Raw genomic sequence first — 57,671 nt, 5'->3', positions numbered from 1 at the left:
AACAATACCTTCAGAAATTGATTCTGTGAAAGGAATTGCAGCAATTGTGATAAATGCAGGGATGCCTTCTGTAAAATCTTCCCAATTAATTTTTAATAATGGGCTTGTCATTAAAAATCCAACGATAATTAATGCTGGAGCTGTTGCAACTGCAGGCACAAGTAAGAATATTGGACTAAATACAATTGATAATAGGAAGAAAATTCCTGTTACAATTGCTGTTAAACCAGTTCTACCACCTTCAGCAACACCGGCAGATGATTCAACGAATGTTGTAACTGTTGATGTACCAACTAATGCACCGAAAGTTGTACCAATAGCATCTGCTAAAAGCGCCTTTTCAACTCTTGGTAAATTTCCATCTTTATCTAACATATTTGTTTTAGAAGCAACACCAGCAAGTGAGCCAACTGTATCAAACATGTCTAAGAATAGCAATGTAAATAATGAAATCCAAAATGATTGTTCTAAAATATTTTTAGGAATAGCAATTTTGAATGCAACATCTTGGAATCCGTGAGGAATACTTACAAGGCTGAAGTTTGCAGGAATTTTTGTAACGCCAAAAGGAATACCTATTAATGTTGTAGCTATAATACCAATTAATATTGCTCCCTTAACTTGTCTAGCAACTAATATAGCTGTAATAATAATACCTAAAACAGCAACGATTGTAATTGGACTTGAAATATTTCCAACTGAAATTAAAGTACCTTCGCCAGCCTTTACAAGACCTGCACTTTGGAATCCTAAGAAAGCAATAAAGAATCCAATACCTACGGAAATTGAATTTTTTAATGTTACAGGAATAGATTTAAAGATAACTTCTCTAAATTTAACAGCTGAAAGTAAAATAAAAATAATACCTTCCATTAAAATAATAAATAGGGCTTCATTCCAAGTATATCCATATTTCAATACAATTGTGTATGTAAAATAAGCATTAAGACCCATACCAGGTGCTAATGCGAATGGATATTTTGCTAAAAGCCCCATTATAATACTTGCAACTGCTCCTGAAAGTGCTGTTGCAACAAAAATACCTTGTTGATTCATGCCTGTTTCTTTTAACATGCCAGGGTTTACAAATAGTATGTAAGCCATTGTCATGAAAGTAGTAATACCAGCAATTATTTCTTTACGTACATTCGTACCATTTTCTTTAAGTTTAAAAAACTTTTCCACATAATCCTCCGAATTATTTTAGTAAAATCTAACACAATTATTTTATCAAGAATCAGGAAAATGTCAATATTATTTCAAACTATATATTGTATAATTTTTACTTTAATAAATAAGAACTATATAATATATAGTTAGTTGATATTTAAATAAGAATATTTATATTTTTATTAACAATTTTGTGTTTTATTGGTATAATCAAAAAAGGAGGTTTTCATGTTAGATAGTTATAATATTTACATTTCTACTGTATTTGGATTGGAATCAGTAGTTAAAAAAGAGTGTGAAGCTTTAGGATTTAAGGATGTGAAAGTTTCAAATAGTAAAATTGAATTTGTTGGCAGTCAAAGAGATATTGTAAAAGCTAATCTATGGCTTAGATCAGCAGAGAGAGTGTACATTAAACTTTTGGAGTTTAAGGCATTAACATTTGATGATATATATGAAAATGTTAATAATTTTGATTGGGAAAACTATCTTTCAGAAAATGGGAAAATACTTATTTCAGGAAAATCTCTAAAGTCAAAATTATATTCTATTTCCGATAATCAGGCAATAACTAAAAAGGCAATTATTAATAGATTGTCTAAAGAATATGGAAGATCATGGTTTGATGAAACTGATGAAGAATATAAAATTAGTATTTCTCTTTTAAATGATATTGCTACTGTTAGATTAGACACTTCAGGAGTAGGATTACATAAAAGAGGATATAGAACTAAGCAAAATGAAGCTCCAATGAAGGAAACATTAGCTGCAGCTTTAATACAACTTTCAAATTGGAATAAAAAAAGTGAGTTTATTGATTTATTTTGTGGATCGGGAACTATTCCTATAGAAGCAACATTAATTGCTAAAAATATAGCTCCGGGTATATCAAGGATTTTTGATTTTATGTATTGGAAATTTTTTGATAAAAATATTTATAAAGAAGAAAAAATCAATGCATATAATGCGATAAATGATGAAAAAGTTAAGATTACAGGTTTTGATATAGATAAAAAAGCGATAGAAATTGCAAAAGAAAATGCTATAAATGCAGGAGTTGATGAATATATAAAATTTGTAGTAAAAGATGTAAAAGATGTAGGATTACAAAATAATTTTGCCACTGTAATTTCTAATCCTCCATATGGTGAGAGAATTGGGGAAAAAGAAGAATTAGAAAAAATATATGATTCTATTTCTAAAATTACAAAAAAATATACAACTTTGTCATTTTATTTCATTACATCAGATGAAGATTTTGAAAGAAAAATAAATATGAAATCGGATAAAAAAAGAAAATTATATAATGGTCGTATAGAAGTAAATTACTACCAGTTCTATGGACCAAGTATTTTAGATTTACTAGGAGGCTAAAATGAAATTTGAGCCTAAAATTGAAAATTTTACTAGATATGTCCAGGGTGCAAATTTTAGATTTTTAGATGCGATGGAAGATCTAGTAAGAATTAGAGATAATAATGGAGAAATTCTTTTTGAAAATAAGTCAATGAGAGATTTAATAGAAAATCTTATTATAAAAAATAAGAGGAGATTAATATCGCCGGAACTTTTCTTAGAACTATATGAAAAAAGAAAACAAGGAAAAGACTTATTAAAGAGAGAAGTTAATATTGATGGCAAATTATATTCTATAAATGCTTCCCCTGTGTATAATGATATAGGAGAATTAGAGGGTTATATAGAAGTTTTTAGAGATATAACCGCTGAAAGAAATACTACTAAACAATTATATATTGCTAATAAAAAAATAAACGACGATATGCAAATGGCAAAAAAAATTCAAAAAAGTATTTTGCCTAAAAAGAAACATTATAAAAATATTTCCTTTCAATTTGGACATGTACCATCAGATAATTTATCAGGAGATGTATTTGATGTAATAGAAATAAATAAAAACAAATTAGGAATATATATTGCGGATGTTGTAGGACATGGTATTTCAGCATCAATAATGACAATGTTTATAAGACAATCAATGAGAAGTATTGTACAAGAAGATGAAAATTTAAGTCCATCAGAAACCATACAAGAATTAAAAAGTATGTTTAGTCAGCTAAAATTAGATATTAGTCAGTATTTTACAATTATTTATATGGTTATAGATACTGAAACTAATGTTTTAAAATATGTCAATGCGGGTCATAATTGTGCGCCAATTTTATTTAATTCTTCAAGATTAGGATTTTTACAAAATTGTGGATATTTTATATCTAATTTATTTAACAATGTTGAATTTAATGAAAAAGAATTATATTTAAATAAAGGAGATAAAATATTAATATACACTGACGGATTGACTGAAACTACAAATTATGCTGGAGATTTTTTTGGCGAAGATAGGCTAGTAAAATGGATAAGAAAAAATCGTAATGAAAAACAATTTGTTAAAAAACTTATAAATGAAGTTGAAATCTTTAGGTATAATAAGCAAGTTGATGACATTGCGGTACTATATTTAGAATTAAATTAAGGAGAAAAAAATGAAAATAGATTTAAGTAAGGCAGTTTTAGAAAATAAAATTGATAAAATAAAGGAAGAGGTATTAAAAGCTCAACAAATTTTGGTTGAAGGTAAAGGCGAAGGAAGTGATTTCTTAGGATGGTTAGATTTACCAATCAATTATGATAAGGAAGAATTTGAAAGAATTAAAGATGCAGCAAAAAGAATTAGAGAAAATTCAGAAGTTTTAGTTGCGATTGGAATCGGTGGTTCATATTTAGGAGCTCAAGCAGTTCTTTCAGCATTAACAAATAGTTATGCAAAAAATAAACCAGAAGTAATATTTGTTGGTAATCATTTATCTTCTACAGAAATCGTAGAATTAAAGGAATATTTAAGTGATAAAGATTTTTCTATAAATGTAATTTCAAAATCAGGCACAACTACAGAACCTGCAATAGCATTTAGAATTTTCAAAGAATTATTAGAAGAAAAATATTCTGAAGAAGAAGCAAAAAGCAGAATTTTTGCTACAACAGATAAGGCAAAAGGTGCATTAAAAACATTGGCAACCCAAAAGGGATATGAAACTTTTGTTGTACCAGATAATGTTGGAGGAAGATTTTCAGTTTTAACAGCAGTAGGATTATTACCAATTGCAGTTGCAGGAATTGATATTGATGCATTGATGCAAGGTGCTGCAGATTATAGAGAGGAAGTTTTAGATAAAGATTTTGAAGAAAATGATGCATTAAAATATGTTGCAATGAGAAATGTTCTATATAGAGAAGGAAAAGATATTGAAATTTTAGTAGCATATGAACCAAAACTAAAATTCTTCAATGAATGGTGGAAACAATTAGAAGGTGAATCAGAAGGAAAAAATGGAAAAGCATTATTCCCTGCAAGTGTAATATTTACAACTGATTTGCATTCATTAGGACAAATTATTCAAGAAGGTAAGAGAAATATTTTTGAAACAGTAATTTCTGTAAATACACCAAAATATGACATTAGCATTAAATCAGATGAAGATGATTTAGATGGACTAAATTACTTAGTTGGTAAAACAGTTGATGAAGTAAATAAAGTTGCTACAAAGGCTACTGTAGATGCTCACGTTGATGGAAATGTGCCTAATATTGTATTACATTTGGAAGAAATTGATGAATATAACTTAGGTAAGATGATTTACTTCTTTGAATATGCAATTGGAGTTTCAGGATATGTTTTAGGAATCAATCCATTCAATCAACCTGGTGTAGAAAAATATAAAGCAAACATGTTTAAGATGTTAGAAAAGCCTGGATATTAATATAGAAAGAGAATATTTATGGGGAAAAAAAATAATTTAGAGTCACAATATAAACATTCAATTGAACAATTAACTCAAAAAACAAAAGAAGAGTTATTGGAAAGAGGAGTTACAATTGACGATATAGCAGAAATTGTATATAAATTACAAAGTTCTTATGTAAAGGATTTATCTATTGAATTTTGTAAGTACTCTATCAATAAAGTTTTGGAAAAAAGAGAAGTTGTTAATGCTGTTTTAACAGGGATACAGTTAGATAAATTAGCAGAAAAAGATTTAATAGAAGAGCCAATTTTAAGTGTTATAAAATCAGATGAAGGTCTTTATGGGATAGATGAAATTCTTCCGTTATCAATTGTTAATTTATATGGATCTATAGGATTGACAAATTTTGGATATTTAGATAAAGAAAAAATTGGAATAATCAAAAAAGTTGACGAAGCAAAATGTGGAGCTGTAAATACGTTTTTAGATGATATAATAGCAGCTATTGCTGCTGCAGCGGCTTCAAGAATTGCCCATAGTTTAAGAGAACCAAATAAAAAACATTATGAGTAAGAAATATTACGCTGTAAGAGTTGGTAGAAAAATTGGAGTTTTTTCTACCTGGGATGAATGTTCAAAACAAGTAATAGGATTTAAGGGTGCTATATATAAAAGCTTCTTTACAAAAGAAGAAGCTGAAAATTTTGTAGGAAACATTGAAAAGGAAGAGATTTCCAAAGATTCTATAGATGATAATGAAATAATTGCATATGTAGACGGATCTTATAATATAAATACTGGTCAGTTTGGATATGGCGTTATTTTGATAGATAGAGACCAAGAAATTACTTTTAATGAAGGAATTTTTGATGATGAATTAAAAAATCAAAGAAATGTAGCTGGAGAAGTTTTTGGATCAATGTCTGCAATTCAAAAGGCCATAGAGCTAGAAAAATCGAAGATATATATACATTTTGATTATATGGGGATAAAAGCTTGGGCTTTAGGAGAGTGGAAAACTAATATTCAGCTTACGAAAGATTATAAAAAATTTATAGATGAAAAATCTTCTTTAATAGATATAGAGTTTATAAAAGTTAAGGCTCATTCAGATAATAAATACAACGATATAGCAGATAGATTGGCGAAAGATGCGGTAGGAATAAAATAAAATAAAATTTCCATTGATGCCACGAGTCCTCGCTCCTTAAGGAACTGCCGAGGTGGCTACATGGGAATTTTATTTTATCAAGAAAAAACTATTGTAAAAATTTTTTAAGTTTTTTATGGACAGAATGGTTAAAAATTTTTTCAATTAATACTTTTAAACTTTTTATTTTTAGAAGTAGGATGGACATTTATAAATAAAAAAATCCCTAGATATTCAAATCTAGGAATTTTTATGATAATTTTACAATTTAAAAACTATCTTTTGAAATAGTCTTTTTTTTTATAAAGATTATTTGTTTTTTAATAAATCTCTAATTTCAGTTAATAAAATTTCTTCTTTTGAAGGAGTTGCTGGAGCTTCTTCTTTAGGTTTTTGAGTTTTGTTATAAGCTTTAACTATTACAAACATCACAAATGATACTATAAAGAATGTAATAACTGCATTAATAAAATTACCGATCATAAATGTAACGCCAGCGATAGTAACTTGCAATGTTGAGAAGTCAATACCAGCTGTTAAAGCACCAACTAAAGGCATGATTAAATTTTCAACTAAAGCTTTAACTACTGCTCCAAAAGCACTAGCCATAACTACAGCTACCCCTAATCCTAAAACATTTCCTTTATTTATAAAATCTCTAAATTCTTTTAACATAAATTTTCTCCATTCTATATTATTTACAAATTTATTATATTTATATAAATAAATATTGTCAATATAAAGTTGAATAAGATAATTTGTTATTATAAAATATGATAAAGGAGTTACTTATATGAGTAAGATTAATATATCAAAATTTAAGAATAAATTGTATGAATTTGAAAATGTCAGAAGTTTAGTAGATATTAATAAAAAAGATGAAGTCTTTAGTAGATTTGTATTGGGAATTAATAATTTTGAAAATATAGATTTGTATATTAAGTCATTTATACAGGATGGGGAAATATTAATAAGTAAATTAAATAATTATTTTTTAGATGAAAATGAGATAATTTCTTATAAATATATTGATAATACAAAAAATATAGTAGAACTATTTTTTATAAATAATGAAGCTATTTTTAGTTATATTTCAAATAATGAAAAAAACGTAATAATATTTGATAAGGACAGAATACTTAAAGATTTATCAAAAGAAGAGGTAAATAGCAATTGGATTTTACCAAAAGAGGATGAATTTATAGAAGAAATTATAGACTTTTTATTTAATTTATCAGAGATAGCTATAAATTACAAAAATAAAAACTATATTAAAGCTAGTTTGCTAAAAAATGATCTAATTGATAATTTAATATACATGTTAAACTGTTATATTTCATTGAAATATAATAATCATGTGATAGTTGACCAATATGCAAATAGACTTAGAGACTATTTAGAGGAAGATGAGTTTAATGAATTTGAATATATTGTTTCTGAAAGTGCTAGAAATGATATATGGACTATAATTTTCAAAGCTGCACAACTTTATAGAACAATTGGTTTGTATATATCAGAAAAATTAAAATATACATATCCTAAAAGAGAAGATGTGCGTATATTGAATATCTTAAGAGAAATTTATAAGGAAGAAGAATGAAAAAGAAAATTTTAAGCTTATTATTAACATTTGTAATTTTATTTACATTCATACCTTTTTCGTATGCGGCTAATTTCACATATGAAAATAAAATTGAGTCTATGTTGGTTGCAGAAGCTAAAACAGGAAAAATATTATTTAAGAAAAACATCGATAAACCTATGCCTATAGCATCTATGTCTAAAATTATGACATTGCTTGTAATTAAAGATGCTATAAAAGAAGGGAAAATTAAAATAAATGATATAGTTACCGTAACGGAAGATTCTGCAAAATATAATATGCCGGGATATTCATCATTTGATTTAGTTAAAGGAGAAAAAGTCTCTGTTGAGAATTTATTAAAAGCTTCAATGATTGTATCAGGAAATGATGCAACTGCAGCATTAGCTATTCATTTATCAGGAAGCGAAGATAAGTTTACAAAATTAATGAATGATAAATCAAAGGAATTAGGGTTAAAAAATTCTAGTTTTATAAATCCTACAGGGATAACTATTGAAAAAGATAAGAAAAAATTATTTAATAAAATGTCTGCAGAGGATTTATTAAAACTAACCAAATATATTTATGAAAAATATCCAGAAATTGAAGAATATGGGAAAACAGGTGTTTTAGACGTTCCTGAAAGAAAATATTCTAGAAAGTCCACACTGCCATTAAGAGATAAACAGTCAGGTTTGTTGGGATTAAAGACTGGATATACAGAAGAAGCTGGATATTGCTTTACTGGGATATTTGATTTATCAAAAAATGAAAAAAAATTAAATACTAAAATTTTCACTATAGTTATGGGAGCGGATACAGAAGAAATGAGAGCTGTAACTACAGATGAGTTGATTGATTTTACATTAAATAATTTTTATTTAAGTGATGAAATAAATAAAGAAAAATCCATTGCTGATATTTATGTGTCAAACTCCGTAAATAAATATATTTCAGCATATCCTCAGGAAAATTTTGATAAGCTTGTACATGTCGGAACAGTAATTGATGCACAATATACATTAAAAGAGAATATCTTTGCTCCGATTGAGGATGGGCAGATTATAGGTGAAATGATGCTTTTTGAAGATGGAAAAGAAATTAAAAAGATTAATTTAATAAATAAGGGATATAAGACAAGAGAGAGTTTTATATCAAACATTATAAACACATTAAAGACATTTTTTGATGATTTAATGCAATTTACTTAAGGAGTCAATGATGAAATATTTATTTTTTGATATAGACGGCACATTATTAAGCCATACAGAAGGAATATCAAAATCTACAATTGATGCATTAAAAATGGCTAAAGATAATGGTCATAAGATATTTATATGTACAGGTAGATCATATAGCGAAATACCAGAATTAATTTATACATTTAATTTTGATGGAGTAATAGCTGCAGCTGGTGGATATGTAAAAGTTGGAAATGAAGTAATTTTCAATAAAATTATGCCGGAGCATTTAATAGATAATATTATTTATCAATTGGACAAAATGGATATACCATTTATGCTTGAAGGAGTTGAAAAAACATATTCACATAAAGATGCTAGATATATTTATGATGAAAGAAATTTGAAGAGAAAAGCAATAAAAGATAAAACTAAATATGAACATTCAGCTTATGATTACAGGATACCGGAACTATTTACAATAGATGAATATTTTAGTAATAGAACACCTATCAGCAAAATGACATTATATGGAAATGGTCCGGAAAGCTATTTTGAATTAGAACAATTTATTGATAAAGATTTTTATTTATTGAAGTATGATATATATGCTGAGTTAATAAGTAAAGGAATAAGTAAGTTAACAGGTATAGAAAAAGTAATGAATTATTTAAATGCAAGTATGAATGAAACCTTTGCATTTGGAGATAGTTTAAATGATTATGAAATGATAAGAGGAGCAAATATAGGGATTGCTGTAGGAAATGCTTCTGAACCTGTAAAGAAAATAGCTGATTTCATTACAGATGATATTCATGATAATGGAATATACAATGCTATGAAGCATTATAATTTAATTTAAGGAGGAATATATGTTAAAAATTGGAGATAAAGCACCGGAATTTAGTCTTGAAAATCAAGAGGGGAAAATAGTCAATTTGTCTGATTTTAGAGGTCAAATAGTTGTTCTCTATTTTTATCCGAAAAATAATACACCGGGATGTACAAGTCAAGCTTGTGGTTTTAGAGATATAAACGAAGAATTAGAAAAAATGAATGTAAAACTTTTAGGTATAAGTAAGGATAAGATTTCATCACATACAAATTTTATTGAAAAATATGGCTTAAATTTTGATTTATTATCTGACCCAGAAAAAGAAGTGCATGAATTATATGGTACATTAGCTGAAAAGAATATGTTTGGAAAAATAGTATTTGGAACATCTAGAGATACTTTTATTATAGATGAAGAAGGTAAAATAAAAGAAATTTTTAGAAAAGTAAAAGCAAAAGATAATCCATTTGAAATTTTGGATTATTTGAAGAAGTAAAAAAATTATTTTTGTAATGTTTTTTATGAGGAAATAGTTTCTAGAATGATGAAATAGTTTATAAAATGCTGGGAAATTTTCTAAAATGAGAAAATCAAATCAATCATATGAATTTGTCTGTAGGATCATAAGTTTTCGTCAAAAATCCCTAGATATTGAAATCTAGGGATTTTTGACGTGTTTTATTAAATTATTTAAATATTTTTAAGTTTGTTTGATATAGACACTTTACTGAATTTTACCCTTTTTTGATAATTTGTATGCTTCAATTTGATATGTTAAATTTGCACATATACTAATTATTCCGCATATAATTATTGGTAATATACCGGTATTAAATATTATATGTGTTATTAATAAAGTTATTAATAAAAATGCAATCAATTTTTGTATAAAAGTATATGATTTAAATGTAGCTCTATATATTATTGCTTTTTCTGCTTCATCACAAGATTCAACCCATTGCTCTGTAAATTTTAGTGATGAAGGATCTCCGTATCTGTCGGGATAAACTTTTATTACAAGATTAACAAATCTCATTAAATAAATAGCTTCGTAAAATGATGAAATAACAAATATTAAAGATAATAAAAACCATACACTTAAATTAATAGTTTTTATATTAATATTTGTATAAGACACTGCATAAATTAATATTATAAGTACTGAAACAATAGAAATGATACTTGTTGAGATAGCACCATATCTACTAAGTTTTAGTTCTTTTATATCTGCTTCATTATCGTCTTCAATTCCTTTTATTATTTCATTACCTAAAATTTTCATTTTGTATATAAATAGTTCACCTAAAAATAACTCTATTGATAATAGTATGCTAATAATATAAAATCCATAAGATTTAATTGTTTCAGGTATTTTATTCATTAAATTTGAAAATTTTATAAATATTTCTGATTTAATTTTTAAGCTGTAGATTATATAACCGATTGAAAAACCTATTAAAAATCCAATTAAAAGTGATATTAAGAAAATTAATATAAATTTTAGTATTTTATTTTTGATTTTCATTATTTTCCTCCTCATAAATAAAAAGATCTTCTACTGTGGCATTACATATTTTTGAAATTTTTAATGCTAAAGAAACGGATGGGGAATAATCACCACGTTCTATTAGACTAATTGTTTGTCTAGAGACTCCACATAATTTGCCCATTTCTGTTTGATTAACACCGATTTTTGAACGGTATTCTTTTAAATTATTAAACAATGGCATATTTATTCCTTTCTAAAAATCATTTATTATTTCGGCCGAAAATAATGACAAATATTGTTGTCAAAAACATTATACTATTTGACAACAATATTTGTCAAATAGTTTTTTATAAATTATATAAATTACGGATGAAGCTATTATATATCCCATTGAAATATCTGTAAGGAAGTGAGCTCCGTCAAATATTCTTGAAATGCCTACAAGTACTGCCCATAAAATTGGGAAAGTAATTAAAAATTTACTTAATTTTTTATTAATGCTAAAAATTTCAGGTATATAAATTAAAACTAGGCTGGAAGCTGCAGCACTAGTGTGTCCTGATGGAAATGATTTGAATAAATCATTTGCTGGTTTTCCATTTAAAATCCACCAATTTGTAAATGTTGAAAAATTTCCTTTTTGGTACATATCAAAAAATCTATGTCTGCCCCAAATATTTTTCATAAAGTCAAAAATTATAAAAATTGTAAAAATTGAAATTGCGGCGAAAAGAGCAAATTTAATTAATTTTGGGTTATCCTCAACTTTTATAAATTTAAATAATATTAATGATGACGAAATATAAAATATATAAATTAATATGCTTAGTAAAATTTTTTCACTGTTAAAATATTTAGGTATTCCATAAGCTGAAACAATTGGAAAACAGATAAAAAATAGAAACATTAATATATAAGCTAATTTATTTACTCTAAAGTTAGAATATCTTAAATAAATAAGAGAAGATGTTGTCATTATTATAATCATTGGAAATTCCCCTAAAAATTTAAGTGTTTCAGGATAAACATTTCCTCTAGAGTAAAACAATTTATTAATTTGTAAGTCATAAAATGAACCTATTAATAGTCCTATAATTCCCAATAAAATAAAAAATAATAAAATTTTTGTTGATTTTTTCAAAAAGTCCTCCTAAATGTTGTTTTTTTAAGTCTATAATAAATATTTTATCAAAATACTTTAATATAAAAAACTTTTTTTGATATAATACATAGATAGAGGTAAAAATGGAAATAAAAAGCTTAAACTTAAAAAAAACTGCAGAAGAATATTATTATAATGGTGATTTAAAAAAATCATTGGCTTTATTTGATAGAGCCTTAAATTACTCTGAGGGCGATAATAAGTTAGATATTTTATATTCTCAAGCTATAATTTATGATGAGTTGGATGATTATAAGAATTCATTACAAAAATTCAATGAGGCGTATGAGCTAAATGACACAAATGCACAGATTTTATATGGAATAGCTATGAGTTACGAAAAACTTGGTGATTATGATAAGGCTGAACATTTTTATAAACAGTGTATTGAAATAGATCCAGAGTATGATAGAGCTTTGTTTTTCTTAGCAAATTTATATGATGTTGAAAATAAATATGATGATGCTATAAAGTATTATAAAAAAACTATAGAATTAGTGCCTGATGATTATATTGCTTACAACAATATAGGAGCAATTTATGAAAATATTGATGAATTTGACTTGGCACTTGAGGCGTTAAATAGATCAATTTCAATAAATCCAGAATATTTTAGAGCATATTTTAATAAAGGTGTAGTTTATGGTAGAATAAAAAACTATTTAAAAGCAGTTGAAAATTACAGAATCTCAATAAGTAAAAATATTTATTATGGAAATAACTATTTGAATTTATCCGCAATATATATAGAAAAAAAATTATATAAGGAGTCGGTATCAATATTAAGTAAGGGTATAAAAAATGAAGCAGATAATTTAGCGAATTTGTATTATAATCGTTCTTGCTCATATATTAAATTAGATGAATTTGATAAATCTATGAATGATTTAAGAAAATCTGTAGAGTTGAATAATGATATAGTTGAGTATGCAAAAAATGATGAAGACTTTAAAAATATTAGAAAAAATGATATATTTAGAAGAATAATTGGAGATTAATATGATTACACTTAAGACAAAAGAAGAAATAGAAGGAATGAGAAAATCAGGAGAAATTTTGTGTAAAACTCATTTGGCAATAAGAGAAATTTTAAGACCAGGATTGACTACATTGCAAGTTAATGATTTTGCAGATGCATTTATGAAATTTAAGAATGCAATCCCTAGTCAAAAAGGATATGAAGGATTTCCATATGCATTATGTACATCATTAAATGATGTTATTTGCCATGGATTTCCAAGTAAAGATGTTGTATTAAAAGAAGGGGACATTTTATCAATTGATAATGTTGTTAACTATAATGGGTATTTATCAGATTCATGCTGGTCATATGCAATTGGTGAACTTTCAGAACAAGATAAAAAGCTTATGGAAGTTACAGAAAAAAGTATGTATTTGGGAATTGAACAGGCAGTAGCTGGCAATAGAATTGGAGACATTGGAAATGCCATTCAAACTTATGTAGAAGGAGAAGGTTTTTCAGTTGTTAGAGATTTTATAGGACATGGTATTGGTAAAGAAATGCATGAAGATCCTCAAGTTCCTCATTATGGAAAAGCAGGAAGAGGAAGAAGATTGATGGAAAACATGGTTATTACAGTGGAACCAATGGTTAATGTTGGGACTTGGATGATGAAAATTGATAGTGATGGTTGGACAGCTAGAACAAGAGATGGAAAGAAATCATGCCAATTTGAACATACATTTGTTGTAAAAGATGGTAAGGCAGACATTTTAACAAATCAAGATGATTATGAATTAAATGAAGAAGAAAAACAATGGATAAAAAATTATAAATTTTAGGAGAAGAAGATGAGATCAATACTTCAATTAATTTCAAAGTATGGGAGTGCAAATAGTATTATTCCTATCTTAGTTATAGCTTCTATAGTTGTAACTATATTATTATATTCATTTATAAAAAATAAAAAAATGAAATATTATGTTAATTTGATAATTTTTGTTTTTGGATTAATTTTATTTATTAATGGATATATTTTTTTACTAAGTTCAACGGGATTGGTATTACTTAAATTAGGTACGGAGATTATTACTTTTGGATTAGTGGGAATTTTGTTTGCGTATATTTTAGATATATTAGATTCCTTGGGAGGAATCTTTAAGAAAAAAACTGTTAAGAGAAAATAGGAGGTTTTATGATAGGTGCTTTTTTTGATATTGACGGTACTTTAATGAGAGAATCTATTATGGTAAAACATTTTAAAAAATTAGTAAAATACGGCATAATTGATGAAGAATCATATATAAAAAATATAAAAGCAAAGTATGAAGCATTTGAAAAAAGATATGGAGATTATGACGATTATATTTCAGAAATAGGTCTTTTATATAAAGAAAAATTAATGGGAATAAATAAAGCTTTAATTGTAGAAACTGCTAAGCAAGTAATTAAAGAAGAAGGAGAGCTAGTTTATACATTTACAAGAGATAGAATCAAATGGCATCAAGATAAAGGACATAAGGTGTTTTTTGTATCAGGTTCTCCAACATATTTAGTAAAAATGCTAGGGAAAGTATATAATATTGACGATTGCTCAGGTACAGATTATGTTTTTGATTCAGAAGGTAATTTTACAGGAGAAATTTCTCAAATGTGGGACAGTGATTCTAAATTAAAAGAGATAAAACTTTTAGTTGAAAAATATGATATTGACATTGAAAATTCATATGCATATGGAGATACAAATGGAGATTATTCAATGTTAAAAACAATGAAAAATGCAACAGCAATTAATCCATCTAAAAAGTTTTTGGATATTATAAGAGATGATGAAGAACTTACAAGTAGGGTTGATATAGTTGTTGAAAGAAAAGATGTAATTTATTATGTAGATATTAATGTAGATCATTATACATTAACTACTGAATAAAATTTAATATAATGAATAGTAAAATACTATATAATCAAGAAAAATTGATTATATAGTATTTTTTTTGTATCTTGATTAATTCTTCCTTTTTTATGTATATTTATAAAGTATTCAGGGGGGAGAAATACAGGATATATAAAAATGAAATATTCTAATAAAAAATTAATAGAAGAGATATTTGATAATTTTTATAAGTATAAAAAAGAGTATAAAAATGTTGTAAAAGAGGAAGATTATAAATATTTTATCGATAAAAGGAGAATAAGAAAAAATAGAGAAGAAATAAATATAAATAATAGTGAACTGTTAATGTTTCTTTTATTTTCAAAACTTGATGATAAAGAAAAAGATTTAATAGAAATGAAGTTTAAATATAGAATGTCAGTTCATGATATTTGCTTAATACTTTATATATCAGAATCGACATATCATAGGAGGATGAGAAAAATATATGATAAAATGAGTAAGTATATAAACGAGTTTAAAGGATTATTTAATATAAAATAACAAAGGAGGAAATCCTGAAATAATTGTTAATTTTTATTAACGATTATGTTTTTCCTCCTGTTTATATTTAATTTAATTTATATTATAATTAATAACAACACCATTATTATTAAAAGTATAATTATCTATTTTAAAATATCTTATTTCTGATAATGATGATACAGTAATGTAGTTTTCTTCGATATAAAAAATACCAGGTATAGTAGTTTTATTATCATCTGATTTAAGAATTTTTACATCATGTTTAATGTATTCATTAATATTTTTTTCAAGTGTAGTAATTATCTTTTTTACATCTTCATCAAAAAATAAATTATTTATTGAAAAGCTTGATTTTTCTATACCGGTATAAAAATTATCACAGTCTAAAGAAAAATATTTTTTTAAAACAGATTTAATAAGTAATCTTGCTGTTAAAGATTTTAAAATTATATATCTATTTTCATAATTTACTGATATACTTATTTTATCAGTTATTGGTTTAAAGTTTGATACTAAAACTTTTCCAACACTTGAGTCATAAATATGATCAACTTTATGTCCATTTATAAAAATATCTTCTTGTTCAATATTAAGTTTTTTATAATCCAATAAAATGCTATCAGCAGGAACAATATGATATTTTGCTTCAAAAAACTTTCTTTTTATTATATGTGTATCTATTTGATTTATATAACTATTCAACATTTTTACCTCTAGGAGCTTCCATGAAAAGACCAATAATACTCATTTTAACCTATTATATTTTAGGTATAATTTTTTATGAATTTTTTGCCCTTAACTTAAATTTTTATATTTTTTTAACACTCATTTTCCTTTTATTTTATAGTAAAAATAAAAAAAATGCTATACTAATGATTTCAATTATTTCTATTTCAATAATTTCTACACAAGTTAGATATCCCTCAAATCAAGTAAAACAGACAAAAATTAATGCGGAAATATTTAGAAAAGAAGTAAAAGAGTTTAACAATCATTATTATTTAAAATATAAAAATGCTAATATTTTATTAAAGACCAACAAAGATTTTTCCTTAGGTGATATTGTTTCATTCACTGAAAAGTTAAGTACACCAAAGACATCTAACAATTTTAATACATTCAACATGGAAAGTTATTTAAAAGGTAAGAATGTTTTTTATGAAGTTAATTCAAAAAGTGTATCTAAAATTGGACATCAATACAGATTGAAATACAGCATTTATAATCATCTTAAAGAATTTTTTGATAAAAATTTAAATAATATTTCTTCGGCGTTTATGAACTCTATGATTTTATCGGAAAAATCCGATAATGAAATGTTTGATGATTTTAAAGATTTGGGATTATCTCATGTTTTAGCCATTTCAGGGCTTCATTTAAATATTTTAATATTATTTTTGGATAATATTGGCAGGAGAATGAAAATAAGCAAAAAATATTTTGGAATATTTGTAATAATGTTTTTAATATTTTATGGATATCTCGTTGATTTTCCTATTTCTTTAATCAGAGCTTTAAGCATGTATAGCGTAACAATGCTTGCAATTTACACAAATAATATAAAAGACAAATATAATACACTCTTTGTATCCATGTTAGTATCATTGATTGTAAATCCGTTTTTCATTTATTCAACGGGATTTTATCTTAGCTATATAACTATGTTTTCGATTTATTACTTACCTGATAAAGTGGCTAAATTATATAGAAAAATACCAAAAATGTTTATTACACCAATAGCCATTCAAATAGGATTAATTCCATTTTCAATCTATTTTTTCAATAAAATAAATTTACTCTCCATTTTTACAAATATATTGATTTTACCATTTGTAAGTGTGGCTCTATTATCAGGTTTTATCTATATTTTTATTAGATTAAAATTAGTAAGTTTATTTATAGAAGGAATTTTTTACATCATTTCACTTATAATCTACCCCCTAAATACAATAAAAGATTCATTTGAAATAACATTCCCGTATTCAAATGTAAAAATGATAGTCGTTTATTATTTGATTATAATTTGCATCTTAAATTATAGAATGATTTTATATAAATTTAGAAAAAATAGGAAATTATACCTAATTTTTACCATTTTTCCAGTAATTTTACTGAAAACATTCTTGCTGCCTTATGCTGTAATAAATGTTATTGATGTAGGTCAGGGAGATGCAGTAATGCTCAGAAACAAAGGAATTACAACAATTATAGATACTGGTGGAAATATGTTTAATCCCGAATTATCGGGTAGAAATCTTTTTGATTATTTATATAAGAATGGTGTTACAAAAATAGACAATGTCTTTATTTCACACAATGATTTCGATCACATGGGCAATTTGCAATATTTAGTATCAGTTATGAATGTTGGAAAAATTTATTCCAACACATTAAAAAATTATAATGCAAAATCTGTAAAAAATGGAGAAAAGATAAATATTGGGAATGCTAAGTTTGAAGTGATTTTAGACGGTAAAAATGCAAAGTCTTCTAATGATAGTTCGCTTGTGCTTTTGCTAAAAATTTTTAATAGTAAGATTTTACTCACAGGAGATGTTGAAGAAAATGAGAAATTTATAAAAATTGGGGATAGGATAGATTTCCTTAAAGTTTCACATCATGGCTCAAATCATTCCACAAGTGAGGAATTTTTACAAAACAATCCAAATATCACAAATGCACTTATATCGGCAGGTTTCAATAATAGATATGGGCATCCACATACTCAATTATTGCAAAGACTTAAAAAGAGAAATATAAAAATATTTAGAACGGACAAGCAAGGAAATATTGAAATCTATATTAATAGATATGGATATTCGATATATCCATATAAGTATAAATATGATGTTGTAGAGTTTTTGGAGAAGGTTGTTTTGTATTAGGAGATTTAAAGACTAGATTCAATTTTATAGAAAATTGTATAAAATCGGAATGTAATTTCCGATTATGATGACTATAAATCATGTAAATAGGAGTATACTCAAATATACAGATAAATTTTTTAGAAAAAAAACTTGTAAATTTTAATAGCTTTAAAAATTGCAGGTATGAAAAACAGTGATTTGTAAAATTTTTCATATAGGTTATTGAAATATCTGTGATACATGATTATTTTTAATCTTTTTTACATGTAATATATAAAAAATATTATAATACATGATTATCAAGAAAAATTAAATTTAAGATTGGGATATATGCGACAAATAGTAAAATATAAATGCAATAACGTATTATGCAATAATATATTATTGCATATCGTGTTGTTGTATAATACAATATGCACAGATGATAATGGTAATATTAAGATTGATGTTAATTTTATTGATGAAACATTATGCTTGTCGCAACAGCAGATGGCAGAGCCATTTAAGACATCAAGGACAAATATTGTAGAACGTATAAGAAATATTTATGATGAAGGTGAACTTGATAAAAATTCAACCTGTCGGTATTTCCGACAAGTTCGAAAAGAAGGTAATCGTAATGTTTCAAGAAATATTCCATTTTATAATCTTGATATGATAAATTCCCTTGGTTATAAGTTTAATCAAAACATTGACATTTTTTAAGAGGGCTAGACTTGTATAATAATTAGGATTTATTGATAAGGAGTTAATTATGAGAAAAATATATATGCTTTCAGGATTGGGGGCTAAAGAGGAGTCTATATTAGAATTTAGCAAATTCTTAAATAGTCAAAATTATGAAATTATTTATATAGATTTGCCAGGACAATATTCTAATTTAAATATTAAAATAGAAAATAGAGAAGATTTTGTAAATTGGATAAAGTCTATTATTCCTAGTGATTCTATCGTTATGGGATATTCATTAGGATCGGATTTAATATTAAAATTCATAGATGATATTAACCCTAAATCTACTATAATACTTGATGGTGGAGTATTTGGAAATGATTTTATGCAAACAACTTTAGAAGAAGAAAAAGAGTGGAGTAGAAATTATATTAAGCAAAACAATTTAGATATGAATCCTGATACTGTATGCTCACTTTTTGACTTGAGATTTGATCAATATAAAGATATATTTTCGATAAATACGGAAAAAGACATTTTATTACTTTTATCAGATACACCAAAAGAAGCATATGACTATAAGTTAAACAAGGTTAAAAATTACAATAAACTTGATAGAAAAAATATTGAAATTGTATTTATTGAAAATACAAATCATGATTTTTATAGTGAAAAACCTGAAGAAATTGGTAAAGAAATAGTTAGATATTTGGATAAATTTTGATTGTGAAAAATTATATTTTTGTATAAGGATGGATGATTAGATGAAAGAATTAAATATATCATTGCAAGATACTCAATGGGATTTTACCTATACAGATCATAATAGAGATATTGTAAGAGCTATAGTTATAGATAATGAAGAAAATTATTATTTTGTTAGAGTTGAGAGAGATGATGATTTCGGTAAAGCAACACTTATTGAAACAGCAGGTGGTGGAGTTGAATCAGGAGAAAATCTTGAGGAAGCAATAGTTAGAGAACTTAAAGAAGAATTAGGCGTTGAAGTAGAGATTATAACTAAATTAGGAGTAGTAAAAGATTTTTATAATTTGATTCATAGACGAAATATTAATAATTATTATTTGTGTAAAATTAAGTCATTTGGAGAAAAAGAAATGACAGACTCGGAGATAAATGATTTTCATTTATCTACCTTGAAATTAACATATGAAGAAGCTAGAAGAGAGTATGTTAAATGTTCAAATACAAGATTGGGAAAGCTTATTGCTGATAGAGAAATACCTGTTTTGGAGCATGCTACAAAAATTTTGGAAAATGAGATTTATTAAAACTTTCTAGGAGTAATATTTTGAAAATAATAAAATATTCTAATAAGTATAAAGAAGATTTACATCAAATGATTAAAGAAGCAAGGATTAGTATTGGACTTAACTCAAATCTAAGAGAAGATTTATATGATATTAATAAATATTATATTGATAAAGGTGACATGTTTTGGTTAGTGGTTAATCAAAAAGAAGAAGTTTTGGGTTGCTTAGGATATTCGAAAATAGAAAATAAAGAAGAAGCTTTTTTACATAGATTTTATATAAAACCATCTATGAAAAGAAGGGGGATAGGTACTAAACTTCTGGCATTTGTAGAGGATTACTTAAAAAATAAAGGGATTAAGACTTTAAGAGTTCATTTGGGTGAAAGTAAAAAGAATTGGCATGAGTCATATTCTTTTTATCCTAAAAATGGATATAAAGAATATGAAGATAGATATATGATGAAGGAGATAATAGGATAAAAATGACATTAATAAAAAATGAAATTCCAATTTTGGAATATGATGATAATCAAAGTGCAGTTATTATGCCAAATCATGAAAATTTGAAATTAGAATTACCCGAAAAATGTGTGTTTGCATTTTTAGAAGATGAAATAGATAAATTCGCCGAAAAAAATAGAGCATGTAAAGTTTATGAATTTATATCTTGTACTAAAATATATCCAATTTATGTTGTAAAATATGAAGGTGAAGAAATTTGTTTAGTTCAGGCACCAATGGGTTCAGCTTCATCAGGGCAGATTTTAGATTGGTTGATTTCTTATGGGGTAAAAAAAATAATTTCGTCAGGAACTTGTGGTGTTTTGATTGATTTAGATGAAAATAAGTTTATAGTTCCTATAAAAGCTTTAAGAGATGAAGGTACAAGCTACCATTATATAAATCCTTCTAGGTATATTGAAATAAATAAAGTTGCATTGAAAGCTATTGAAAAGACACTAATAGAACATGGATTAGAATATGTCGAGGTTTTAACTTGGACTACTGATGGTTTTTATAGAGAAACTCCTGAAAAAGTTGCTTATAGAAAAGAAGAAGGTTGTGCTGTTGTCGAAATGGAGTGTTCGGCTTTAGCGGCTGTAGCACAATTCAGAAATGTAATTTGGGGGCAAATTCTTTTTACTGCAGATTCATTAGCAGATATCGAAAAATATGATGCTAGAAATTTTGGAGAAGACTCTTATGAATATGCCTTAAAATTATGCTTTGATGTATTAAAAAAATTATGATTGCAGTTGAAAGATTCATTCCTAAATCTTTTAATAATTCTTGAGCATTTTTTTCAAAACTGGATCTAAACTAATATTTGTACTTACTTTTGTCAAGGAAATAGAACTCCTTTTAATGTATAATGTTATAAAGTATTTAAAAACATAAATGATTTATGCGTATAATGTGCATGTTATACATGCTTGATATGCGTATGACATTCATGCACATAATTTTTAGGAGATAAACTATGAATATAAAATTAATAAAACCGACAATAAATGACAAAGAAAAAATTATTGAAATGTTAAAAATATGGAAAGAAGATATTGAAAAAAATAAGACTAATGGTTCACCATCGGCTATTTTTAGAAATATGGATGAAGATTTTCAATATTATTTGGATAATTTGGATAGAAAAGAAAATATAGATGAAGGTAAAGTTGCCTCTACCACACTTTTTTGTTATGACATGGATAGAAAAGTATTTGTAGGTGCGGTTAATATTAGACATTCATTAAATGAACATTTACTTCAATTTGGAGGACATATTGGAGATGGGATAAGACCTGATGAGAGACGAAAAGGTTATGCGACAGCTATGATAGGATTGGCACTTGAAGAATGTAAGAAATTAGGAATTGGTAAAGTGCTTATGACTTGTGATAAAACTAATATCGGATCAGCAAAATCAATTATTAATAATGGTGGGATTTTGGAAAATGAAGTGTTAGAAGATGTAAAAATAGTTCAAAGATATTGGATTGATAACAAAGTTATAGATAATGTTGAGAGAAGCTAATTTAGAAGACTTAAATAAGTATTTAGAATTTGCCTATAGGCTTTCTTAAGATTTTGAGACTTCCTTTTTTCCTACATATTTAGATGGTATAAAAACTAAGGAAGATTTTTATAAGTCAGCATTTAAGTCTTTTGAAGATGAAAATTCAAAAATTTTATTATTTGAAATAGATGGAGAAGTTTTAGGATGGATTGATTTTTACTGGCTTCCAAGTGATCTATATTTGGGAATTAGAGTTTTTAACATTAAAGAATTTAAGAGTAAATCTATGGGAGAATTTATTGATTACTCTAAACAATATTTTTCAAAATATACAATATTCTTTGGATTGCCATCAAAAAATACAGAAAGTGTAAATTATCTGAAAAAATAGGTACTACAAAAGTTGAAGAAAACTATGTATATACTCTTAATTTTGAGGAGTATCAGCCTAAAGAATATTATGGAGAAATTATAAAAGTTACAGAAGAAAATTGGAATGATTTTTCTAATCTTCATGATAAAATTGAAGGAATTTATTGGAATTCTGAAAGGTTATATAAACAAATATTTACTTTAACAAAAAATAATTGGAATATATACCTATATTATGAAGAAGGACAAGTTAAGGGCACTATTTATTTCGTCTATACTCCATTACTTATGGAAATTTTTGGTGTGGATTTTCAAGATAATAAATTTGATAAAAAAATTATGAATAATTTATTAATAAAAGCTCTAAATGTATCAAAAAGTGATGGGCAAAAGTATATGACTTATTTTGTCGGAGAAGAAGAACTAGAGATATTTGAAAAATTAGGATTTAAGTTTTTAGATAAGTATGAATTATATAAACTAGAGCTTACTTAACAGGTTTCTATTGTAATAGAAATAAAATTTAAAAACTAAATGAATTTCGATTATAATCGAAATCTTATTTGAAATTTCTTGATATTTCTACTATAATCGAAATATAAGGAGGTTTATATGAAAAATATTTATAGAAAAAAATATATAGATGAAATAAGCAAATTTATCGATAAACCTGTAATTAAGATATTAGTAGGAATGCGAAGAGTTGGAAAATCTACATTGCTTGAAATAATAAAAGATGAAATATTAAAAGATGTCGGTCAAGAAAATAAATTTTTTATTAATTTTGAATCATATAAATTTTCTAAGATAAAAAACTATAATATGTTGATGGAGTATATTTCAGAAAATATTAGCAATAATGGTGAAAAAAATTATTTCTTTTTTGATGAAATTCAATTAGTTGAAAATTGGGAAAAAGCAATAAATTCTATTAGAGTTGACTATGATAGTGATATTTATATTACTGGATCTAATTCATCATTACTTTCTGGAGATTTAAGCAGTTTGTTAGCTGGAAGATATGTTGAATTTGAAATCAAGCCATTTGTTTTTAGTGAATTTAAGGAGTTATATTCAAATTTAGGATATGAAAAATATGAGTTATTTGACAAATTTATCCAATTTGGAGGAATGCCATTTTTAAAATATTTTGACTTACAAGAAGATCCGAGTTTTAAATATTTAAAAGATGTGTATAATACCGTAATAGTAAAGGATGTATTAGAGTATAACAAAGTTAGAGATGTAGACTTATTTAAGAGAATATTAAACTATGCTATTGATAATTTAGGTCAGACCTTTTCTGCTTTATCAATAAAAAAATATTTGAAAAATGAATTAAGAACAGTTTCCATAGATACGATATTAAATTATTTAGAATTTTGTGTACAAGCATTCATACTAAATAAAGTTCAAAGGTATGATTATGTTGGAAAGAAAATATTAAAAGTTGAAGAAAAATATTACTTAAATGATCATGGGTTTAGAGAGGCGATAGGGCTATCAAATTTTAAAAATATAGAAAGAGTTTTAGAAAATATTGTTTATAATGAATTGATTTTTAGAGGTTATGAAGTCAAAATAGGAAAAGTGAATAATTTTGAGATAGATTTTATAGCTAAAAGAAATAAAGAAATTAAATATTTTCAAGTCTCCTATTTGCTAGAATCTGAAAGTACTAGAGATAGAGAATTTGGGGTGTATAATTTAATTCAGGATAATTATCCGAAATATGTTTTATCAATGGATAATAAAGATTTTAGTCAAAATGGTATTATTCATAAAAATATAGTTGAATTTTTGCTGGATTATAGAAAAACTGATTATAAATAAGATAAAAGAGGTGAAATATGACAAAGATACTTTTAGTTGAAGATGATAGATCATTAAGTGTGGGGTTAGTTTATTCCTTAAATAAAGAAGGATATAATGTAATTCATACTGAAAATATTTTACAGACGAAAAAAATTTTAGAAGATGAAAAATTTGATTTAGTAATTTTGGATGTTACACTTCCAGATGGGGAAAGTTTTGAATTGATTCCAAATATTAGAAAAAATAAATCTACACCGATAATATTTTTAACTGCGAAAGATGAAGAAGAGGATATAATTAAAGGATTTGATAATGGTGGAGATGATTATATTACTAAGCCATTTAGTTTGAAAGTTTTACATGTAAGAATTAAAAGATTATTGGAAAGAACGGTTTCTGCAAGTGAGATGATAAGAATTTCTGGAGAAATAAAGATTGACGTACCATCTCTTAAAGTTTATAAGAATGATAAAATTATAGATTTAACTCACTCAGAATATAGATTATTAAATTATTTTATGGATAATTATAATGTAGCTTTGAGCAGAGAGAATATATTGGAGTTTTTATGGGATTCTGATGCAGAATTTCAAGCATATTCAACAATTTCAGTCTATGTTAATAGAATAAGAGAAAAAATAGAAAACAATCCAAGTGAGCCGAAATACTTAAAAACTAAAAGAGGAATAGGATATATTTGGTCTGTGGAGGTTAAGTAATGGTCTTACTAAAAGGGAAAAAATATCTTACTATGGTTATTATAAATATTTTAATCATATTTGGAGTAGCATTGCTTGTTACTCAATATTTAGACTACAGAACCGGAAATAAAAGACTAATTATAGAAAAAAATTTAATAGAGCAAATACATCGACATGAAGATAAAACTGGTGTGAATATTTATGAAAAATTAAAAAACGAAGAAAATGAAACTGTATTAAATGAAACTTTAACAAAATTAAATGATGAAAAATATGGATTTATAAATGTTAGAGGACAATTATTTTCATTGAGATTAGTATACATTTTATGTATTGTTACATTTGTATTTTTAATTTTACAACTTATAAATTTTATGTTTATAAAAAGAACTCAAAAAAAATATATAAAGAAAATTGATAAGTTTATTGATTCTTTGCAAAATAAAAAGTTTGATTATCAACTTAGAGAAGAAGATGATAGTGTTATTTCTAGTTTAAATAGTAGATTTAATAAATTAGGACTTTCTATAAAAAGTAATTATGATTCTTTAGAAAAAGAGAAAGAAAAATTAAAAGATACTTTAGTTGATATATCTCACCAAATAAAAACTCCATTAGCATCTTTAATGATGAATAATGAAATTATAATGGATTCTAATAATTTAGAAAAAAATCAAATAGAATTCTTAAATCTAAGTCAATCACAAATAATACGACTTTCATGGCTTGTTTCATCATTATTGAAAATTGCAAGGTTTGATGCAAATTCGATTCAGATTAAAGAAGAATATTTTAAAATTTCAAATTTATCTTTAGGGTTTGAAGAAGTTTTGTATGAACAATTAAATAAGAAAAACTTGAAATTGATTCATACTGGAGATTTAGATACAAAAGTTAAATTAGATTTAAATTGGACTAGAGAAGCCTTATTAAATATTGTAAAAAATGCAACAGAACATGCATTTGAAGGAACAAATATTAATATTAATTACTTGGTTAATGTATCAATGATAAGGATAGAAATAAGCAATATAGGGGAAAACATATCTAACGAAGATATAACAAATATTTTCAAGAGATTTTACAAATCAAGCAGAAACACAAATAAAGAATCTGTTGGAGTTGGGTTAAACTTATCAAAAAAAATAGTTGAAGCTCAATTAGGGACTATCTCGGTTCAAAATGATAATAATGGAGTAACATTTACAATGTTATTTTTAAAATAAAATACAAATAAGATAGGTACTATTGTAAATATTTTTTAATTATTTTACAATAGTGCCATTTTTGTATTTAATAACAAAATTGTTATATAAATGTAATAATAATGTAATAAATAAGTGATATATTATAAATATAAATTAGTATTTAATATTTTGGGGGATAAAATGAAAGTAATAAAGACTGTAGATTTAAATAAAACTTATGGAAAGGGAGACACATTTGTTCATCCTGTAAATAATATAAATTTAGAAGTAGAAGAGGGCGAATTTGTTGCTGTTGTAGGAGCTAGCGGCGGTGGTAAATCAACATTATTGCATCTTTTAGGAGGTTTGGATATCCCTACTAGTGGTACTGTATATTTGAACGGTAAAGATATATACGAAATGAAAAAAGATGAAAGATCAATTTTTAGAAGAAGAAATATTGGATTCGTATTCCAATTCTTTAATTTAATTCCTGTATTAACAGCTGAAGAAAATATCAAATTACCTACATCTTTAGATAATATTGATGTTGATGAAAATATGTTTGAAGAAATGATTAAACAGTTAGGATTAAAAGAAAGATTAAACCACTATCCATCACAATTATCTGGAGGTGAACAACAAAGAGTTTCAATTGGGAGAGCTTTGATAAATAAACCATCTATAATTCTAGCAGATGAACCCACAGGAAACTTAGATAAAAAAAATTCACAAGAAATTTTGAATTTATTGAAGCTTTTTGGAAAAAAATATGGAATTACGGTAGTTATGATAACCCATGATTTAAGCCTTGCAGCATCAGCGGATAGAATAATAAAAATTGAAGATGGAAAAATAATTGGAGATTAAAATGAAAATTATAAGTAAATTGAGTTGGAGATATATAAAGAAAAATAAATTAAGAACCATTTTAACTTTACTTGGAATAATAATTTCTATATCAATGATAACTTCGATAGGAAATATATCTTATTCACTAATTACTGAAAATAGAAATTCTTATGAAGGGATAAATGGACCATATGATTTTAAAATTTCAGAATCTAGTAATGATGAAGAGATTAAAGTTAATAATCTTAAAGATATAGAGGCAGTATATAAAATTTCTAGAAAGTACATATCTAGAATACATTCCAAAACACCAGATTTGGGAATAGATAACTATATAGAATTTGAACATAGAAATTCGGATCAGGAATTTTATAATAAATATTTTCCTAAAAATATGTTACTAGAAGGAAGATTACCTAAGTCAGAAAATGAAATTTTAGTTCCATATAATTTGAAATATATTGCACCAGGATTTGATAAGATAGGTAATACTGTAAAGTTGGGTGTTCAAGAAAGTCTAAAAAGAGATGAATTTTTTGATTATAATACTACATTCAATAAAAATTATATAAATAGAATGGAAAATAAACCTTTATTAAAAGGTGAAATAACTGAAAAAAATTATGACAAAATAGATAAATCGAAATTAGTTAACATTGAAGACATCAAAAAAATGACGGATATATTTAATGGAGACTATAAAGAATATAAAATTGTCGGATTTATAAAAGAAGAATTGATGCCTGGAAATAATTTATCTAATTTTGATACTGAAAGTATTGAAAGTGAAAAGCAAATATCCATATTTCATGGATATATACTAGGATTAGATAATAATATAAATGATAGATTTGATTTATATGGATATTTTGCAAATTATGATAATTTAAATAAAAATGTTGAAAAATTAAAGGATATAACACAATATAAAGAAGATGGACAATTTCTTGATAATCGATTAAATATAAGATATGAATATATAAAAATAAAGGATATAACACAATCTAAAGTTTTAGGTAGTTTGTTTAATGTATCCATAACATTAATAGTTATGGTATCAGTGGCAATTATTCTATTTATATATAATATTTTTACTACAAATTATGTGGAAAGATTACGAGATTTAGGATTATTAAAAGTAGTTGGATTCACAAATTTACAGCTCCTAAAAATGGTTATGCTAGACTCTTTATTCTATTTTATTGTTTCGATTCCTATAGGATATTTTGTTGGAAATGTAAGTATGAAAATTGTTTTTGAAATAGTTAATAGAATAATGAGAACAACTTCTGTAATATCTTCAGGTAATATTAATGTTCATTTTAGCAAAGAAGTACTAATAATATCTGTATTTGTTGGTTTTTTAGTAATATTTATTTCAAATATACTTTCAGCATTATTTGTATTTAAGAAGTCACCGATAGAGGCCTTAAATCAAGTTACAAAACAAAAGAAAAAAGTTTATAAACCAAGAAATAGAAGAATAATAAAAAAAATATTTGGTTATGATGGTTTTTTAGCGTCAAGAAATATTGATAGAAATAGAAAAAGATTTATTATGACTACTATATCAATTTCGATAAGTATTGTACTTTTTGTTGTAATTTCAAGTATTATGAGCTTGTTTGATAATGAAATTGTAAAATCCTTAGAAAATGGTCAAAAAAGTAATATTGTACTTAAAACGCATAAAGATTATGCGAATAATTTAATAAAAGATATAAATAAAATTAACGGAATAACCGTAACAGAAGAAAAAGAAATAATTGAATTAAGAGCAAATATAATAGGTGATAATGTAGAAAATAAAGATAACTTAAATTATATAACATTTGAAGTTTTAGAAGACAATATTTTTGAAAATATATTTGGTAAGGATGAAAAAAGAGTTGTTACAAATTTAAGTAATTTACCATTAACTGATAAACTTTCTAATATTACTATTATTCCTATGAAAGATGTTTATAATGAAGAAAAAGTAAAAATAAAAGATGAATTAATAGAAAAAGATGCGGTTAATCTTAATGTAAAATATATAAAAAATTCAAATGATTCTGGTTTAGTTAAATTTTATATTAGAAAATCTAGCAAAGAAGAAATTTTAAAATTAGAAAAATATAATTTTCGTAAAGATGTTGAGGTTGGAATTTATAGAACTAAATTAGATGATAAGACTAGTTATGAATTTTCTGCTGTAATTACAAAATATCCAAAGACTTTTACTGTTTCATCTGTTTTTCCTATTATTAAAATAGCGAGACTATTTGTTTATGGATTTATAGGATTAATTTGTAGTATTGGAGCATTAAATATAATAAATTCTTCATATTCAAATACATTAACAAGAAGACGTGAATTTGCATTAATTAAAGCAGTTGGGATAAAAGAAAAAAGACTTAAAAAGATAGTTTTATTAGAAAATTTACTTTCTGTAATAATTGCCTCAATATTATCTTTGGTACTTTCTTTACTAGTTTTTTATATAATGTATAGACAATTATTAGGTGGATTACCTATTTTATATTCTAAAGAAGTATTAAAATCATTCTCAATTTCGCTGGGAACATGGGGGCTAGGAATATTAATTGCTATTATATTAATTTACATTTCGGTTATAATACCTTATAATAGGATAAGTAAAGATAACATTACCGAAATTTTAAAGTAAATTAACTATAGATAAGAGGACTAATATGAATGATTTAGAAGAAAGAAAAATTTTAGATCCAGAAAAAAATGATGAAGATAAAAATAAAAGAAAATTTGAATTTTCAAAATTAATATTATCTTTTTTCCTTATAATATCAATTGCTTTTGTCGGATTTATATTTAGATATAATGTATTTGATACTAGAATGAAGGTGATAGTAATATCATCAATTTTGGTATTAAATGTTTTAGGGTTTATAGTCATCCTAAAAAATAAAAAATATAAAAAGATAATAAGATTTATAGTTTCAATAATTATGATATTATTAATAGCTGCAATGTCTATCTTTGCTATATATTATTTAAAACTTGATAGCTCTATAAGAAAAATGAATCAAAATTCTAAAAATAATAAAAATAATACAGAATTCGAGACAAAGGATGTCCATACAGCAGAATCCTTTAATGTTTACATTTCAGGAATTGATGTTGGGGGAGATTTAAGTGAAAACTCAAGATCTGATGTAAATATCATTGCTAGTGTAAATCCAAATGATGGAAAAATTCTTTTAACGTCCGTTCCAAGAGATACATATCTTCCAATTGCAGATGGTGGAAATGATGAATATGATAAATTGACGCATGCCGGAAATTATGGCGTAATGAGTTCATTGCATACATTGGAAAGATTTTTAGAAATCAAAATTCCATATTTTGTAAGAGTTAACTTTGATTCTGTTATTAGAATAGTTGATGAATTGGGCGGAGTAGATGTCTATGTTGATGAACCATTTACAGCTAGTGTAAATAAAAAATTTTATCCTAAAGGAAATGTGCATTTAACTGGTCAAGATGCAATAGCATTTGTTAGAGAAAGATATTCTTTAGAAGAGGGAGATATTGGTAGAGGAAAAAATCAAGAAAAACTTTTAGCTGCCATAATTAAAAAAGTTACACAACCTTCAGTTTTAAAAAATATAGATGGTCTTTTAGAGATAATGGAAAAAAATGTAGTTACAAATCTTTCTGCAAAATCTTTGGTTGATTTAGCTGCAAATCAATTAGTGTCAAGAACTAATTATGATGTCAAGTCTCAGACTTTAATGGGAGAATATACATTAGATTTGCCTTCTTATGCAATGCCGGGATATAGATTATCTATGATGGTTCCAAATAAAGAAAGTTTAGTTAAGGTAACAGAAGAAATAAATAAAGTTGTTAAAAACACATATGTAAAAACTAATACTTATATAAACTTTGAAAAAGAGACAAGCTCTGAAACTGAAAATAATAATTAATATATAAATAGGACTTTTATAAATTTACTTAATTGTATATTTGTAAATGTCCTATTTTTTATAAAAATCTTCACATTTTAAACAAATTTTACATATTTTAAATATAAATTTTATGTATTATGTAAATAAATAATAAATGGGAGGTTAATATGAAAGATAATTATAATGATGAATTTAACGATTGGTTAAATAAAAATGATAATAATGAAGAAAATATTACTCTTGATACTTCAGAAGCAAATAATTTCTCAGATTATAAAAAAGAAGGAGAAAGTTCTAAAAGTAATTTTGAATTTTCAAATACTACAGGCAATAGAAAATATAAAGAAAATGTATTTTTTAGATCCCAAAGTAATAGAGGGAATTTTGAATATGCTGACAAAGCATATGTTAATGAACAAATTAGAAAAAGTAAACCTAGATTTGGTTTTGTAAAAGCTATAGCTCTAGTTTTAGTTGGATCAGTTATTGGATCTTTTGTCGGTCCATATACAATGGGATATTTTAATAAAACTGAAAAAACACCTACTAAAGATATTCAAACGGTTAATATTTCAAAAAAATCAGAAATTAGCGTGGAAAATGCAGTAGCAAAAAAGGCGATACCTTCAGTTGTTGGTATAAATACAAAATTTGAAGGAAAAAGAAGTCTATTTGGAAAAACATTGAAAGGTGAAGGAATAGGATCTGGTGTAATTGTTAGTGAAAATGGATACATTTTAACTAATGCTCATGTGGTTCAAAATAATCCTACAGAAATTAATGTAATTTTTTCAAATGATGATCATGCTAATGCAAGAGTGGTTTGGAAAGATGAGACATTGGATTTAAGTATAATTAAAGTAGATAAAAAAGGCTTGCAAGCTGTAGAATTTGGTAATTCTGATGAAATAAGTATTGGTGATAAAGCAATTGCTATTGGAAATCCAGTAGGATTAAATTTGCAATCAACACTAACTTCAGGATACATTTCAGGATTAAATAGATCAATCACAATGGAAAATGGTCTAATAATGAACGGTTTAATTCAAACAGATGCTTCAATAAATTCTGGTAATAGTGGTGGTGCCTTATTAAATGATAAGGGGCAATTAATAGGGATTAATACTGCTAAAGCTGGACAAACAGATGGAATAGGTTTTGCAATACCAATAAATACAGCAAAATCTATAGTGGATAGTGTAATAAAAGATGGAAACTTTAGTCCAATCGTATTGGGAATTAGAGGGATTGATTTGATTAATTATATTCAATATACATCTAATTATGACCTAGGAGTGGATAAAGGAGTTTATATTACTGAAGTAATTCCAGACACCTCAGCCGACGAAGGTGGTATTAAAGTAGATGATGTAATTCTATCCATAAATGATAAAAAGGTAGAATCTATGAATTCATTAAAACAAGCTTTATTGCAATATAAAGTTGGAGATAAAGTTAAAATTAAGGTATTAAGAGATTCTCGTAAAATTGATTTAAATATAATTTTTAAGGGGAATAAACCAAACGCTTAAAAATTTTCTAGAGATAGTTTATAAATATTAGTCGAATAAAGTTATCAACAATTTAGACACAACTTCTCCTCAAAATATATTTTCTAGATTTAAGTTATCAACCTGATTTTAATAAAATAAGTGGATAATGTGGATAACTTTATATAATATTTATATAAAAAAATAAATATTGGTTGCTGAAGTTAAATTCAGTGAAAAATAATCACTATTGTGGATAACTTTAGTGATTATTTTTTTTTATTTTGTTATTTTTTTATTATAAAGGGTATATAGATAATAACAAAAAAGTAGGAGGTAACATATGAAAGTTCAATATGTTGGGAAAAATATAACTGTTCGAGATAACTTCAAGGAAGAAGTTGATAAAAAATTAAGAAGAATAGATAAATTCTTCGATAGTGATATTGAGGCAAAAGCTTCATTTTCAAATCATGGTAATTTCAAAACAGCAGAAATTACAATATGGTTGAAAAAAGGAACTATTTTAAGAGCAGAAGAAACTTCAGATGATATGTTGTCTTCAGTTGATAGAATTATCGAGTCATTAGAAAGACAAATAAGAAAATATAAAACTAAATTACAAACAAGAAATTCTGGAGAATCAATTAGATATGACGAAATACCTTCCGATGAATCAACGGTTGCGGAAGATGAATTTCCAAAAGTTGTGAAAACAAAAAAAATAGGATTAAAACCAATGTTTATAGAAGATGCAATAATGCAAATGGATCTTTTAGGACATGATTTCTTCGTATATCAAGATGCAGAAACTGAAAAGGTATCTGTTGTATATAAAAGAAATGATGGCAACTATGGATTGATAGAACAAAATTGATATATTTTTTATTGTTGATGGAAGATTAAATCTTTCATCAACTTTTTTTGTGTATTTAACCTTATTATGATATAATAATACGGATTGTAGAAAAAATATGAAAGGAAAATACTAATGAGTTTTTTGAGAAAAATTTTCAAATCTTTTAGTGAAAAAGAAATAAGTAAATTACAGCCAAAAGTTGATCAAATTTTAGCGCTAGAAGAAGAATATTCAAAATTAACAGATGAACAATTAAAAAATAAAACAGAAGAATTTAAAAATAGATTACAAAATGGGGAAACTCTGGATGATATTTTAGTTGAAGCATTTGCAACTGTTAGAGAAGCATCTTGGAGAGTCTTAGGTATGAAGCATTATCCAGTTCAATTAATTGGAGGGATGATATTACACCAAGGAAGTATCTCTGAAATGAAGACAGGGGAAGGTAAAACTTTAGTAGCTACATTACCAGCATATCTAAATGCATTAGAAGGTAAAGGGGTACATGTTGTTACTGTTAATGATTACCTAGCAGAACGTGATAAAGATTGGATGGGTAAGGTATATAGATTCCTAGGTTTATCAGTTGGATGTATACTTTATGGATTAACACAAAGAGAAAGACAAGAAGCATATAATGCTGATATTACTTATGCTACAAATAATCAACTAGGTTTTGACTATTTAAGAGATAATATGGAAATCTATAAAGAAGATACAGTTCAAAGGGGATTGCACTATGCAATAGTCGATGAGGTTGATTCAATCTTAATCGATGAAGCTAGAACTCCACTTATTATCTCTGGACAAGGTGAAGAATCTACAGATATGTATTTAAAAGCTGATACATTTGTTAAGACTCTAGAAGGAAGAATTTTAGATCCTGAAGAAACAGAAAAAAATAAATTAGATATGCTTTTAGAAGATGTCGAATTAGAAACTGTAGACTTTGTAGTAGATGAAAAGAGAAAATCTGCAACACTTACTGAACAAGGTACAGATAAAGCTGAAAAATTCTTTGGAATTGAAAACTTGTCAGATGCTGAAAATATGGAATTAGCTCATCACATTAATCAAGCGTTAAAAGCTAGAAATACAATGCATAATGATATTGACTACGTTGTAAAAGACGATGAAATTTTAATAGTTGATGAATTTACAGGACGTATTATGCAAGGTAGAAGATACTCTGATGGATTACATCAAGCTTTAGAAGCTAAAGAAGGAGTAAATATTAAGAGTGAACAAAAAACACTTGCAACAATTACATTCCAAAACTTCTTTAGAATGTATGATAAATTAGCTGGTATGACTGGGACTGCTATGACTGAAAAAGATGAATTTGCACAAATTTATAATTCAGATGTTATAGAAGCACCTACAAATAAACCTGTTATAAGAATAGATGAAAATGATAGAGTTTATGTAAATGAAAAAGCAAAATTCAATGCTGTTGTAGAAGAAATAAAAAAAGCTCATGCAACAGGCCAACCTATCTTAGTAGGTACAGTGTCTATTGAAAAATCAGAATATTTATCAAGTTTATTAAAGAAACAAAGAATACCTCATGAAGTGCTTAATGCTAAACAACATGCTAGAGAAGCTGAAATTGTTGCTCAAGCTGGTGAATTTGGGAAAATTACAATTGCAACTAACATGGCAGGTAGAGGTACCGATATTGTGTTAGGGGGTAATCCAGAGTATATGGCAAAAGCTGAAATGAGAAAAAGGGGTATAGAAGAATATCTAATAGATGAGGCAGATGGTTTTGCTGAAACATCAGATGAAGAAATAATTGAAGCTAGAAAAACATTTGCTGAATTGAAAAAACAATTTAAAGAAAAAACAGATGAAAATGCTAAAAAAGTACTTGAAGCAGGTGGGCTATTGATAATTGGTACAGAAAGACACGAATCTAGACGTATTGATAACCAATTGAGAGGGCGTGCTGGACGTCAAGGTGATCCAGGTAGATCGAGATTCTTTGTATCATTAGAAGATGATTTGATGAGACTATTTGGCGGGCAAGCGTTGAAGAGATTCACATCTTTCCCAGAAGATGAACCAATTGAAGCCGGTATATTATCAAAAGCAATTCAAAGAGCTCAGGCAAGAGTTGAAGCAAACAACTTTGCAACAAGAAAAAGAGTTCTAGAATATGATAATGTTATGAATAAACAAAGAGAAGTAATTTATGGGGAAAGAAATGCAGTTTTAAATGGAGATAATATTAAAGAAAGTATCATGTCCATGTTAGAAACAGTAATAAATGATGCTGTTGATTTATTCTGCAATTCTTCAACAAAGAAATCAGAATGGGAAATAGTTGGATTAAAAAACTATTTAGCTGATATTTGTGTACCGGCTAATAAATGGAGTTCAATAGAATTAACTTCTGTAGAAAAGTTAAAAGTTGATTTATTAAATATTGCGAAGTTAGTATATGAGATAAAAGAAGAAAACATTGGTTCTGAACAAATGAGAGAAATTGAAAGAATAATTCTTCTTAAAGTTGTTGACCAAAAATGGATGGACCATATAGATGCTATGGATCAATTAAAACAAAACATTGGTGCTAGAGCTATTGGTAATGAAGATCCAGTTAGGGCATATGCTAATGAAGGTTATGAAATGTTTAATGAATTAAATCATTCAATTAGAGAAGATACCATAAGATTCCTATTTAGGGTTGAAGCTGAATCAAAACTTGAAAGAGAAAAAGTTGCTAGAGCAGAAAAAGAATCTTTAGAAGGTGCTCCAGATGAAACACCAAGACAAAGAACAGTTTCAAGAAAAGTTGGTAGAAATGACTTGTGTCCATGTGGGTCAGGTAAGAAATATAAAAACTGTCATGGAAAAAATGAATAGTATGAAAATATGATAGATATTAAAGATGTGAATAAATTTTATTCATGTCTTTTTTATATTTAAAATATTAAAAAAAATTAAAATTTTATAATGCAGTATAAAAAAATATATATGAATTTAATAAAATTGTTAAAAAGTATATTGAATAGTTTTTTCAATTATGACACCGTTTTTTTAATATTAAAAATGAAAACAATTTCATTATTTGTAAAAATTTCATAAGAATTTTGGTATTACGTTCTTTAAAATATGGAATATAATGATATCGATAACATAAAATAAAAATAGGAGGAATAATGGATAAAATGAAAAACTTTTTAAAAGAAAAGAAAACTCTTGGAAATAAAAAGTTAAAATATGGCATGAGAAAATTATCAATAGGACTTGTATCATGTGTACTAGGTGCGTTGGTATTTTTACCAGGAACAAGTGTACTAGCAGAAGGCGAAACACCGTCACCAACAGCGGTAGTAGAACAAGCTCAAGATGAAGCAACTGAAGATGAAGAGCAAGAAGGAGATCTAACAGAAGAAGAATTATATAAATTAGAAATAGCTGAAAAAGAAGAATTGAATAAAGATCTAAAAGACAAATCTGTTGAAAATGTAGTTGAACAAAAAGATCCTGAAGAATTAAAAAATGCTGTTACAGAAGAAAAAGTTGATGATTCAAAAACGGAAGAAAAGATAGAAAATCTAAATGAAGTTAAAAAAGAAGAAACAAAAAGTAAAACTTTAATGGATAAACTTGTTGGAGAAAAATCGGAAGAAGAAAAAGCTAAAGAAAATAAGACAGAAGAAGAAATTGTTGAAGAAATTGGGGATAAAGTTAGTAAAAGACAATCTTTAGATCCAAAACCAGTTGTTTTTTCGTATGAAGATATTGAAAAGAGCTGGAAACCAGATGAAAGACCTAATGATGATATAAATAAAGCAAGTGTTAGGGATGTAGCTAAAACAGAAAAAGGAAAAGCTGTAAATGAGTATGCAAGTGAAGAAGCTATGATACTTCCGTTAACATCATTCATTGGAAATAAGAAGACAGATGCATCTGCAGCTGGAAGTAAAGATTTTAATGTAAATAATTTTGATAAATACCAATATGTAAGTGATATAGTATTTTGGGAAGGACCAGTTCCTACACCCGATGTAATAGATGCTGCACACAGAAATGGTTCAAGAATTCATGGTAATTTATATTTTGATAATTTTGATGGAAATCCTCAAGCAATGAAAAACTTTTTAGAATTTATAAAAAAAGATCAGAAAACAGGAAGATATCCAAATGCTTATAAATTAGCAGAAATAGCAGTTCACTATGGTTTTGATGGATATTTTATGAATCAGGAAGTTGCTGGTTGGCAACTGAATGGTAAAATTAGTGAAATGAGAGAATTTTTCCTTCAAATGAAACAAAGAGCAAAAGAATTAGGGCGTGATTTAAAGATTTCATGGTATGATTCTTGGGGAGATCAAGAAGGAGGTCATAATTTTAAAAATAGAATTGGTTCTGATAATGATGACCTATTAAAGCCTGATAAAGAAGGAAAGTATGCAGTAGATTACTTTTTCATTAATTTTAATTGGGCAGGAAATACATCAGGTACTGTTGCGCACATGAAATCTATTGGTAGAAGTGAATTTGATGCTGCTGCTGGATATGAAATGCAAAAAGATGTTAGATTAAGTAATAAATCTTCTAGACAAGATATGTTGGGGAAAGATAAAAAACTTAGAATATCTATAGGTTTATATCATAGTGATAATGTAAATGGTTTAGCTAAAACAGAAGATGATATACATAAAGTGATAAATGACTTTTGGACAGGTTCAGCAGGAGATCCTACTAAAATAGATGATAATGCAATATATAATGGTATGGCGAGATATGTAGTAGATAGAACAACTATTTTATCTCCAGAATTATACACTAGATTTAGTAGGGGGAATGGTCATAAATGGTTTACTAATGGGGTAGAGACATCATCTGATAATTGGAATAATAGATCTATTCAAGATGTTTTACCTACATGGACATGGTGGAATAAATCAGAATTAGCAGAAAAAGATGAATTAAAAGCTGATTATGATTACACAGATGCATATAATGGTGGTTCATCAATTAAATTAGAAGGTAAATTAATAAAAGGTAGTAAACAAGATTTAAGATTATTCAGTACAAAATTTGATCCTACAAAAGATACAGAAGTTACTTTTGTATATAAAGGTGGAAAAGGTTCTGATATTGAATTGGGTATCTCTACAAATGAAGATCATTTAAAATCAGAATTTAAATACTTAAAACCAACTGTTGTTGAATCAAATGGATGGAATATTGCTAAAGTATCGTTAGCGGATTTAGTTGGACAAAAAATATATGCTTTAAGTATTAAAGTTGATGGAAAAGAAGAAGTAGAAAATTATAAATTGAATATAGGTGAGTTTTCTATAACAGATAAAAAAGAAAAAAATATTGAATCACCTAAGAATATAAAAGAAGTTGAGAGAGTAATTAATTCTGGAATAAATGCTGAATTAATTCTTAAATTTGATAAGGTTAAGGATGCTAAATACTACGATATTTATAGACGTACAAAAGATGGTGAAAAATGGTTGAGTTCATCATCATCTTCAATTATATATATACCAGAATTAGAGAGAGAATTAGATTCCGATTCTACAATTCAACATTTGTCAGTTTATGCAATTGGTAAAGATGGACAAAAATCAGATGCGGGAGATTTTGTATTTAATTGGGGAATTCTTACAAATGATACAGAACCAGAACATGAAAAGGCTAAAGATATAAATAGAGAAGCTAAAATAACAGATGCTGATGGTCCAAATGATCAAGATAAGTGGAAATTAATAAATGGGACAATGGTTGGATTAGAGGATAAATGGGAAGATAATACATATAATTCACAAGCAAGTTTAGCTTTTGAATCTCCTAAAACTGTTGTTAGATGGGCTGTAAATCATGCAGGATTTTTAGAATCTCAAAATGATGGTAAGATGAATTCCAGTGATTTCGCTTTAGAGTATAAAGATTTAAAAACTGGAGATTGGAAAGAAGCAAAAAGAATAAAAAATAATATTTATCATAGAACGGATGAAATTCTTCAAAAACCAATAACAGCAAAAGAATGGAGATTGAAAGTATACAATGGAGATAATGGTTCTCCTTGGAAAGCAACAAGAATTTATGGTTGGGAAATGTATGAAGCATTAGATGAATATTCAGAAAATGTTCCTATGTCAAGAGCAGAAGCAGTTCATGTTAAAGATGATCGATTTGTTGTTAAATTTAATGTTCCAACAAGACCATTTGCTAAAAAATTCTTTGCTCCAGAACCTAATAAGACAGTTTATTTATATAAAGATAGAGAACTAAAAAATAAATTAGCAGAAGGTATACTTGGAGAAGATGGTAAGTTGGTATTTGATAATATAAGATTGCAAGATTCAAAAGGAATTATATATTATGTATCAAAAGTTGGAGATAAAAAACTAAGTAATAGATTGGCGATTCAATATTATAACCCAGAAAAACTAAGACAAGAAAAATGGGATACAATTAAAAATGCTATGTCTGGTTTATCACAAGGATTAGATGATTCTAAAAATAAAAAAGATGATTTTGAAAGGGAAAGACAATTAGCTATAATCGCTGATAAAAAAGATAGAGAAAAACTGGAAAAAGAAGAACAAGCTAGAAGTGATGCTTTTGAAAGACAAGCAGAAGAAGCTAAAAAAGTGGAAGAGTCCAAAAAAGATAAAGAAAGTTCTTCGAAAGAAATTACAGTGCCAGGAACAGATAAAGATGTGATAGTAACTCCAGCACCATCAAGAACAGTTCCAACTGTAACACCAATTCCAGGCACATCAGGTTCAGGACTTGTTGAAAAAGAATTACCAGAATTCCAATATGGCGAAAATCAAGTATTTGTAAAAGGATCTGGAAAACAATTAGAAGTTAAAGTTGAATCACCATTAGCATCATTTAAGGAAGCTAGAGTAGATAGTGTAGTTGTGGATCCTTCAAATTATAAATTGAAATCAGGAAGTACAATATTTACATTAAAGAATGCGTATTTGGAAACATTAGCATTAGGTAAACATAAATTAGATTTAGTATTTGCTGAAAGTGATGAATACAAAGCATCAGTTTTAACAACTAAATTCACAGTAGTTGAAGCTGTTAAAGGAAAATCAGATGCTGAAGTAACAAAACCTCAACAAGATGTAAAAGAAAATGTATCTGGTCAACCTGTTCAAAATGCTAATAAAACATCTCATAATCCAGAAACTGCAGATGCAGGAATTGCTTCATATTTAGCAATGGCTGGATTATCAGCAGCAGCACTTGCTGTAACGAAAAGAAGAAAAAATAAATAAATGAATTTAATTTCATAAGTTTCTCCGAAAAGAAAGCTGTTAAAATGGCGTGAAAGTTGTTTTAGCAGCTTTTTGTTTATGTAATTTTTTTATAATGTTAAAGTAAGAAAAACTACTGTATTTTGCTGATGGGAAAGTATGGAAGAAAAAATAAAAAAACAAGAAAAAAGAGCCTATTTTTACGTTTTTAAAAATTTTACGGATTAAAGTTCATTCCTATTACTCATTTCTTCCTTATGTATTCTTCTTTGCCTTCTTTTACTTTTATTTACTATTTTATTTAAATTTCCGCTTGCTAACTGCTTAGCTAATAGCGGAGTTACAATACTTGTAAAAATGACCGCAAAAGTTAATTGAGAAGCGGCATCTGCTACAAAGTTTGAATCTGACATATTTTGTACTGCAATCATCGCAGGAATTCCTATAGAAAGTCCCGGAATCGAAGACATTGCAATTGAAGAAAGTCCGTTTGAATTGACAAATTTCTTTTCTATCGACATTAAACTTGGCAACATTATTGCATAGTATAGAACTACGATTAATAGTCCTCCTCCTGCTGATTGGAATGCCTGTTTAAGATTTATTGAAGCTCCTAGCTGCCAACCTAAATAAGGCATTGTTATGGTAAATAGTGGAGCGAAAGTCTCTTTAACGCTTTTATCAAAATTTCCCAATAACATACCCAATATTATAGGAATGAGAGTTGAAATAATCGGCATTAAATTTACAGCTCCCGAACTTGCGCTGATACTGTAAATAAACATAGGTAATACCGGAACTGCCATAAGACCGATTAAACCGAATGCCGCAACATCTTCTTCCTCTCCGACATCCTGCATTATTGAAAGATATATTGCCGGATTACATGCACATATTGCAGTAATAAAGGCTACCGCACTTATTCCGACGATTCCATCATGTCCGAATATTTTTATAAATATAAATCCTAATACAATACAAATAATTGCTTTTGCAAGTAAAAGAATTCCCTGTTTTTTAAAAACTTTTAAAAGAGTTTTGAAATCAAGAATTAGACCCGATGCAAAACACGCCATTCCAACGATAAAATTTAAAGACTCACCTGTAAAAACAGCCTGTGTTACTCCCCCGATATTGAAAAGTCCCGGTGCAAAAGTTGTAAATAACGCACTTATAAACATAGGAATTAAAACCGTTCCGGCAGGAACTTTTTTCATAATGTTAATCATTTTTAACCTCCTTCTACAATATTATATCATCTTTTGGGAAAAGGTATATTATTTTTGTATTATTGTAGAAAACGCAAGATTTATCATTAAATATTTATTGTAAATATCAAGATTAGTGATATATTTATAATAAAAATGTATTTTATACAAACAAATATTCATTTGCTGAAAAATTCATTTCAATATTTGATTATTTTAGATGTCTTTGTGGAAATAATTTTTTTGAGAAAGGGAGTTTCCAATCTGTTAGGTAATAAAAGAAATTTAAGAATTATGAGAAACCGAAGAAAATAAGCTATCCAAAAAGTAAATATAAACCATTAAAAGGAACTTACCCAGGTGAATATGTAGAAATAGATGTAAAATATGTACCACTTGAATGTATTGGATTTAAGAGTAATTATGAAAGGTATTATCAAATAACAGCAATAGACTTATACAGTAGAAAAAGAAAACTTAAATTAGTGAATGAAAATAGTACTCATGAAACATCAAAAATGCAAAAACACTGGCAAAAGAATTTGGTTTCAAAATAAAAACTGTACAGACAGATAATGGCAAGGAATTTTGTAATGATAGAGAACAAAAGAAATCAGCATTTGAAAAAGTATTGGAATATCTAGAAATAGAATATATAAAAACAAGACCATATTCACCTTGGTAAAATGGTGTATTAGAAAGAAGTCATAAGATAGATAATGATCTATTTTACAGTAAAAAAAGATTTAAGAGCGAAGAAGAAATGTATAAGGCATTTCAAAGATATAGCTTAAGAACAAATAATATAGCAAGAAGAGTATTGTCATTTAAGACACCAAACGAAATGGTTGAAAGTTATTTCAAAAAGGCAGCATAATGATACAAACAATGCCTATCCCTGTCAAGGTACGCTTTGCTTTTCTCCTTGAGAGAAATATACATTGTTTGTTAATTATAATTATGCTTTTTGAAAATATTATTAGATTGCTTTCTTGTCACATATGTTTGACAATCCTAGACAATTAATTAGTCAAGCCAAAAAAACTTTTTAAAAGCAATGAATTATATGATAGAATATAATTGTAAAAAAATATATATGGAGGGATTAATTAAATGAAGAAAAGATTGTTAGCTTTTTCTATTACTCTTTCTATTTTGTTAGGTTTTTCGCAACCTGTATTTGCTCATAATGAGAAGTCAAATAATGAGCAAATACAAATAAGCAAAATAGAAAATGGTAAAATTATAGAGAATACTGATAATAATATTGAAAAATTAGAGAAGGATTTTCCTAAGATTTCAAATTATCTAAAATCTCAGAAAATTGAATCAAACCAAGATGGCAAAGTTACAATGCTGGTAGAGTTTGAAGAAGGTAAGAAGGAAGAAGGATTAGAAGAATTAAAGAAAATTCCTAATCTTAAGGTAAAATATGTATATGATTTGTTGATAAATGGCGCTTCTATAGAAGTTCCGATTGATCAAGCGAAAAAAATATTTAAGATTGATGAAATAAAAGATGCTGTTGAGTCGCAACAAGTAGAGCCAGCAATGCATGATGCAAAACAAATAATAAGAGTTGTACAAGCTAGAAAAAATTCTGACATTAATGGAAAGTATAATGCAGATGGTAGGGGAATGGTAATAGCTTCTATAGACTCTGGAGCAGATTTAACTCATAAAGATTTACAAATGAGTGATGAAATATTTAATAAATACGCAAAAATAAAAGTAAAAAATCCCAAAGGACCTTTTACAAATAAAGTACCACATGGATTTAATTATGCAGATGGAAACTTTGAACTAAAAGATAATTTTTTTGCTCCTCATGGACAACATATAGCAGGGATACTTGCGGGAAGTGCTAGTGTGGAAGAGGATGAAAAAGGACTAGGAGTAAGAGGTGTTGCGCCAAATGCTCAATTATTGGTATATAGAATATTTTCTGATGGTAGTGAAAAAGATGGTTACACTCCAACATCTGGAGATGATGCTGTTTATCATGCTATGGAAGATGCTATAAAGCATGGAGCAGATGTTATAAGTTTGAGTATAGGTAACCCTGGTGTAGGTAGAAGGGGAGACTTATATGACACTGCAATTAGAAAAGCACAAGAATATGGTGTTGCTGTAGTAGTTTCTATGGGTAACTATGGAGCCTCATCATCAGAAAGCACATATGATAATTATACTAATAATGCATTTGGAAATATTGATACATCCATGACTGTTAGTGGGGCAGCAAATCCTCATGCTATAGGTGTAGCTGCATCAAGAAATACAGGTGTTTTATATCCAACTGTTGCTTTTGATGGTAAAGACTATCCTGTAGCTGATATTGGTAGAAATTTTGAATTTAAAGAAGCTTTTAAGTTGTTAGAACCTAAAGAATACGAAGTTTTATATCTTGGTAAAGGTAGCGCTAAAGATTTCATGATGTTTGAAGATAAAATAGAAGGTAAGATTGTTGCTGTTGCAAGAGATATGGATGATAAAAATTTAGTTTGGCAAAAACTGGATAGGGCTAAGTTATCAGGTGCAAAAGGGTTCATTTTAGTAAATGATATTATTAACAAAAATAGAGATACCTATATGGAAGAAGTTCCTACAGGTTTTGAAAATTTAAGTCAAAAGCATAAGGATATGTTTTCTGCTGAAGATGAATTAATACCAGCTATAGGTATTAGTGGTAATACTGGGAAAAAATTATTTGGCTTGAGTGATAAAAATGAGGAAAGACTAAAACCTATTGATAAGGTATTTAAAATTAAAATTCAAACTAAAGATTATAAGACCAAAGCTGTATATGGTGAAGAAACAACAATAGCAGGATTTTCTGCTTGGGGACCTAACAATCAGTTAGAATTAAAACCTGATATAACAGCGCCTGGTCAAGAAATTTTATCTATAGGAAATAATGATACCTATGTACAAATGTCTGGTACTTCAATGTCACAGCCTGTTATAGCAGGTGTTACAACTTTATTATATTCAAAAATTAAAGAAGACATGCAGTCTTTATTAATTACACCTAAGTTTCCTTCAAATATGGATAATAGAGCTGTACCTAAAGTTCCCGAAGAAGTAGATAAGTTTACAAGACCGGAGCTAGCTAAATTCTTAATGATGTCTACAGCAAATCCTATGAGAGATAGGACAGTTGAAGTAGATGGTGAATTTTTAGAAAACTCACCAAGACATCAAGGAGCTGGTCAAGTAAATATAGAGAATGCATTTTTAACAAATGTGATTTTATCACATAAGGGTAGACCTTCAGTATCTCTGAAAGAAATTGGTGAGACAACAACATTTACTGTAAATTTACACAATTTTTCAGATAAAGACCAAGAATTCAATATTGAAACTGGAAAAGTTATTACAGATAATATAGTTAAAGTTGAAAAAGAAAAATCGGGTGGGGGATATGATACTGTAAATGAAATCCATCCTAAAGTAATTGAGGGATCAAGTATTAAACCTTCAGTAGATATTATAAAAGTTCCTGCAAATTCAAAGGTGAGTGTAGAATTTACACTTAATGTAAATGGAAAAGATATATTTGCAGAAGGATATATTTATTTTAAATCAAAAAATTCCGACGAACCAAATCTGTCTATTCCTTATATGGGATTTTTAGGAAATTGGGGAAAGGAAAGAATTGTTGATCTGCCTGAATGGGAAGAAGGTTCTAAAACAAAACTTACAACACTATTAGAAGGTTCTCAATCACATGATGGGGCTGAAGGATCTCAGAAAAAAATTGGCGTTGATGGAATGATACCAAATAATGATAAAGTAAATCCTGAAATGCTTGCTACTAATGGTTTTGAAGTAGTACCTAGAATAATTACTCTTAGAGATGCAAATGACTACAAAGTGTCAATTGTAGACAAAGATAAGAATGTACTTCAAGTTTTACAACATTCACATTTCTATAAAAAATATATCCATGCCCATTTCTTGGAAAGACCATGGTATCCACCTATGGTATTAAAGCCTAATTATGAAATGGGATGGAGAGGAGCTATTCTAAATAAAGATTGGAAACTTGGTACAGTAGATTTTGATAAGAACCTGCCTGATGGGCAATATTATTTCAAACTTGAGTTTAGATCTACTGATAAACACGAGTATCAAGTAGATTATTTGCCTATTAAGATTGATAGGACACCTCCTGAATTTACAGATGAATCAATTAAATATGACAGAAAAAATAAAACTTTGACAATAAAAGTTAAGGATAATTTTGGAATCATATTTTTAGGAGCGAGTTTAGATGGTAAGAGTTTAGATGTAAAAAGACAAGGAGATGATTATAAGACATTTATTGTTGAGAATGTTGAGTTAAAAGCATCAACAAATAATACTTTAGTTGTAGAAGCTAGAGACTTTGGTGGTAATAATATTAGATTGTCAAAGGATCTAAGTAAAGGAAATCAAATAGTATCATATGAAAATCTTGATGGTGTTAAAAGGGATGAAAATGTATTAAGAGGTAAATTTGATAAGGAATATATAGATTCTGTAAATGCCAAGTTAAATGGTAAACCAATTGATGTTGAAATTGAAGATGGCAGTTTTGAAATTAAACTTATCAATTTAGAAGCTAAAAATAATCTAGAAATTGAATTTAAAAAGAATGGTAGAGTTGTATCTACTGAAATAATTCAAATATTTAGAGATTCTACAAGACCTGAAATAAAAGATATTAAAGTAACTAATCTAGATAATAACAAGGCTCTAGTAGAAGGAAAGATTATTGATGATATTTCTTTAAGTAAGAATATAAGGGTTGGATATAATAATATTCCAAGAATTAGACAAAGAGATTATGATAGAAATTCTATTCAGTTGAATGAAGATGGCACCTTCAAAGTAACATTATCAAAGAATGATTATTATGTACTATTTATCTTCGCTAAAGATGAAGCCGGCAATCAAGCTATAAAAAGAGTACAGTTAGGAGGTCAAGGATATAATGAAGATACGGAAAACGCAGATGAAAACCATAGCCAAGTGGTAAAATCTCAAGTATCCTCTCATGTTAGTTTTGATGGAGGAAGAGAAGTTATATATCCAGGTAGTTTTGCTGCATGGATTGCATACTCACCAGATTCTATCAGTAGAAATGACAATGTTATACCAGGTAATTTAAATAATATTGAAGAAGAACCATACAGAGTTAAGATAACTTATCATGGTATGCCAGGAGATGTTATGAAAGTAACATCATATAATCCTGTGCTTAAGGGATATGAGGAGTTGGTAGAACCAAATCTAACACAATATCCTAAAGAGTATACATTCAAAGAAGAAGAAACTGTATCACTAGCTGCAGTGCTTTACAATGGATTCAATTCTGTTAATTTAAAAGTTGTAGATGCGGATGGAAATGTACGTACAAATAGAGGTTATACATTCCATATTGACTCAACTGGTCCAGGTCTTGAATTGTTTAATGTAAAAATGCCTGAATCAAAAAATGATGGATCAATTCCAAAAATTTATTTTCCAAGTGAAGATTATGTTTTAGAAGGCAAAATCTACGATGATGCTAATGACGTTTATTTCAAAGTGGATGATGTACAAGTAGAATCTTGGATACTATTTGGAGAAAGAAATCAAGAAAGAAGATTTAGACATGAAGGAAGATCTGAAAATGGACAAATTATAAAACTTGTTGTTGAAGATAAGTTTGGCTCAAAAGAAAGGTATGAATTTGAAACTGCAATAGATTCAATTAAACCTGTTTTGAATATTGATGATATTGATAATTTAAATGGCGATTCAGAGCTTAAGGTAGAAGCTAGAGATGAAAACTTGTGGGAATACAAGACAAGTGTAAATGGTAAAGAATATACTGGTGGACCTTTAAGAAATTATGAAATTGAAGGACAAGAAGGTAAATACTTCGTATATTCTTACGCAAAAGATTTAGCAGGCAATAAGACTGAAATTACAAAAGCCATAAATATGGATGAAGATCTTCCAAGTCTTAAATTATTAAAAGATAAGCTTACAGCAAAAGATGCTCAAAATATAGAAAATGTATTTGATATTCCAGAAGGAATAAAGGCTAGTTATATTGAATATGCTGACAGATATGAATCTGCAAAACTTGATGATGAATGGTATGATAAGGATACTTTAAATCCATATAGAAAATTAGATAAAATAGTTTTAAGAGAAGAAGGCGAAAATAGTGTAAATATTGTTCTGGAAGATGTGTTTGGTAGAAAGCAAGTTCATACTTATATCATAAATATAGGTGAAGAAATAGAAGAGGAATTGCAAGAAGAACCAAAGCCTCAGGAAGAACCAAATGAAGATTTAGCACAGTTAGATGAAGGGGAAAAAATTAATAAAGAAAAACTTTTACAACAAGTAAAATTAAAGAAAACTGAATACAAACCTACAGAATTCAAAGGTATAGCAGATGAATTGGAACATCCAGATGGTGTTAAATTGAAGCTTAAAAATCATTTTGATTCTTCAAGTCCAGGTAAAAAATTGATTGTTGTAGAAATTACCAAGGGAGATTTAGTTATTGAAAAAACATTTGAAATAAATGTTGTTTCTAATGATATTTCAAATAATATTTCGGAGAATGACTCTAATTTAAATTCCCAAAATGAAGATGAAACAAATATAAATACAGGGTCTACTGTTGATGGTGTATATGAATCACCTTCAGAATCAAGGGAGAATGCTAGGGATATTTCAGATGATTATTTATCAAGCGATAATAATGAAAATAATTCGAGAGGATATAGTCAATCTTCAAGTAATTCCGAAACACCTTTAAGCAACAAGGGAACATCTTCGAATAGAGAGGAAGATAAGAAGGAAAAAAGGATTGAGGTACAAAGCAATAAGACGGATGAAAAACTTGATAAATCTAGTTCTAACTCAAGAGATGATAAAGAACACAAAAATGTCTTAGGTGAAAATCAAAGCAAAGATAAAACAGAGGAAAATACAAATAAATCTATAATGAATATTCTTGTTCCGGTAGTGTCCTTGGTGGTATTAGGAGGAATTGTATTCTTTTTAATAAGTAGATTAAAAAAAATAATAAAATAAATATTACTTATAAATTTGGTAAAAAGATTTGGAGAGTTTAACTTTCCGAATCTTTTTTTTGAAATTTTTTTGAACTATCATTAGGATAAATTAATAAAATATGAGAATTAACTCTAAAAATATAGCTAATTTTATGGTATAATATACTGGTGAAAAAATTGAGAGGTGATAGTTATAGAACAATTTGAAATGAACAATGAGTTAGATGATTTATTAAAAACGATGAATGGTTTGGGTGAATCGCTACATATTGAAAAAAAGAAAATTGAATTAAAAGAATTGCAAGATAAGTCATTTGAAGCAGATTTTTGGGATGATTCTGAAAAAGCTCAAAAAATAATGATTGAACTTAATTCTATTAAAGATATAGTTGAAAACTATACTAATATCAATGATAGTCTAAATTCTATAAAAGAATTATTAGGAATGATGACTGTTGAGGAATTTATTGAAATGCAGGAAGATTTAACTTCTGATTTAGTGGAAGTTAGAAAAAATGTATCTAAATTAAAAATCGAAACACTTTTATCTGGAGAATATGATGCTAATAATGCTATAATTTCTATACATGCTGGATCTGGTGGGCTTGAGGCTACTGATTGGGCAGAAATGTTATATAGAATGTATACACGATGGATTGATTCTAAAGGATATAAATATGAAGTTGTTGAATACAATAATGAGGAAGGTGGCGGTATTAAGTCTGTTACTTTAATTGTTAAAGGTAAGAATGCTTATGGATATTTAAAGGCTGAAAAAGGAGTTCACAGATTAGTAAGAATATCTCCTTTTGACTCAAATGCGAGAAGACATACATCATTTGCGAGTTTAGATGTTTACCCCGAATTAGATGATGAAATGAATATTGAAATTGAAGAAAAAGATTTGAGAATTGATACGTATAGAGCAAGTGGAGCAGGTGGACAACACGTTAATACAACTGACTCGGCTGTTAGGATAACTCACATTCCTACTGGGGTTACAGTGAGTTCACAAAATGAAAGATCTCAAATTCAAAATAGGGCAACTGCTATGAAAATGTTGATGGCGAAGTTGATTCAAATAAAAGAAGAAGAGCATAAGGAAAAAATTGAAGATATTCAAGGAAAATATTCACAAATATCGTGGGGATCACAGATAAGATCATATGTATTTCAACCATACACAATGGTTAAAGATCACAGAACAAATTATGAAGTTGGTAATATTGAAAAAGTTATGAATGGTGATTTAGATGATTTCATAAATTCATATCTTAACATGAAAGAAGTAGATAAAAGATGAATATAAATAAGAAACTATCAGAAATATTAAATATTAAAGAAAGTCAAATTGAAAAAACTATTGCGTTAATGGATGAAGGAAATACAATTCCATTTATTGCTAGATATAGAAAAGAAGTTACCGGAAATTTAACTGATGAAGTGTTAAGAGAACTAGAAACAAATCTTAATTATTTGAGAAATTTAGAAACTAGAAAAGAAGAAGTAATTTCATCTATTGAAAAACAAGAAAAAATGACTGATGAATTGATGAGTCAAATTCAAGCGGCAGAAACACTAAAAGAAGTTGAAGATATCTATAGACCATATAAGCAAAAGAAACAAACTAGAGCTACAAAAGCTAAAGAAAAAGGATTAGAACCATTATCAAACTTCATTCTTACTTGGAAAGATGGTAATGAATTAATTGAAGAAAAAGCTAAAGAATTTTTAACTGAAGAAGTTGAAACTGTTGAAGATGCTATAAATGGAGCTAAAGACATCATTGCTGAATTGATTTCAGATACAACTGTATTTAGAAACATTTTGAGAAGAGATGCGGAAAGAGCTGGAGTTTTAGTTTCTGAAAAAGCTAAAATTGATGAATCACAGGAAGAAGAAGCAAAAGTTTTTGAAAATTATTTTGAGTTTGAAGAAAAGATTACAAAACTTCCTTCGCATAGAATTTTGGCTATAAATAGAGGGGAAAAATTAGGATTCTTAAAAGTAGGAATAAAACTTTTAGATGAAGATAATATTTTCCAAATAGCGATAAGTATTCAAAAACACAAATTCTACGATTCATACAAGTATATTTTTGAAGCAGCAGAAGATGGATACAAGAGATTGTTATTCCCATCTGTTGAAAATGAAATAAGAGCTGAATTAACAGAAAAAGCAGAATCTCAAGCTATTAATGTTTTTGCTGAAAACTTAAAACCGTACTTAATGCAAGCTCCGATAAAAGGAACAGTTGTAATGGGGCTAGATCCGGGATATAGAACGGGATGTAAATTAGTAGTTGTTTCTGAAACTGGAGAATTATTACATGATACGGTTATTTATCCTGCGAAACCTAAAGAAGATATTGATGGATCTATAAAAGTTATGAAGACATTGATTGAAAAATTTGGTGTTGGTCTTATAACAATTGGTAATGGTACGGCTTCAAGAGAAACAGAAGCAGTTGTTTCAAAAATGATTAATGAAAATGAATTTTCTAAAAAGGTATTTTATACAATAGTAAATGAGTCGGGAGCATCAATCTATTCAGCTTCCAAAGTTGGTATTGCAGAATTTCCTGATAAAGACGTTACTGTAAGAGGAGCGGTTTCAATCGCAAGACGTATACAAGATCCACTTGCAGAACTTGTTAAAATTGAACCTAAACACATTGGTGTTGGTCAATATCAACACGATGTAAATCAAGGAAAATTATCAGAAACTTTAGGAAATGTAGTTGAAGATTGTGTAAATACAGTGGGTGTAAACTTAAATACAGCTTCACCTTCTTTACTATTATATGTTTCAGGTATAAATGCTAAAGTTTCTCAAAATATTATTGATTACAAGTTAGAAAATGGTAAATTTACTTCAAGAGATCAATTGAAAAAAGTTAAAGGACTAGGACCTAAAACATTCGTCCAAGCAGCTGGATTCTTGAGAATCCCTGAAAGTGAAAATCCTTTAGATAATACAGCGGTTCACCCAGAATCATATAAGATTGCAAAACAAATTATTGACAGAGATTTAGATAATATAAATATTAAAGAAGTATCGGAAGAACTTAATGTAGGTGAATTGACATTGAAGGATATTATTGAAGAATTGAAAAAGCCAGGTCGTGACCCAAGAGAAGATATGCCGAAACCTATTTTAAGAGCTGATGTTTTAAGTATCGATGATTTAGAAGTAGGAATGGAACTAAAAGGAACTGTAAGAAATGTAGTAGATTTTGGTGCTTTTGTAGATATTGGAGTTAAAAATGATGGACTTGTTCATATATCAGAAATAAGTGATAAATTCATCAAGCATCCAAGTGAAGTACTAAAAGTTTCAGATATAGTAAAAGTTAAAATAATAAATATTGATAAAGCTAGACATAAAGTAGGTCTAAGCATGAAAGGATTAAAATAATGAAAATGGACAAATATTACATGCCAACATTAAAAGAAGATCCACAAGACGCAGAAATTGCAAGTCATAAACTTCTTTTAAGAGCAGGTATGATTAGAAAATCAGCATCAGGTATTTATTCATACTTACCATTAGGTTATAGAGTTATAAGAAAGATTGAAGAAATTGTTAGAGAAGGAATGGATAAATTCGGGGCTCAAGAAGTTTTGATGTCTGCATTACAACCTCAAGAAATTTGGGAAGAATCAGGTAGATGGAAAAAATTTGGGGAAGAAATGTTTAGATTAAAAGACAGAAATAATAGAGATTTCTGCTTAGGTCCAACAGCTGAAGAATATTTTACAACATTAGTTAGAGATGAATTAAAATCCTATAAACAATTACCGTTAAATATATATCAAATTCAAACAAAATACAGAGATGAAAAAAGACCAAGATTTGGAATTAATAGAGCTAGAGAATTTACGATGAAAGATGCTTATTCGTTTGATAAAGACCAAGAAGGATTGGAAAAATCATACCAAAACATGTGGGATGCTTATGAGTACATCTTTGATAAAATTGGATTGGATTATAGAGTAGTTCAAGGTGATAGTGGACTTATGGGAAGTGGTGTTTCTCATGAATTTATAGCTATGGCGGAAACAGGTGAAGGAATTATCGTTTATTCAAATGATAGTGACTATGCTGCAACAGATGAAAAATGTATAGTAACACTTCCTGAATTTGAAAAAGAAGAAGCTTTAGAATTAGAAAAAATTCATACACCTAATGTGAAAACAATCGAAGAACTTTCATCATTTTTAAAAGAAGATGCAAGTAAATTTGTAAAAGCGATAGCATTGAAATCGGATGAAGAATATTTTGTGGTATTTGTGCCGGGTAATAGAGAATTAAACTTGTTAAAATTCTTGTCATACGTACAAGTTTCGGAAAATGAAATTCAAATGATGAATGATGAAGATATCAAGAAGATAACTAGTGGAGATGCTGGATTTACAGGGCCGATCGGATTATCAAAAGATGCAAGAATAATAGTAGATTCAAGAGTTGCAAAAATGTCCAATTTCGTTGTTGGAGCAAACGAAACAGATTACCACATTAAAAATGTAAATTACGGAAGAGACTTTGAAGGAGAAGTTGTTGAAGATTTATTAATGGTTCAAGAAGGTGATAAAGGACCTAATGGTGAAGATTTAGTATTTGCTAGAGGTATTGAAGTGGGAAATATTTTCCAATTAGGAACAAAGTATTCTGCTGAAATGAATGCTAAATTCCTAGATGAAAATGGAAAAGAAAATTACTTCATTATGGGTTCATACGGTATTGGAATTACAAGAACTGTTACAGCTATTATCGAACAAAATTATGATGAAGATGGAATTATTTGGCCAGAATCTGTAGCTCCATACAAGGTAATTATAACTGTTGTAAAAGTTGGAGATGAAGAACAAGATAAACTTGCGGAAGAAATTTACAATACATTAACAGAAAATGGTGTAGAAGTAATGCTAGATAATAGAAAAGAAAGACCGGGTGTTAAATTTAAGGATAGAGATTTAATTGGTATTCCATATAGAATAACAGTTGGTAGAGATGCCAAAGATGGTATTGTTGAATTTTCTACTAGAAAAGATAAAGAAAATATTTCAAAAGATTATAAAGAAGTTATAGAGTCATTGATAAAATAAAAACTAGTTTATTCATTAAATTTATTTTTATGCATTCAACAAATCATATAATTTGATTAGGTTAACGTAAAAACAATCCTTATACATGTAAATTACATATATAAGGATTTTTGTTTTGTGGATAAATTATTAACTAATATTCATTTTTTAATACTTCTATATAATTTATAAAAAATTTTTAATATTTAACACAAAAAACTTGACTTTTGTATTTGATTTGATATAATAAGTAACAATATATAGAAATTGGGATGGATAAAAATCTAGAAAGATATCTATAAATATATTAGGAGGAAATTATGAAAAACAGTAAGAGAATATTATCATTCTTTATGGCTTTGGTTATGGTGTTCCTTGTAGCATGTGGTACAAAAGGTTCAGATAATACAAAGACAGGTGATAGTGGTAACACAAAACAAACAGAAGGCTCAGAAGTAAAAGAATTAACAGTATCAGGCTCAAATTCGCTAGCTTCTATGGACTATGTTGTAACAGACAAGTCATCAGATAATGATTGGAATGCAAATTTTGTTGATGGTTTACTAGAATTTGATAGATTAGGACAATTAAAAGGGGCATTAGCTGAATCATGGAAAACAAATGAAGATAAATCAGTTTGGACATTCAAGCTAAGACCAGGAGTAAAATGGGTAACACACGAACAAGTTGAATATGCTGACGTTACAGCAGAAGACTTTGTTACAGGTTTAAGACACGCTGCAGAATTTAAATCTAGAACAGCTGGATTATTACAAGGTATCGTAAAAGGATTATCTGAATTCATGGCTAGTGATTTCTCAGACGCTGCTTGGGAAAAAGTAGGTGTTAAAGCAGTTGATAAATTAACTGTAGAATATACATTAGAATCACCAACACCATATTTTGGTGACTTAGCAACATATAGTATTTTATTACCAATTAATAGACAATTTTTAGAAACAAAAGCTGGTGCAAAATTAGGAAAACCAGATCCAAAGAATTCAGCATTTGGTTCAACATCACCAGATTCAATCTTATATAACGGTGGATATGTTTTAGAAACATTAGATGATAAGTCAAAAATCGTTATTGTAAAGAACCAAAAATACTGGGATGCAAAAAATGTATATTTAGAAAAGGTTACAGAAGTTTATGATGATGGTAAAGATCCATATTCAGTTAAAAAAGGTTTTGAATCAGGAACATATCCATCAATGTCAATGAAACCAACATGGCCAGATTATGCACAAATAAGAAAACAATATGAAGAATATGTAAGAGAAACACCTCCAAATCCATCAGTATTTGGTATGGTATTTAACTTTAACAGAAAAGTATTTAACAATACAAACTACGCAACAACAAAAGAAGCACAAGATAATACAAGAACAGCAGTTCAAAACTTAAACTTTAGAAAAGCTGTTAGAGCTGCATTTGACAGACAATCATACATCGAAGTAGATGCTCCAAAACAATTAGCATCTCAAGTAAAGAGAAATATTAACAACTTCCCTGAAGCTGCATTAACAAAAGATGGTAAATCATACCACGATTTAGTAAATGAAGTTTACAATAAGACAACAGGTGAAAATGTTGATTTACACGATGGACAAGATCCATTTTACGGAAAAGAAAATGCTATGAAATTTATCGAAGCAGCTAAGAAAGAAGGGGTAAAATTCCCAGTTCACTTAGATATGTTAGTAGTTTCAACAAGTGATAGATTAATCAAACAAGCAAACTCATTAAAACAAAGTATTGCTGAAAATACAGATAATCAAATCATTGTAGAATTAGTACAAAGATCACAAGATGAAGTTCAAACATTAGCTTATAGAAATGAAGATCCATCAACGGTTGATTATGATATTTCAACATTTACAGGATGGTCACCAGATTATAACGATCCAAAATCATTCGTAGATATTTATTCACCAACAACAGGTGCTTACATGATTAACGTTGGTTTAGGAAACTTAGATGAAAAAGGAAATCCATTAAATAACGATCTAAAAGAAAAATTAGGATTTAATGAATATGAAAAATTATATAGAGAAGCAGATAAAGAATACAAAGATTTAGATAAGAGATATGCAGAATTTGCAAAAGCAGATGCTAAATTGATTGAAAAAGTATTATTTATTCCTACACAAATGCAAGCTAGAGGGGAAGTAATCTCAAAGCTACAACCTTATGCAGGAAACTATGCTTTAGTAGGTATATCTGGAGCAAAATATAAATTAAGAAAATTAAATAAGGACCTTGTAAAAGCTGAAGATTATTACAAGATCAAAGCTGAATGGGAAAAGGAAAGAGCAGCATCAGCTAAAAAAGCTCAATAATATAAAATTTTAGGGGTTGAATTAAATATTCGACCTCTTTTTTATTTAGTATAAATATGATGATTTCAACATTTTAGCTTGAAATCTATTTAAAATTATTATATAATGTTAGGTATATAATTATCTCTAAAAATAGAAAAATTTATAGAGAAAGGAGAGTTAATTATGAAAAAATATTTATTTATGAGAGTTATAAAGTCGATCATTTCAATATTCATAGTAGTAGCAATTGTAATAGCTATGCTATTTAAGGGAATCCCTGCTAATAAAGTTTTTGATCAAGATAAAACTTATAACAAGTTACAAGGAAATGCAAAGACTATTCATAGATATAATACATTGGATCAATTAGGATATTTAGACTACAAGACAATTGGAGCGATGTGTAGTTTAGAATCAAAGGATGCTAATGAATGTTTGAAGGAAGACAGTTCTGAACAACAAAGAGTTATAAATGTATTTAAGGATAAGGGCTTTAATATTGAGAAGTTAACAAAGGGAGGTATAAACCAAGGACAATATATTGCTACAAGAGAATTTGGTTTACACGAAATTATTTTTAGATATTTTAAACAATTATTTGATTTTGATCATCCAAATAAGATAGTTGATGAGACTAATCCAAAATTAGATGAAAATAGAGGATATTATTTTGGAACTGATCATAATGGTATACCTGCATTAATGTGTAATGGTTGTGAATATAAATATCAACTATATTTTAATACATCATTCCCGTTTATACATTCAAACTTTTTATCATTAAATTTTGGTAATTCATTCCCTACAAAACCAGGGACACCAACATTAGAAGTTATTACAACACCTCAAGGACCATCAGTTAGAAGAGAAGTTACATATCCTACAGGATTAAAAGCTAATACTGCTGATGATTTGTATTCATTGAGATACAAGAAAAATACGGACCATTTAGACGAACAAAAATTTAAGGACAAATATGCTGAAGTAGATATTATCA

The 57,671-nt window shown here is 27.4% G+C and carries 46 protein-coding genes (2 of these 46 cut by a window edge); 39 read left to right on the top strand and 7 right to left on the bottom strand.

Annotated elements, in window-relative coordinates; genetic code table 11:
- Window positions 1-1,185: the 5' portion of an NCS2 family permease gene (locus ABGF48_RS00480; RefSeq protein WP_408104400.1), read on the bottom strand. Its footprint begins 120 nt before the window's first position; only the first 1,185 of its 1,305 coding nucleotides appear in the window; its start codon is at window positions 1,183-1,185; its stop codon lies off the left edge, out of view.
- Window positions 1,186-1,398: 213 nt separating this feature from the next.
- On the opposite strand from ABGF48_RS00480, the gene ABGF48_RS00475 reads away from it, so the two are divergent.
- From ABGF48_RS00475 to ABGF48_RS00455, 5 genes are read left to right on the top strand one after another with little or no spacing between them, the layout of a single operon-like run.
- Window positions 1,399-2,544 (top strand): THUMP domain-containing class I SAM-dependent RNA methyltransferase, encoded by a 1,146-nt coding sequence (locus ABGF48_RS00475; RefSeq protein WP_408104399.1) that lies wholly within the window; start codon window positions 1,399-1,401, stop codon window positions 2,542-2,544.
- 1 nt (window position 2,545) lies between these two features.
- Window positions 2,546-3,661 carry a PP2C family protein-serine/threonine phosphatase gene (locus ABGF48_RS00470; protein ID WP_408104398.1) on the top strand — a complete coding sequence of 372 codons (1,116 nt, stop codon included), beginning with the start codon at window positions 2,546-2,548 and terminating at the stop codon, window positions 3,659-3,661.
- A 10-nt stretch (window positions 3,662-3,671) separates the two neighbouring features.
- Window positions 3,672-4,946, top strand: coding sequence for a glucose-6-phosphate isomerase (locus ABGF48_RS00465; protein ID WP_408104397.1), 1,275 nt, complete (start codon window positions 3,672-3,674; stop codon window positions 4,944-4,946).
- A gap of 18 nt (window positions 4,947-4,964) precedes the next feature.
- Window positions 4,965-5,504 (top strand): phosphatidylglycerophosphatase A family protein, encoded by a 540-nt coding sequence (locus ABGF48_RS00460; RefSeq protein WP_408104396.1) that lies wholly within the window; start codon window positions 4,965-4,967, stop codon window positions 5,502-5,504.
- Window positions 5,497-6,102, top strand: a complete 606-nt coding sequence (locus tag ABGF48_RS00455) for a ribonuclease H1 domain-containing protein (protein ID WP_408104395.1) — start codon at window positions 5,497-5,499, stop codon at window positions 6,100-6,102. The genes ABGF48_RS00460 and ABGF48_RS00455 overlap by 8 nt, the downstream gene beginning before the upstream one ends.
- 288 nt (window positions 6,103-6,390) lie before the next feature.
- Here the strand turns inward: ABGF48_RS00455 and mscL are convergent, their stop codons facing one another.
- On the bottom strand, window positions 6,391-6,756 hold the full coding sequence (gene mscL / locus ABGF48_RS00450) for a large conductance mechanosensitive channel protein MscL (RefSeq protein WP_408104394.1): 366 nt from the start codon (window positions 6,754-6,756) through the stop codon (window positions 6,391-6,393).
- 118 nt (window positions 6,757-6,874) lie between these two features.
- On the opposite strand from mscL, the gene ABGF48_RS00445 reads away from it, so the two are divergent.
- Genes ABGF48_RS00445 through bcp form a run of 4 tightly spaced genes read left to right on the top strand, consistent with a single transcriptional unit; the run spans window position 6,875 to window position 10,178 of the window.
- Entirely contained in the window at window positions 6,875-7,681 is an 807-nt protein-coding gene (locus tag ABGF48_RS00445; RefSeq protein ID WP_408104393.1) for an aminoglycoside 6-adenylyltransferase, read from the top strand.
- Entirely contained in the window at window positions 7,678-8,877 is a 1,200-nt protein-coding gene (locus tag ABGF48_RS00440; protein WP_408104392.1) for a D-alanyl-D-alanine carboxypeptidase family protein, read from the top strand. The genes ABGF48_RS00445 and ABGF48_RS00440 overlap by 4 nt, the downstream gene beginning before the upstream one ends.
- Before the next feature lie 10 nt (window positions 8,878-8,887).
- On the top strand, window positions 8,888-9,709 hold the full coding sequence (locus tag ABGF48_RS00435; RefSeq protein ID WP_408104391.1) for a Cof-type HAD-IIB family hydrolase: 822 nt from the start codon (window positions 8,888-8,890) through the stop codon (window positions 9,707-9,709).
- A gap of 10 nt (window positions 9,710-9,719) precedes the next feature.
- Entirely contained in the window at window positions 9,720-10,178 is a 459-nt protein-coding gene (gene bcp / locus ABGF48_RS00430) for a thioredoxin-dependent thiol peroxidase (protein WP_408104390.1), read from the top strand.
- 228 nt (window positions 10,179-10,406) lie between these two features.
- On the opposite strand, the gene ABGF48_RS00425 is transcribed toward bcp, so the two are convergent.
- From ABGF48_RS00425 to ABGF48_RS00415, 3 genes are all read right to left on the bottom strand, one after another.
- The gene (locus ABGF48_RS00425) at window positions 10,407-11,207 is read right to left on the bottom strand and encodes a DUF3169 family protein (RefSeq protein ID WP_408104389.1); all 801 of its coding nucleotides are present in this window, start codon (window positions 11,205-11,207) and stop codon (window positions 10,407-10,409) included.
- On the bottom strand, window positions 11,191-11,412 hold the full coding sequence (locus tag ABGF48_RS00420; RefSeq protein WP_408104388.1) for a helix-turn-helix transcriptional regulator: 222 nt from the start codon (window positions 11,410-11,412) through the stop codon (window positions 11,191-11,193). Before ABGF48_RS00420 ends, ABGF48_RS00425 begins: the two co-directional genes overlap by 17 nt.
- A 69-nt stretch (window positions 11,413-11,481) precedes the next feature.
- Window positions 11,482-12,312 carry a phosphatase PAP2 family protein gene (locus tag ABGF48_RS00415; RefSeq protein WP_408104387.1) on the bottom strand — a complete coding sequence of 277 codons (831 nt, stop codon included), beginning with the start codon at window positions 12,310-12,312 and terminating at the stop codon, window positions 11,482-11,484.
- Between the two features lie 104 nt (window positions 12,313-12,416).
- Here ABGF48_RS00415 and ABGF48_RS00410 point away from each other — a divergent pair, with 104 nt between their 5' ends.
- The 5 genes from ABGF48_RS00410 (at window position 12,417) to ABGF48_RS00390 (ending at window position 15,731) form a co-directional block, all read left to right on the top strand.
- Complete coding sequence (locus ABGF48_RS00410) at window positions 12,417-13,331, top strand: tetratricopeptide repeat protein (protein WP_408104386.1); 915 nt, start codon at window positions 12,417-12,419, stop codon at window positions 13,329-13,331.
- A gap of 1 nt (window position 13,332) precedes the next feature.
- Complete coding sequence (map, locus tag ABGF48_RS00405; RefSeq protein ID WP_408104385.1) at window positions 13,333-14,136, top strand: type I methionyl aminopeptidase; 804 nt, start codon at window positions 13,333-13,335, stop codon at window positions 14,134-14,136.
- 9 nt (window positions 14,137-14,145) lie between these two features.
- The gene (locus ABGF48_RS00400) at window positions 14,146-14,481 is read left to right on the top strand and encodes a hypothetical protein (RefSeq protein ID WP_408104384.1); all 336 of its coding nucleotides are present in this window, start codon (window positions 14,146-14,148) and stop codon (window positions 14,479-14,481) included.
- A gap of 8 nt (window positions 14,482-14,489) precedes the next feature.
- A complete protein-coding gene (locus tag ABGF48_RS00395; RefSeq protein WP_408104383.1) occupies window positions 14,490-15,224 on the top strand; it encodes an HAD family hydrolase in 735 nt (244 codons plus the stop codon).
- 141 nt (window positions 15,225-15,365) lie between these two features.
- Complete coding sequence (locus tag ABGF48_RS00390) at window positions 15,366-15,731, top strand: sigma-70 RNA polymerase sigma factor region 4 domain-containing protein (RefSeq protein WP_408104382.1); 366 nt, start codon at window positions 15,366-15,368, stop codon at window positions 15,729-15,731.
- 72 nt (window positions 15,732-15,803) lie between these two features.
- On the opposite strand, the gene ABGF48_RS00385 is transcribed toward ABGF48_RS00390, so the two are convergent.
- A complete protein-coding gene (locus ABGF48_RS00385) occupies window positions 15,804-16,418 on the bottom strand; it encodes a hypothetical protein (RefSeq protein WP_408104381.1) in 615 nt (204 codons plus the stop codon).
- 167 nt (window positions 16,419-16,585) lie between these two features.
- Here ABGF48_RS00385 and ABGF48_RS00380 point away from each other — a divergent pair, with 167 nt between their 5' ends.
- The 19 genes from ABGF48_RS00380 to ABGF48_RS00290 all read left to right on the top strand — a co-directional run bounded on the left by ABGF48_RS00380 (window position 16,586) and on the right by ABGF48_RS00290 (window position 41,012).
- Window positions 16,586-18,598, top strand: a complete 2,013-nt coding sequence (locus tag ABGF48_RS00380; protein ID WP_408104380.1) for a DNA internalization-related competence protein ComEC/Rec2 — start codon at window positions 16,586-16,588, stop codon at window positions 18,596-18,598.
- A gap of 375 nt (window positions 18,599-18,973) precedes the next feature.
- Window positions 18,974-19,285, top strand: coding sequence for a hypothetical protein (locus ABGF48_RS00375; protein WP_408104379.1), 312 nt, complete (start codon window positions 18,974-18,976; stop codon window positions 19,283-19,285).
- Between the two features lie 49 nt (window positions 19,286-19,334).
- Complete coding sequence (locus tag ABGF48_RS00370; RefSeq protein WP_408104378.1) at window positions 19,335-19,976, top strand: alpha/beta hydrolase; 642 nt, start codon at window positions 19,335-19,337, stop codon at window positions 19,974-19,976.
- A 40-nt stretch (window positions 19,977-20,016) separates the two neighbouring features.
- Window positions 20,017-20,544 (top strand): NUDIX domain-containing protein, encoded by a 528-nt coding sequence (locus ABGF48_RS00365; protein ID WP_408104377.1) that lies wholly within the window; start codon window positions 20,017-20,019, stop codon window positions 20,542-20,544.
- 20 nt (window positions 20,545-20,564) lie between these two features.
- Complete coding sequence (locus ABGF48_RS00360) at window positions 20,565-21,008, top strand: GNAT family N-acetyltransferase (RefSeq protein ID WP_408104376.1); 444 nt, start codon at window positions 20,565-20,567, stop codon at window positions 21,006-21,008.
- Between the two features lie 2 nt (window positions 21,009-21,010).
- Window positions 21,011-21,778 carry a nucleoside phosphorylase gene (locus ABGF48_RS00355; RefSeq protein WP_408104375.1) on the top strand — a complete coding sequence of 256 codons (768 nt, stop codon included), beginning with the start codon at window positions 21,011-21,013 and terminating at the stop codon, window positions 21,776-21,778.
- Between the two features lie 230 nt (window positions 21,779-22,008).
- The gene (locus tag ABGF48_RS00350; RefSeq protein WP_408104374.1) at window positions 22,009-22,560 is read left to right on the top strand and encodes a GNAT family N-acetyltransferase; all 552 of its coding nucleotides are present in this window, start codon (window positions 22,009-22,011) and stop codon (window positions 22,558-22,560) included.
- Between the two features lie 223 nt (window positions 22,561-22,783).
- The gene (locus tag ABGF48_RS00345; protein ID WP_408104373.1) at window positions 22,784-22,933 is read left to right on the top strand and encodes a hypothetical protein; all 150 of its coding nucleotides are present in this window, start codon (window positions 22,784-22,786) and stop codon (window positions 22,931-22,933) included.
- Between the two features lie 320 nt (window positions 22,934-23,253).
- Complete coding sequence (locus tag ABGF48_RS00340) at window positions 23,254-23,409, top strand: hypothetical protein (RefSeq protein WP_408104372.1); 156 nt, start codon at window positions 23,254-23,256, stop codon at window positions 23,407-23,409.
- Between the two features lie 117 nt (window positions 23,410-23,526).
- Window positions 23,527-24,747: an ATP-binding protein gene (locus tag ABGF48_RS00335; RefSeq protein WP_408104371.1), complete on the top strand. Its 1,221-nt coding sequence runs from the start codon at window positions 23,527-23,529 to the stop codon at window positions 24,745-24,747.
- A gap of 17 nt (window positions 24,748-24,764) precedes the next feature.
- Window positions 24,765-25,448, top strand: coding sequence for a response regulator transcription factor (locus ABGF48_RS00330; protein ID WP_408104370.1), 684 nt, complete (start codon window positions 24,765-24,767; stop codon window positions 25,446-25,448).
- Complete coding sequence (locus ABGF48_RS00325; protein ID WP_408104369.1) at window positions 25,448-26,656, top strand: sensor histidine kinase; 1,209 nt, start codon at window positions 25,448-25,450, stop codon at window positions 26,654-26,656. Before ABGF48_RS00330 ends, ABGF48_RS00325 begins: the two co-directional genes overlap by 1 nt.
- A 162-nt stretch (window positions 26,657-26,818) precedes the next feature.
- Window positions 26,819-27,487: an ABC transporter ATP-binding protein gene (locus tag ABGF48_RS00320; protein WP_408104368.1), complete on the top strand. Its 669-nt coding sequence runs from the start codon at window positions 26,819-26,821 to the stop codon at window positions 27,485-27,487.
- Between the two features lies 1 nt (window position 27,488).
- On the top strand, window positions 27,489-30,137 hold the full coding sequence (locus tag ABGF48_RS00315) for an FtsX-like permease family protein (protein WP_408104367.1): 2,649 nt from the start codon (window positions 27,489-27,491) through the stop codon (window positions 30,135-30,137).
- Window positions 30,138-30,162: 25 nt separating this feature from the next.
- The gene (locus ABGF48_RS00310; protein ID WP_408104366.1) at window positions 30,163-31,416 is read left to right on the top strand and encodes an LCP family protein; all 1,254 of its coding nucleotides are present in this window, start codon (window positions 30,163-30,165) and stop codon (window positions 31,414-31,416) included.
- Between the two features lie 149 nt (window positions 31,417-31,565).
- Window positions 31,566-32,930, top strand: coding sequence for a S1C family serine protease (locus ABGF48_RS00305; protein WP_408104365.1), 1,365 nt, complete (start codon window positions 31,566-31,568; stop codon window positions 32,928-32,930).
- Between the two features lie 301 nt (window positions 32,931-33,231).
- Complete coding sequence (gene hpf, locus ABGF48_RS00300) at window positions 33,232-33,765, top strand: ribosome hibernation-promoting factor, HPF/YfiA family (RefSeq protein WP_408104364.1); 534 nt, start codon at window positions 33,232-33,234, stop codon at window positions 33,763-33,765.
- Window positions 33,766-33,879: 114 nt separating this feature from the next.
- On the top strand, window positions 33,880-36,615 hold the full coding sequence (gene secA, locus ABGF48_RS00295) for a preprotein translocase subunit SecA (protein WP_408104363.1): 2,736 nt from the start codon (window positions 33,880-33,882) through the stop codon (window positions 36,613-36,615).
- A 296-nt stretch (window positions 36,616-36,911) separates the two neighbouring features.
- Window positions 36,912-41,012, top strand: coding sequence for an endo-beta-N-acetylglucosaminidase (locus tag ABGF48_RS00290; RefSeq protein ID WP_408104362.1), 4,101 nt, complete (start codon window positions 36,912-36,914; stop codon window positions 41,010-41,012).
- 203 nt (window positions 41,013-41,215) lie between these two features.
- Here ABGF48_RS00290 and ABGF48_RS00285 read toward each other — a convergent pair whose 3' ends face one another.
- The gene (locus ABGF48_RS00285) at window positions 41,216-42,220 is read right to left on the bottom strand and encodes a 2-keto-3-deoxygluconate permease (RefSeq protein WP_408104361.1); all 1,005 of its coding nucleotides are present in this window, start codon (window positions 42,218-42,220) and stop codon (window positions 41,216-41,218) included.
- A gap of 1,092 nt (window positions 42,221-43,312) precedes the next feature.
- Between ABGF48_RS00285 and ABGF48_RS00280 the strand changes: the two genes are divergently transcribed.
- The 6 genes from ABGF48_RS00280 to ABGF48_RS00255 all read left to right on the top strand — a co-directional run.
- Window positions 43,313-49,282, top strand: a complete 5,970-nt coding sequence (locus ABGF48_RS00280; RefSeq protein ID WP_408104360.1) for a S8 family serine peptidase — start codon at window positions 43,313-43,315, stop codon at window positions 49,280-49,282.
- 189 nt (window positions 49,283-49,471) lie between these two features.
- Window positions 49,472-50,566 (top strand): peptide chain release factor 2, encoded by a 1,095-nt coding sequence (gene prfB / locus ABGF48_RS00275; RefSeq protein WP_408104359.1) that lies wholly within the window; start codon window positions 49,472-49,474, stop codon window positions 50,564-50,566.
- Entirely contained in the window at window positions 50,563-52,680 is a 2,118-nt protein-coding gene (locus ABGF48_RS00270; protein WP_408104358.1) for a Tex family protein, read from the top strand. Before prfB ends, ABGF48_RS00270 begins: the two co-directional genes overlap by 4 nt.
- A complete protein-coding gene (locus ABGF48_RS00265) occupies window positions 52,680-54,371 on the top strand; it encodes a proline--tRNA ligase (RefSeq protein WP_408104357.1) in 1,692 nt (563 codons plus the stop codon). Before ABGF48_RS00270 ends, ABGF48_RS00265 begins: the two co-directional genes overlap by 1 nt.
- A gap of 299 nt (window positions 54,372-54,670) precedes the next feature.
- On the top strand, window positions 54,671-56,692 hold the full coding sequence (locus ABGF48_RS00260; protein ID WP_408104356.1) for a peptide ABC transporter substrate-binding protein: 2,022 nt from the start codon (window positions 54,671-54,673) through the stop codon (window positions 56,690-56,692).
- A gap of 165 nt (window positions 56,693-56,857) precedes the next feature.
- On the top strand, window positions 56,858-57,671 hold the 5' portion of the coding sequence (locus ABGF48_RS00255; protein WP_408104355.1) for an ABC transporter permease. Its footprint extends 680 nt past the window's final position; the window shows 814 of its 1,494 coding nt (coding positions 1-814); the start codon lies at window positions 56,858-56,860; its stop codon lies off the right edge, out of view.

The sequence above is a fragment of the Helcococcus bovis genome, from assembly GCF_046035835.1.
Taxonomy (GTDB): domain Bacteria; phylum Bacillota; class Clostridia; order Tissierellales; family Peptoniphilaceae; genus Helcococcus; species Helcococcus bovis.
The sequence above is the reverse complement of the archived record's forward strand: the minus strand, read 5'-3'. Positions and strand labels throughout refer to the sequence as shown.

Coding starts and splice junctions, on each gene's coding strand:
- ABGF48_RS00475 (WP_408104399.1), top strand. CDS start 1,399: ATGTTAGATAGTTATAATATTTACATTTCTACTGTATTTGGATTGGAA.
- ABGF48_RS00470 (WP_408104398.1), top strand. CDS start 2,546: ATGAAATTTGAGCCTAAAATTGAAAATTTTACTAGATATGTCCAGGGT.
- ABGF48_RS00465 (WP_408104397.1), top strand. CDS start 3,672: ATGAAAATAGATTTAAGTAAGGCAGTTTTAGAAAATAAAATTGATAAA.
- ABGF48_RS00460 (WP_408104396.1), top strand. CDS start 4,965: ATGGGGAAAAAAAATAATTTAGAGTCACAATATAAACATTCAATTGAA.
- ABGF48_RS00455 (WP_408104395.1), top strand. CDS start 5,497: ATGAGTAAGAAATATTACGCTGTAAGAGTTGGTAGAAAAATTGGAGTT.
- mscL (WP_408104394.1), bottom strand. CDS start 6,756: ATGTTAAAAGAATTTAGAGATTTTATAAATAAAGGAAATGTTTTAGGA.
- ABGF48_RS00445 (WP_408104393.1), top strand. CDS start 6,875: ATGAGTAAGATTAATATATCAAAATTTAAGAATAAATTGTATGAATTT.
- ABGF48_RS00440 (WP_408104392.1), top strand. CDS start 7,678: ATGAAAAAGAAAATTTTAAGCTTATTATTAACATTTGTAATTTTATTT.
- ABGF48_RS00435 (WP_408104391.1), top strand. CDS start 8,888: ATGAAATATTTATTTTTTGATATAGACGGCACATTATTAAGCCATACA.
- bcp (WP_408104390.1), top strand. CDS start 9,720: ATGTTAAAAATTGGAGATAAAGCACCGGAATTTAGTCTTGAAAATCAA.
- ABGF48_RS00425 (WP_408104389.1), bottom strand. CDS start 11,207: ATGAAAATCAAAAATAAAATACTAAAATTTATATTAATTTTCTTAATA.
- ABGF48_RS00420 (WP_408104388.1), bottom strand. CDS start 11,412: ATGCCATTGTTTAATAATTTAAAAGAATACCGTTCAAAAATCGGTGTT.
- ABGF48_RS00410 (WP_408104386.1), top strand. CDS start 12,417: ATGGAAATAAAAAGCTTAAACTTAAAAAAAACTGCAGAAGAATATTAT.
- map (WP_408104385.1), top strand. CDS start 13,333: ATGATTACACTTAAGACAAAAGAAGAAATAGAAGGAATGAGAAAATCA.
- ABGF48_RS00400 (WP_408104384.1), top strand. CDS start 14,146: ATGAGATCAATACTTCAATTAATTTCAAAGTATGGGAGTGCAAATAGT.
- ABGF48_RS00395 (WP_408104383.1), top strand. CDS start 14,490: ATGATAGGTGCTTTTTTTGATATTGACGGTACTTTAATGAGAGAATCT.
- ABGF48_RS00390 (WP_408104382.1), top strand. CDS start 15,366: ATGAAATATTCTAATAAAAAATTAATAGAAGAGATATTTGATAATTTT.
- ABGF48_RS00385 (WP_408104381.1), bottom strand. CDS start 16,418: ATGTTGAATAGTTATATAAATCAAATAGATACACATATAATAAAAAGA.
- ABGF48_RS00380 (WP_408104380.1), top strand. CDS start 16,586: ATGATTTCAATTATTTCTATTTCAATAATTTCTACACAAGTTAGATAT.
- ABGF48_RS00370 (WP_408104378.1), top strand. CDS start 19,335: ATGAGAAAAATATATATGCTTTCAGGATTGGGGGCTAAAGAGGAGTCT.
- ABGF48_RS00365 (WP_408104377.1), top strand. CDS start 20,017: ATGAAAGAATTAAATATATCATTGCAAGATACTCAATGGGATTTTACC.
- ABGF48_RS00355 (WP_408104375.1), top strand. CDS start 21,011: ATGACATTAATAAAAAATGAAATTCCAATTTTGGAATATGATGATAAT.
- ABGF48_RS00350 (WP_408104374.1), top strand. CDS start 22,009: ATGAATATAAAATTAATAAAACCGACAATAAATGACAAAGAAAAAATT.
- ABGF48_RS00340 (WP_408104372.1), top strand. CDS start 23,254: ATGAATAATTTATTAATAAAAGCTCTAAATGTATCAAAAAGTGATGGG.
- ABGF48_RS00335 (WP_408104371.1), top strand. CDS start 23,527: ATGAAAAATATTTATAGAAAAAAATATATAGATGAAATAAGCAAATTT.
- ABGF48_RS00330 (WP_408104370.1), top strand. CDS start 24,765: ATGACAAAGATACTTTTAGTTGAAGATGATAGATCATTAAGTGTGGGG.
- ABGF48_RS00325 (WP_408104369.1), top strand. CDS start 25,448: ATGGTCTTACTAAAAGGGAAAAAATATCTTACTATGGTTATTATAAAT.
- ABGF48_RS00320 (WP_408104368.1), top strand. CDS start 26,819: ATGAAAGTAATAAAGACTGTAGATTTAAATAAAACTTATGGAAAGGGA.
- ABGF48_RS00315 (WP_408104367.1), top strand. CDS start 27,489: ATGAAAATTATAAGTAAATTGAGTTGGAGATATATAAAGAAAAATAAA.
- ABGF48_RS00310 (WP_408104366.1), top strand. CDS start 30,163: ATGAATGATTTAGAAGAAAGAAAAATTTTAGATCCAGAAAAAAATGAT.
- ABGF48_RS00305 (WP_408104365.1), top strand. CDS start 31,566: ATGAAAGATAATTATAATGATGAATTTAACGATTGGTTAAATAAAAAT.
- hpf (WP_408104364.1), top strand. CDS start 33,232: ATGAAAGTTCAATATGTTGGGAAAAATATAACTGTTCGAGATAACTTC.
- secA (WP_408104363.1), top strand. CDS start 33,880: ATGAGTTTTTTGAGAAAAATTTTCAAATCTTTTAGTGAAAAAGAAATA.
- ABGF48_RS00290 (WP_408104362.1), top strand. CDS start 36,912: ATGGATAAAATGAAAAACTTTTTAAAAGAAAAGAAAACTCTTGGAAAT.
- ABGF48_RS00285 (WP_408104361.1), bottom strand. CDS start 42,220: ATGATTAACATTATGAAAAAAGTTCCTGCCGGAACGGTTTTAATTCCT.
- ABGF48_RS00280 (WP_408104360.1), top strand. CDS start 43,313: ATGAAGAAAAGATTGTTAGCTTTTTCTATTACTCTTTCTATTTTGTTA.
- prfB (WP_408104359.1), top strand. CDS start 49,472: ATGAACAATGAGTTAGATGATTTATTAAAAACGATGAATGGTTTGGGT.
- ABGF48_RS00270 (WP_408104358.1), top strand. CDS start 50,563: ATGAATATAAATAAGAAACTATCAGAAATATTAAATATTAAAGAAAGT.
- ABGF48_RS00265 (WP_408104357.1), top strand. CDS start 52,680: ATGAAAATGGACAAATATTACATGCCAACATTAAAAGAAGATCCACAA.
- ABGF48_RS00260 (WP_408104356.1), top strand. CDS start 54,671: ATGAAAAACAGTAAGAGAATATTATCATTCTTTATGGCTTTGGTTATG.